This window comes from Acidithiobacillus thiooxidans ATCC 19377 (assembly GCF_009662475.1).
Lineage (GTDB): Bacteria > Pseudomonadota > Gammaproteobacteria > Acidithiobacillales > Acidithiobacillaceae > Acidithiobacillus > Acidithiobacillus thiooxidans.
In genome coordinates this window covers 2,485,581-2,541,491 of sequence record NZ_CP045571.1, presented here as the reverse complement: position 1 = coordinate 2,541,491, position 55,911 = coordinate 2,485,581, and the positions used below count along the sequence as shown (strand labels likewise).

At 53.2% G+C, this 55,911-nt stretch carries 58 protein-coding genes and 1 tRNA gene (2 of these 59 running past the window's edge); 21 read left to right on the top strand and 38 right to left on the bottom strand.

Going from position 1 to position 55,911, the window contains the following annotated elements; genetic code table 11:
- The 3 genes from secD to GCD22_RS13410 form a co-directional block, all read left to right on the top strand.
- Positions 1-1,621, top strand: partial view of a protein translocase subunit SecD gene (gene secD / locus GCD22_RS13420; protein ID WP_081577332.1) — the 3' portion only. Its footprint begins 164 nt before the window's first position; only the last 1,621 of its 1,785 coding nucleotides appear in the window; its start codon lies off the left edge, out of view; the stop codon is at positions 1,619-1,621.
- A gap of 9 nt (positions 1,622-1,630) precedes the next feature.
- Entirely contained in the window at positions 1,631-2,581 is a 951-nt protein-coding gene (gene secF, locus GCD22_RS13415) for a protein translocase subunit SecF (protein ID WP_031570261.1), read from the top strand.
- 91 nt (positions 2,582-2,672) lie between these two features.
- Positions 2,673-2,764 (top strand) — tRNA-Ser (locus tag GCD22_RS13410).
- Between the two features lie 264 nt (positions 2,765-3,028).
- Here GCD22_RS13410 and GCD22_RS13405 read toward each other — a convergent pair.
- The 18 genes from GCD22_RS13405 to GCD22_RS13320 all read right to left on the bottom strand — a co-directional run bounded on the left by GCD22_RS13405 (position 3,029) and on the right by GCD22_RS13320 (position 16,169).
- On the bottom strand, positions 3,029-3,241 hold the full coding sequence (locus tag GCD22_RS13405) for a hypothetical protein (protein ID WP_153940831.1): 213 nt from the start codon (positions 3,239-3,241) through the stop codon (positions 3,029-3,031).
- On the bottom strand, positions 3,238-3,552 hold the full coding sequence (locus GCD22_RS13400; protein ID WP_153940830.1) for a hypothetical protein: 315 nt from the start codon (positions 3,550-3,552) through the stop codon (positions 3,238-3,240). The genes GCD22_RS13405 and GCD22_RS13400 overlap by 4 nt, the downstream gene beginning before the upstream one ends.
- Positions 3,553-3,554: 2 nt before the next feature.
- Positions 3,555-3,890 (bottom strand): hypothetical protein, encoded by a 336-nt coding sequence (locus tag GCD22_RS13395; protein WP_153940829.1) that lies wholly within the window; start codon positions 3,888-3,890, stop codon positions 3,555-3,557.
- 240 nt (positions 3,891-4,130) lie between these two features.
- Positions 4,131-4,736, bottom strand: coding sequence for a hypothetical protein (locus tag GCD22_RS13390; protein WP_081577333.1), 606 nt, complete (start codon positions 4,734-4,736; stop codon positions 4,131-4,133).
- Between the two features lie 156 nt (positions 4,737-4,892).
- Positions 4,893-5,198, bottom strand: coding sequence for a hypothetical protein (locus GCD22_RS13385; protein WP_081577334.1), 306 nt, complete (start codon positions 5,196-5,198; stop codon positions 4,893-4,895).
- Positions 5,195-9,391, bottom strand: a complete 4,197-nt coding sequence (locus GCD22_RS13380) for a hypothetical protein (protein WP_153940828.1) — start codon at positions 9,389-9,391, stop codon at positions 5,195-5,197. Before GCD22_RS13380 ends, GCD22_RS13385 begins: the two co-directional genes overlap by 4 nt.
- A gap of 58 nt (positions 9,392-9,449) precedes the next feature.
- Positions 9,450-10,028 (bottom strand): hypothetical protein, encoded by a 579-nt coding sequence (locus GCD22_RS13375; protein ID WP_081577336.1) that lies wholly within the window; start codon positions 10,026-10,028, stop codon positions 9,450-9,452.
- Entirely contained in the window at positions 10,025-10,195 is a 171-nt protein-coding gene (locus GCD22_RS13370; protein WP_153940827.1) for a hypothetical protein, read from the bottom strand. Before GCD22_RS13370 ends, GCD22_RS13375 begins: the two co-directional genes overlap by 4 nt.
- Positions 10,182-10,376 (bottom strand): hypothetical protein, encoded by a 195-nt coding sequence (locus GCD22_RS13365; protein ID WP_081577337.1) that lies wholly within the window; start codon positions 10,374-10,376, stop codon positions 10,182-10,184. Before GCD22_RS13365 ends, GCD22_RS13370 begins: the two co-directional genes overlap by 14 nt.
- A gap of 276 nt (positions 10,377-10,652) precedes the next feature.
- Positions 10,653-11,108, bottom strand: coding sequence for a terminase small subunit (locus GCD22_RS13360; RefSeq protein WP_081577338.1), 456 nt, complete (start codon positions 11,106-11,108; stop codon positions 10,653-10,655).
- Positions 11,109-11,271: 163 nt separating this feature from the next.
- Positions 11,272-11,457: a hypothetical protein gene (locus tag GCD22_RS13355; RefSeq protein WP_081577339.1), complete on the bottom strand. Its 186-nt coding sequence runs from the start codon at positions 11,455-11,457 to the stop codon at positions 11,272-11,274.
- On the bottom strand, positions 11,454-11,612 hold the full coding sequence (locus GCD22_RS13350; RefSeq protein WP_153940826.1) for a hypothetical protein: 159 nt from the start codon (positions 11,610-11,612) through the stop codon (positions 11,454-11,456). Before GCD22_RS13350 ends, GCD22_RS13355 begins: the two co-directional genes overlap by 4 nt.
- 200 nt (positions 11,613-11,812) lie before the next feature.
- Positions 11,813-13,126 carry a DNA primase family protein gene (locus GCD22_RS13345; RefSeq protein WP_153940825.1) on the bottom strand — a complete coding sequence of 438 codons (1,314 nt, stop codon included), beginning with the start codon at positions 13,124-13,126 and terminating at the stop codon, positions 11,813-11,815.
- The gene (locus GCD22_RS13340; RefSeq protein WP_153940824.1) at positions 13,126-13,968 is read right to left on the bottom strand and encodes a toprim domain-containing protein; all 843 of its coding nucleotides are present in this window, start codon (positions 13,966-13,968) and stop codon (positions 13,126-13,128) included. Before GCD22_RS13340 ends, GCD22_RS13345 begins: the two co-directional genes overlap by 1 nt.
- Positions 13,965-14,195, bottom strand: coding sequence for a hypothetical protein (locus tag GCD22_RS13335; protein ID WP_081577342.1), 231 nt, complete (start codon positions 14,193-14,195; stop codon positions 13,965-13,967). Before GCD22_RS13335 ends, GCD22_RS13340 begins: the two co-directional genes overlap by 4 nt.
- Positions 14,192-14,350: a helix-turn-helix transcriptional regulator gene (locus GCD22_RS19030; protein ID WP_140391065.1), complete on the bottom strand. Its 159-nt coding sequence runs from the start codon at positions 14,348-14,350 to the stop codon at positions 14,192-14,194. Before GCD22_RS19030 ends, GCD22_RS13335 begins: the two co-directional genes overlap by 4 nt.
- Positions 14,351-14,606: 256 nt before the next feature.
- Complete coding sequence (locus tag GCD22_RS13325) at positions 14,607-15,809, bottom strand: tyrosine-type recombinase/integrase (RefSeq protein WP_170286750.1); 1,203 nt, start codon at positions 15,807-15,809, stop codon at positions 14,607-14,609.
- A 141-nt stretch (positions 15,810-15,950) separates the two neighbouring features.
- The gene (locus tag GCD22_RS13320; RefSeq protein WP_153940823.1) at positions 15,951-16,169 is read right to left on the bottom strand and encodes a hypothetical protein; all 219 of its coding nucleotides are present in this window, start codon (positions 16,167-16,169) and stop codon (positions 15,951-15,953) included.
- 151 nt (positions 16,170-16,320) lie between these two features.
- Here GCD22_RS13320 and GCD22_RS13315 point away from each other — a divergent pair, with 151 nt between their 5' ends.
- On the top strand, positions 16,321-17,406 hold the full coding sequence (locus tag GCD22_RS13315) for an IS630 family transposase (RefSeq protein WP_065972780.1): 1,086 nt from the start codon (positions 16,321-16,323) through the stop codon (positions 17,404-17,406).
- Between the two features lie 69 nt (positions 17,407-17,475).
- Here GCD22_RS13315 and GCD22_RS13310 read toward each other — a convergent pair whose 3' ends face one another.
- Positions 17,476-18,156: a hypothetical protein gene (locus GCD22_RS13310; RefSeq protein ID WP_081577345.1), complete on the bottom strand. Its 681-nt coding sequence runs from the start codon at positions 18,154-18,156 to the stop codon at positions 17,476-17,478.
- A 224-nt stretch (positions 18,157-18,380) separates the two neighbouring features.
- On the opposite strand from GCD22_RS13310, the gene GCD22_RS13305 reads away from it, so the two are divergent.
- From GCD22_RS13305 to GCD22_RS13285, 5 genes are all read left to right on the top strand, one after another.
- Positions 18,381-18,620 carry a ribbon-helix-helix domain-containing protein gene (locus tag GCD22_RS13305; protein WP_153940822.1) on the top strand — a complete coding sequence of 80 codons (240 nt, stop codon included), beginning with the start codon at positions 18,381-18,383 and terminating at the stop codon, positions 18,618-18,620.
- The gene (locus GCD22_RS19025) at positions 18,620-18,868 is read left to right on the top strand and encodes a PIN domain-containing protein (protein WP_031570254.1); all 249 of its coding nucleotides are present in this window, start codon (positions 18,620-18,622) and stop codon (positions 18,866-18,868) included. The genes GCD22_RS13305 and GCD22_RS19025 overlap by 1 nt, the downstream gene beginning before the upstream one ends.
- A 28-nt stretch (positions 18,869-18,896) precedes the next feature.
- The gene (locus tag GCD22_RS13295; RefSeq protein ID WP_010642066.1) at positions 18,897-19,166 is read left to right on the top strand and encodes an AbrB/MazE/SpoVT family DNA-binding domain-containing protein; all 270 of its coding nucleotides are present in this window, start codon (positions 18,897-18,899) and stop codon (positions 19,164-19,166) included.
- A complete protein-coding gene (gene mazF, locus GCD22_RS13290; RefSeq protein ID WP_081577346.1) occupies positions 19,163-19,516 on the top strand; it encodes a type II toxin-antitoxin system toxin MazF in 354 nt (117 codons plus the stop codon). The genes GCD22_RS13295 and mazF overlap by 4 nt, the downstream gene beginning before the upstream one ends.
- Before the next feature lie 104 nt (positions 19,517-19,620).
- Entirely contained in the window at positions 19,621-20,070 is a 450-nt protein-coding gene (locus GCD22_RS13285) for a nucleotidyltransferase family protein (RefSeq protein ID WP_170286749.1), read from the top strand.
- Positions 20,071-20,237: 167 nt separating this feature from the next.
- Here the strand turns inward: GCD22_RS13285 and GCD22_RS13280 are convergent, their stop codons facing one another.
- The gene (locus tag GCD22_RS13280; protein WP_153940821.1) at positions 20,238-20,732 is read right to left on the bottom strand and encodes a tetratricopeptide repeat protein; all 495 of its coding nucleotides are present in this window, start codon (positions 20,730-20,732) and stop codon (positions 20,238-20,240) included.
- 316 nt (positions 20,733-21,048) lie between these two features.
- Between GCD22_RS13280 and GCD22_RS18785 the strand changes: the two genes are divergently transcribed.
- The 4 genes from GCD22_RS18785 (at position 21,049) to GCD22_RS13260 (ending at position 24,145) form a co-directional block, all read left to right on the top strand.
- Positions 21,049-21,579 carry a prepilin-type N-terminal cleavage/methylation domain-containing protein gene (locus GCD22_RS18785; RefSeq protein WP_153940820.1) on the top strand — a complete coding sequence of 177 codons (531 nt, stop codon included), beginning with the start codon at positions 21,049-21,051 and terminating at the stop codon, positions 21,577-21,579.
- Between the two features lie 105 nt (positions 21,580-21,684).
- Entirely contained in the window at positions 21,685-22,206 is a 522-nt protein-coding gene (locus GCD22_RS13270) for a prepilin-type N-terminal cleavage/methylation domain-containing protein (protein ID WP_081577350.1), read from the top strand.
- An 18-nt stretch (positions 22,207-22,224) separates the two neighbouring features.
- Positions 22,225-22,440 (top strand): hypothetical protein, encoded by a 216-nt coding sequence (locus GCD22_RS13265; protein ID WP_081577351.1) that lies wholly within the window; start codon positions 22,225-22,227, stop codon positions 22,438-22,440.
- Between the two features lie 91 nt (positions 22,441-22,531).
- Positions 22,532-24,145, top strand: coding sequence for a diguanylate cyclase (locus tag GCD22_RS13260; protein WP_153940819.1), 1,614 nt, complete (start codon positions 22,532-22,534; stop codon positions 24,143-24,145).
- A gap of 184 nt (positions 24,146-24,329) precedes the next feature.
- Here the strand turns inward: GCD22_RS13260 and GCD22_RS13255 are convergent, their stop codons facing one another.
- Positions 24,330-25,871, bottom strand: coding sequence for a tetratricopeptide repeat protein (locus GCD22_RS13255; protein ID WP_081577352.1), 1,542 nt, complete (start codon positions 25,869-25,871; stop codon positions 24,330-24,332).
- Entirely contained in the window at positions 25,868-27,301 is a 1,434-nt protein-coding gene (locus tag GCD22_RS13250) for a glycosyltransferase family 2 protein (protein WP_244947534.1), read from the bottom strand. Before GCD22_RS13250 ends, GCD22_RS13255 begins: the two co-directional genes overlap by 4 nt.
- Before the next feature lie 409 nt (positions 27,302-27,710).
- Between GCD22_RS13250 and GCD22_RS13245 the strand changes: the two genes are divergently transcribed.
- On the top strand, positions 27,711-28,769 hold the full coding sequence (locus tag GCD22_RS13245) for a hypothetical protein (protein WP_031570226.1): 1,059 nt from the start codon (positions 27,711-27,713) through the stop codon (positions 28,767-28,769).
- A gap of 77 nt (positions 28,770-28,846) precedes the next feature.
- Here the strand turns inward: GCD22_RS13245 and GCD22_RS13240 are convergent, their stop codons facing one another.
- The 8 genes from GCD22_RS13240 to GCD22_RS13205 all read right to left on the bottom strand — a co-directional run bounded on the left by GCD22_RS13240 (position 28,847) and on the right by GCD22_RS13205 (position 36,417).
- Positions 28,847-29,569, bottom strand: a complete 723-nt coding sequence (locus GCD22_RS13240) for a hypothetical protein (protein WP_226856019.1) — start codon at positions 29,567-29,569, stop codon at positions 28,847-28,849.
- A gap of 77 nt (positions 29,570-29,646) precedes the next feature.
- Positions 29,647-30,363, bottom strand: coding sequence for a C39 family peptidase (locus GCD22_RS13235; protein ID WP_080707748.1), 717 nt, complete (start codon positions 30,361-30,363; stop codon positions 29,647-29,649).
- 69 nt (positions 30,364-30,432) lie between these two features.
- Entirely contained in the window at positions 30,433-32,187 is a 1,755-nt protein-coding gene (locus GCD22_RS13230; protein ID WP_031570218.1) for a FapB/FapC family functional amyloid domain-containing protein, read from the bottom strand.
- Positions 32,188-32,236: 49 nt separating this feature from the next.
- Positions 32,237-32,662 carry a FapB/FapC family functional amyloid domain-containing protein gene (locus GCD22_RS13225; RefSeq protein ID WP_051690477.1) on the bottom strand — a complete coding sequence of 142 codons (426 nt, stop codon included), beginning with the start codon at positions 32,660-32,662 and terminating at the stop codon, positions 32,237-32,239.
- A gap of 31 nt (positions 32,663-32,693) precedes the next feature.
- A complete protein-coding gene (locus GCD22_RS13220) occupies positions 32,694-33,101 on the bottom strand; it encodes a hypothetical protein (protein ID WP_081577353.1) in 408 nt (135 codons plus the stop codon).
- A 406-nt stretch (positions 33,102-33,507) separates the two neighbouring features.
- Positions 33,508-35,163 (bottom strand): chaperonin GroEL, encoded by a 1,656-nt coding sequence (gene groL, locus GCD22_RS13215; RefSeq protein ID WP_024893653.1) that lies wholly within the window; start codon positions 35,161-35,163, stop codon positions 33,508-33,510.
- A gap of 48 nt (positions 35,164-35,211) precedes the next feature.
- A complete protein-coding gene (gene groES / locus GCD22_RS13210; RefSeq protein ID WP_010637826.1) occupies positions 35,212-35,502 on the bottom strand; it encodes a co-chaperone GroES in 291 nt (96 codons plus the stop codon).
- 153 nt (positions 35,503-35,655) lie between these two features.
- On the bottom strand, positions 35,656-36,417 hold the full coding sequence (locus tag GCD22_RS13205) for an alpha/beta hydrolase (RefSeq protein ID WP_035209851.1): 762 nt from the start codon (positions 36,415-36,417) through the stop codon (positions 35,656-35,658).
- A 434-nt stretch (positions 36,418-36,851) separates the two neighbouring features.
- Between GCD22_RS13205 and dsbD the strand changes: the two genes are divergently transcribed.
- Positions 36,852-38,672, top strand: a complete 1,821-nt coding sequence (gene dsbD, locus GCD22_RS13200; RefSeq protein WP_031570208.1) for a protein-disulfide reductase DsbD — start codon at positions 36,852-36,854, stop codon at positions 38,670-38,672.
- Positions 38,673-38,698: 26 nt separating this feature from the next.
- On the opposite strand, the gene GCD22_RS13195 is transcribed toward dsbD, so the two are convergent.
- The 3 genes from GCD22_RS13195 to glnE are packed head-to-tail and all read right to left on the bottom strand — an operon-like array spanning position 38,699 to position 42,772.
- On the bottom strand, positions 38,699-38,869 hold the full coding sequence (locus tag GCD22_RS13195; protein WP_244947533.1) for a zinc-finger domain-containing protein: 171 nt from the start codon (positions 38,867-38,869) through the stop codon (positions 38,699-38,701).
- 45 nt (positions 38,870-38,914) lie between these two features.
- Entirely contained in the window at positions 38,915-39,838 is a 924-nt protein-coding gene (locus GCD22_RS13190) for a branched-chain amino acid transaminase (RefSeq protein ID WP_031570205.1), read from the bottom strand.
- Positions 39,839-39,850: 12 nt separating this feature from the next.
- The gene (glnE, locus tag GCD22_RS13185) at positions 39,851-42,772 is read right to left on the bottom strand and encodes a bifunctional [glutamate--ammonia ligase]-adenylyl-L-tyrosine phosphorylase/[glutamate--ammonia-ligase] adenylyltransferase (protein WP_211371669.1); all 2,922 of its coding nucleotides are present in this window, start codon (positions 42,770-42,772) and stop codon (positions 39,851-39,853) included.
- Between the two features lie 146 nt (positions 42,773-42,918).
- On the opposite strand from glnE, the gene GCD22_RS13180 reads away from it, so the two are divergent.
- Together GCD22_RS13180 and GCD22_RS13175 are read left to right on the top strand one after the other, a co-directional pair.
- Complete coding sequence (locus tag GCD22_RS13180; RefSeq protein ID WP_051690476.1) at positions 42,919-46,590, top strand: YhdP family phospholipid transporter; 3,672 nt, start codon at positions 42,919-42,921, stop codon at positions 46,588-46,590.
- Positions 46,591-46,593: 3 nt separating this feature from the next.
- Positions 46,594-47,397 carry a carbon-nitrogen hydrolase family protein gene (locus tag GCD22_RS13175; RefSeq protein ID WP_081577354.1) on the top strand — a complete coding sequence of 268 codons (804 nt, stop codon included), beginning with the start codon at positions 46,594-46,596 and terminating at the stop codon, positions 47,395-47,397.
- 7 nt (positions 47,398-47,404) lie between these two features.
- Here the strand turns inward: GCD22_RS13175 and GCD22_RS13170 are convergent, their stop codons facing one another.
- Complete coding sequence (locus GCD22_RS13170; protein ID WP_010637846.1) at positions 47,405-47,887, bottom strand: DsrE family protein; 483 nt, start codon at positions 47,885-47,887, stop codon at positions 47,405-47,407.
- A 122-nt stretch (positions 47,888-48,009) separates the two neighbouring features.
- On the opposite strand from GCD22_RS13170, the gene GCD22_RS13165 reads away from it, so the two are divergent.
- From GCD22_RS13165 to GCD22_RS13150, 4 genes are all read left to right on the top strand, one after another.
- Positions 48,010-49,773 (top strand): ABC transporter ATP-binding protein/permease, encoded by a 1,764-nt coding sequence (locus tag GCD22_RS13165; RefSeq protein ID WP_031570195.1) that lies wholly within the window; start codon positions 48,010-48,012, stop codon positions 49,771-49,773.
- A 64-nt stretch (positions 49,774-49,837) separates the two neighbouring features.
- Entirely contained in the window at positions 49,838-50,413 is a 576-nt protein-coding gene (locus GCD22_RS13160; protein ID WP_081577355.1) for a thioredoxin family protein, read from the top strand.
- Entirely contained in the window at positions 50,410-51,156 is a 747-nt protein-coding gene (locus GCD22_RS13155) for an SDR family NAD(P)-dependent oxidoreductase (protein ID WP_081577356.1), read from the top strand. The genes GCD22_RS13160 and GCD22_RS13155 overlap by 4 nt, the downstream gene beginning before the upstream one ends.
- A gap of 23 nt (positions 51,157-51,179) precedes the next feature.
- On the top strand, positions 51,180-51,788 hold the full coding sequence (locus GCD22_RS13150; protein ID WP_031570188.1) for a cyclic di-GMP-binding domain-containing protein, MshE-related: 609 nt from the start codon (positions 51,180-51,182) through the stop codon (positions 51,786-51,788).
- A 3-nt stretch (positions 51,789-51,791) separates the two neighbouring features.
- On the opposite strand, the gene GCD22_RS13145 is transcribed toward GCD22_RS13150, so the two are convergent.
- The 4 genes from GCD22_RS13145 to GCD22_RS13130 form a co-directional block, all read right to left on the bottom strand.
- Positions 51,792-52,010, bottom strand: a complete 219-nt coding sequence (locus tag GCD22_RS13145; RefSeq protein ID WP_024893642.1) for a hypothetical protein — start codon at positions 52,008-52,010, stop codon at positions 51,792-51,794.
- 415 nt (positions 52,011-52,425) lie between these two features.
- Entirely contained in the window at positions 52,426-52,884 is a 459-nt protein-coding gene (lspA, locus tag GCD22_RS13140) for a signal peptidase II (protein WP_010637856.1), read from the bottom strand.
- Positions 52,884-55,706, bottom strand: coding sequence for an isoleucine--tRNA ligase (gene ileS / locus GCD22_RS13135; RefSeq protein WP_081577357.1), 2,823 nt, complete (start codon positions 55,704-55,706; stop codon positions 52,884-52,886). Before ileS ends, lspA begins: the two co-directional genes overlap by 1 nt.
- Positions 55,707-55,720: 14 nt before the next feature.
- On the bottom strand, positions 55,721-55,911 hold the final stretch of the coding sequence (locus GCD22_RS13130; protein ID WP_031570182.1) for a bifunctional riboflavin kinase/FAD synthetase. Its footprint extends 736 nt past the window's final position; only the last 191 of its 927 coding nucleotides appear in the window; its start codon lies beyond the right edge, outside the window; it ends in the stop codon at positions 55,721-55,723.

The window sequence follows — 55,911 nt, the reverse complement described above, 5'->3', positions numbered from 1 at the left end:
GGACGCCAAAATTCCGGTGAGCAGCGTCCGTAGTGATGCCCAGGGCAGCACATTCTTTTTTCCCAACGACAATGCCCAGGGGCTGGCCGAAACTTTGTTGCAGAATAAGCTTCCGGCCAACGCCCAGGTGATTCTGTCGCAAATGTCCGCCGAGCCCGACTGGCTGAAATCCGTAGGGGGCAAGCCCGTAAACCTCGGACTGGATTTGCGCGGCGGTGTATATTTGCTCCTGCGCGTGGATACCGATGCGGTCATCAAACACGCTTTGGAGCAGGATAGTGGCAGCCTGCGCACTTTTCTGCGTCACAAGGATCTGCAATATCTGGCTGTGAATACTACGGGGCCTGATGCTCTGGCCATCGAAATGGCCAGTCCGGCTTTGGCTGTGGAAGCGCAAAAAGTGATTGCCCAGCAATACCCCGATTATGCCGTCACCGTACAACCCAAGGGCATAATCGACGTCACCATCACGCCCGATGCCGCCAAGAAAATGAAAGACGACGCCTTACAACAGGCCATTGTGGTGATTCGTAACCGTATTGACGAACTGGGCGTATCTGAGCCGGTGATTCAGCGCCAGGGCGTTGAGCATATTGCCGTGCAGCTTCCCGGTGTTCAGGATACCCAGCGTGCCAAATCGATCATTGGTTCTACGGCCCAGCTGGAATTCAAGATGGTGGATGATCAGGCCAACATGGCAGATGCCCTCAAGGGCCAACTTCCGCCGGGAACCGCCCTGTATTATGGTCTGCATAATTCACCCTATGTGTTGTATACCGATACGGTGCTGACGGGTCGTTATCTCAGTAATGCCAGTGCCGGCGTGGATAACAATAACGGCGAATCCATTATCAACGTCAGTTTCAATAATGCCGGTACCCGGATTTTTGGCGATCTGACCAGCAAAAATGTGGGCAAGCGCATGGCCATTCTGCTCGATAACAAGGTGGTTACGGCACCGGTGATTCGTGAAGCCATCACGGGCGGCAGAGCCCAGATCACCGGATTTGCCAATCTCAAAGCGGCCAGTAATGCCGCCATTGAACTGCGCGCAGGTGCCTTACCTGCGCCGGTTCACATTTCCGAGGAACGCACGGTCGGTCCTACTCTGGGGCAGGATTCCATTCATGATGGCGTCATGGCGGTGGTATTCGGCATGATTTTCGTGGTGGCCTTCATGACCATTTACTATCGGGCTTTTGGTCTGATTGCCGATCTGGCCATTCTGGTCAATATTCTCGCCATTCTGGCCGTGCTCTCCCTGATGGGCGGCACCCTGACCCTGCCGGGTATTGCGGGTATTGTTCTGAAAATCGGTCTTGCCGTCGATGCGAACGTGCTGGTATTTGAACGGATCCGCGAAGAACTGCGCCATGGCATGAGTGTCCGTGCCGCCATTGATGCCGGGTTCAAAAAAGCCTTTGCCACCATTGTGGACTCCAATATTACGGTGTTGATCGCCGCGCTGGTGCTCTTCCAGTTTGGTACCGGTGCCATCAAGGGATTTGCCCTGGTGCTGACTATCGGGGTCATTACCTCCATGTTTACTGCGACCATGATGAGTCGCGGTATTATCGAACGCGTCCTCGGTAAGCGGCGCATTCAAAAACTGTATATCTGAGGCCGCATCATGGAATTATTCAAAGCCCGTACCCATGTGGATTTCATGTCGAGGCGCCGGATATTCCTCGGAATATCCGCCTTGTTGATTGTCGCCTCAGTAGTCGTATTTTTTGTGCGTGGGCTAAACTACAGCATTGATTTTACGGGTGGTACTTTGGTGGAGTTGGCCTTCAGTAAAACCCCGGATTTAGGCGCAGTGCGCGGTACCCTGACCACTGCCGGTTTTCATAATGTGGTGGTGCAAACCTTTGGTGGCGATCGTGATCTGTTGATTCGTCTGCGTACACAGCCGGGCGAAAGCAGCGCCGTCGGTACCAAAATTCTTCAGGTATTCCAGAAAAATCAGGCGGCTTATCCCAACGTGCAATTACGTCGCACCGAATACGTGGGCCCGGAAGTCGGCAAGGAACTGCGCAATAAGGGCATCATGGCCCTGATTATTGTCACCCTGGGTATTTTGATCTATGTCGGATTTCGTTTTGAATGGCGTTTTGCTGTGGGTGGTGTATTGGCCATGCTCCATGACCCCATTCTGGTAGTAGGATTTTTTGCCATCACCCAGGAAGAGTTCTCGCTGACAGTTATTGCGGCCTTGTTGGTGATCATGGGTTACTCGCTCAATGATACCGTGGTGGTGTTTGACCGGATGCGTGAAGATCTGCGCGCCTCCCGAAGTGGCGACGTCGCGCAGGTTTTTAACGTGGCCATAAATGAAACCCTGTCGAGAACAGTCATCACCAGTTTTATTACCTTCATGGTGGCCCTCTCCCTGTTTCTGTTCGGGGGACCGGTGATTCATGGTTTTGCTACCGCCCTGGTAATTGGCGTTGTGGTCGGTACCTATTCCTCCATTTTTGTTGCCAGTCCTATTGCCTTATGGCTGGGACTGAAGCGCGAGCATGTTCTCAAACGCCAGTTCATCAGCTCCAAAGACCGTAATGATGGAGCACGTTTGTAAGTTCAGGCCGGACCTCTTGGCAAGCAGCGGCTGAAACAGGATATACAAAGACTTGCCGAAGACTGCACGAAAGCTTAATGTATGCCTCCACGGAGAGGTACCGAAGTGGCCATAACGGCGCCGACTCGAAATCGGATGGGGGTTAATAGCCCCACGTGGGTTCGAATCCCACCCTCTCCGCCACGCATTGCTAATAAGCCCCTGATTTTGAGGGGCTTTAATTTTTCCAGCTTGGCCGCGTCTTTCTTTTCGTCTTACTTTTGGTTCTGGTTCGGGCAATACCGTAGCAGCAACCAGACGATCAGAGATCCACAAACATCTACGCGAGAGCAAATGTTAACATTTCTCAACATTTTTGGTTTGGGTATCGTTACTGTAACAGAGCTAGACAAAGAAAAACCCCCGACCAAACTGGTGCAGGGGTTGCTGTCGCCTGGTCGTATCTGATCACGATTTCGCGTGAGTTACCATCTCAGTAAGTATCCCAGAGCAATTACAGGCATCTTCCAGCGCGTTCTCAACAGCATCCAGGGCATAGGCAAGGTCATTCTTGCCAAGCTCGTTATATGCGCTGTCTGTGGTCAGTAATCGCACCATAACGCGGATACGGTTAATTCGGTTCTGTAGGCCTTCGGCATGGTCGGCTGCGGTGATAATCATTTTGCACCCCCTCTGCGCCGGGTCATTTCATTGGTGAGCGAGTCCAGCGTAAAGCTGATACCCATTGCCAAATCGGAGAACACGGCCAGGCCTTCGCCAATGCCGTAAAGGGTGCCCTCGTTCCAGATATCTATGTTGTCCTTGGATTCTATCATTACCAGGCTGATGGCACTGACCGAGTTCCACAGACTCAAATTGGCTGAGCGCATAGCATCTGCAAAGCGAGCCAGATCCTCCGTGGTGTGTCCATCGGGATGGTTGGCCGCTTCCCGCGCTTTGTAGATCGTTTCATGACATGGTGTGTAATGCATGATTAAGCCTCCTTGTTCGCGTTCAGTGTATTGATATGGTGCTGCAAATCTTCGCTGATTCCATCAATGAGACACCCGACGTTGCCAAGAGAAGCCAGCAGAGACCCAAAATCAGACAGCGTGCTTTCATCCCAGGCGTTTCTATTGTCTGGGGTATGCATGAGTATCTGCCCCAAAGTGTTTATGTTCGCGAACAGGCCATAATTAGTTTCTCTGGCAACCTGTAGATGGCCGTTCAGTTGCCCGGCTGTCAGTCCTTCCGGGTTTTTGGAGACGTGATAGGCATCGAATAACCGGGTGCCGAACTCGCCGTATGTACGATTCTGTGTTTTTTCCATGATTAAGCCCTCTGTGCAAAGTGCCTGAAAGACTCAGGCGGCCAGGGGCTGAAAAGTGCTATAGGTGCACCGGACGTATTTCCCTCGCGGGTATTTTATTCCGGCCACCCCCGGCCATCGAGGACGAGCCTATTGCTGAGCAACAGGCATAAAAAAGCCCGCAAGTCTGACGGGGCGGAGTTCCGCCTATAGGTGTTTTCAGCACCATGGACATGAGATTAGTCGCTGTTATGGATACTGTCAACTTCCTCCGGTTGGGTGCACATCAAGGACTAGGTCGCCTGAGTACATTCTTTGCTCAAAGGTTAAGCCATCGGCTCGAACGTCTCTCCTAAGGTTTAATTTTGGCCCTGGTGACAATCCAGCCATAATCAACTCTTCATGCGTTTTATTTGAGATACCGTGCTGTTGCGCCAGGGGGTCCACCGCTTGTACAACAGCCCCTTCGAGCATCATCGCAGTAATTGCTGTAAGTCCAGAGTTGGCAGGAATGTCGTTCTGGACGGAAAGAATCACCGACATGACCTTCGTATGCAAGACATCCACCTGGACGTTGACGGTTGTACCAACAGTCACACCCGTAATATCACATGTGTACATTCCAGAACTGGCACGGTGACCAATCCCTTTGCAATTTGTAATGGAACCAACGCGTCCAGACTTAGTTGGGCCATCAAATAACCCGGTGTATCTCGCGGGGTGAGCCATATCATCTTGTAACCGATCAACTATCTGCTGACCTGTAAACTGAAAACCTCCTGATTTTGGAGCAGTTATCCCTGCTGCAAAAACTAATTCTGGAGTCAACAGCAAAAGCGCCGCCAGTAATGCCGGAATAGTTTTCATACGAGCCTCTTTAATGGGTATAAGACAGCGCCAAGATATTGCATCCCAGTTGAAATGAAACCCAGTGGCGTGTGGTATGTTCAATTAGACCACACAAACGCCTTTGGCAATGCCCCGCATAACGGGGCAAGGTAAGTGTCAGAGGACAATTCAGGCTCAGTGTCTTACCGGCAACGCTATTCCCGGTTCATCAATCTCTTTTTCCTCCGGTTCTTCCAGGAGCGCCTGACCCAGTGCGCCCACAATTGCGCGGTACTGATTCATCGCTGCTGCCATCGTCTCCCCCGCTTCCTGTAAGGCCTTCTTGTATGAGCCAGCAGGCTCCGGAAGATCGGCCGATAACACAGATTTAGAGAAAGTGGACATGTACTCTGCGACATCGCCGATGGTGTGCTCAAGTGAATTTATTGCCAAAACCGCTTTTACTAGATCGCGGTCAATACTGTTGTTGTCCTTCATCATCCCACCCCCTGTACATTCAAGTGCTGCGCGGTATCTAAAAACATTTGTGTAGCCTGGGCCCGTATCTCGTGCAGGTGGCCCAGAAAGTCCTGACTGTCGATGGTGTTTATGTGCATGTGGAGAGTAGGGCCACCACCGCCACCAATGCCAGCCTGTCCTGAGCGGATCAGGGAAGCCCCTGCAGCCGGAATAATCATCTCGCCCTTGTGGATGTTCGCCACCATATCGTTAGGGATGTTGTCAGCGCCCGATGCAAAACCGAACAGGCCCGCAATACTGGTGATGCCTTTGATGATGCCGCCGATGCTGGACATCGTGGACGATCCGCCAGAGGAAGAACCGGAGCCCATGATGGCCGCGCCTGCAAACGGGTTGCTGGACGATGAACTGCTACCGCTTCCGAACACGTTGCTAAACATGCCGGTTATACCGCTGAACAGTGAACCGAGCCCAGAACTGCCATGCTTACCGGTGATAGCGTCCGTGATGCTCTGTGACAGGCTCTTGGATAGCTGATTCTCCAGGCTCTTGCCGATGCTGGCGAAGAAGGCTGCAAAACTTTCCCCGAGCGTCTTCTGTCCATTCATCAGGTTGTTAAACAGCCCGTTAAACGAGGACTGCAGAGACTGTTTGAACTTTGTCCCGTAATAGCCCAGTTGTTTGCCCATGGTGCCGATATTGGCAAGTTGTTCTTTCAGTGCGGCCACCAGTGCAGGGTCCTTCAACGCTTCGGCATACTTGAGCGCGGCCTCTGCCGCTTTCTGCATCTGTGGGGCCATCTGCTGCTGCAGCTTGATATTCCGATCAGTCGCCTGAGCATTGGTGATGACGCCAGTCTTGAGCAGAGCCGCGTTATCGGTCGTGCCCAGGTGCAAGTTGCGCTGCAGGCCAGCCAAGTGCCCCATAGCGCCCTTGTACTGCAGCCCGAGCACCTGATGATGACCGACCGCCAAAGCTTCCTGTGCGGCCTTCGTGTGCCCGTTAGTGAGCAAGTAGCCGGAGAGGGAGCGATACTTGGCCTGGATAGCCGGAATCTTGCTGGAAAGCGGGTCAAAGATGCCCTGATAGGCTGCGTGAATCCCGTTAGCGATGTTCTGCAGATGCGCCTGGAAACGGAGCGCGTCCTCGATGCGCTTGCGGAAGGCTTCGCTGAGTTTGTTCTGGGCGTCCAACTCCGCTTTGCCAGCATTGACCACTTTCACATCTGTTGGCGTCTGCATCCCAGCCAGCAAGGAACCGGGCTGAATGTGGATTTTCTGTGCTGCGTTATACATCGCATTCGCCGTGCGTTGTTCGCTATCAGGCCGATCTCCTACGCCGGCCGCCTGTGCAATCAGGGCCGCACTGTAGGGCGTCTTGCCCAGCTCTTGGCGCACGATAGCTGCCATCAGGGAGGCTCTTATTTTGGCGCTCGATAAATTCAACGCCTGACCGGGCTTAAACCCCGTCCACTTATGCACGTCAGCAATATAGGCGCCGCTGTTGGCTCCGTGCCCGTTCCAGGTCGGGATGATGGTATTCAGCGTATCCATCCCTTGCCGTCCATAGGCCTGCAGGTTTTCAGACATCGCATGTAGCCCGGCCAAGGCTGAGGCAAATTTGACGAAGTAGCCATTATTACCGGCTTTCACCAAAGGCAGGTTTCCCCATTTGCGGATCCCGCCCGGGTTGTTCAGAAGCTGTTCAATCGGCTGACCGGTGACGTGGCTCATGATACCAGAGGCAATGCTCGTGGCCGTGTTATCCAGCGACTGGTTCTTTGCGCCGAGAACCTGACCGGGAATTTTGGCGGTAGGACTGATATTGGTCGCCAACTTGAGCAGGCTAATCGCCCCAGCAAACCTGAGCAGAAGGGGCAACATCCCACTGACGGAAGAAGATACTTTGGAAAGTGCCCCGCCCATCTTCTCAGAACCTGCGGCCACCCCGTCCACGGTCTTTACCACCCCACCAATCCCCAGGAGCGCCTTGAAAGATGCCCGCACGCCCAGAAGCCACTCGACGGCCTTTACTGCCGTCAGTCCGGTTATAGCCACGAGAAGCGCGTCGATCACATCCGTAAGCGCCGGGAACTTGATCAGCATTTTGTTAAACTGCGCCAATAGTCCAGCCAGCCCGTTGTTGAAGTTGGTCAGGTTGGTAATCATCGGACCACCCAAAAGAGTAGCAGTCGTGGAAAGTTGTGCTGTTAGGCTTTTCCATGAGCCGTTTAAGGTCTTCAATGCCTGCTGCATGTATTCGGTGGATGATTCAAACTGCTGCATTTGAACCACCTGTTCTTTCATGCCTCTGACTCTGGACGGGTTGCCGTAGATAGCCGCTGCATTTGCATAGGCTTGGGCGCCCATCCCAAAACTGGCCGCGTAACTTTGGATTTGCGCCATGGCATGCGCGATCTGCTGCGGATTGGTAAAGTCAGCTTTGGTATTACCCTTGTATCCAAACTCCTTCCAGTGCGCCTGAGTATAAGCGAGTAACCGTTCCGTTCCGTATGTAGCAAGCCATTCGCCCGGGTTGGTGGCTGCCATGGATGACCCAAGTAAGGCCCCAGGTGTGAGCATGACGCGGGTACTGCTGTGACCATACGCATGCACGTCTTTCGGGTTAAGCAGGCCGACCTTTTCCAGTAGGACGGCGAGACCTTTACCTATGATCCCTTTAGTGGCCGCTGCAAAGATGTTGTTATAAACCGTTGCTGCGCGACTTGCGCCGCCTTCGCCGGTTCCCTTGAATTGATCCACCAGCGCCATGAATTGCATCATCGAGGACTTGTTCATGCTGCCAGAGATACCCGCGTTCAGGTAGCGGAAAGACGTGTGCAGTGTCTGGGGGGTGATTTTTCCACCAGAAGCACCAGCCGCCCGACCCGCCACGTCCAGCACCATATCAGCGCGGCCCAGATTCTTGGAGCCGCCCGACATATCCACCAGGCCGAACAACTCCTTGGAGAGTTCCGGAAGGGACATCTTGGAGCCAAAGCGCTGCATCTCAAAAGCCGTGGAGAGTACCTTGGGCATGATCGCTGCACGGATCATCTGAGAGTGTGCAGACTGGCCCGGCATCATGGGCAGCGCGGAAAGTTCAGCTTTTAGAATCTGACCCATGCTGTAGGGATATTTTCCGCTGAGCGTTTTCGCCTGGCTGACTAGATTGCCATATTCACCTGTTGGGAGGTTTCTGGCGCTGATCTGCAGTTTCGTCTGCTGAAAGGATGCCGCTTTGACGACTGCGTCCTTGATGGCCTCATAACCGCCTACTGCCGCCACCGCTTCCATGATCCCCTTTAAGCCGTGCATCTGTCCTGTAAGGGTTCCAATATCGGCAGAGCTGGCCTTGGCGGCGTCTCCTACAGCACCGAGCTTGCCTGCAGCCGCAAGAGACTTGTCCCCAAGCCCTGTAGCAGCAAAGGCTGCACTGAGCATGGTTTTATCCATGGTCATGGTAGCGGCAATCATTTCCTGCGTCTGGGCGGCGACGGCCCGCAGTGTGTCACCTATACGGGTAACCGAAGCGTCGTATTCAGTCGCGGCCACTTCCGCCTTTTCGTAGGTGAAGATGGATTTTAACTGGGCACGGTTCATTTCCAGCGTGGAAACAATGGCGGCTTGGGTTTCCTCTTGAACGCGCGCCAAGGTTGCGCCCAAAGGTGTGACAGACGCATTGTATTCGGTTGCCGCTTCGGTAGCTTTTTCGTAGGTAAAAATGGACTTGAGCTGCGCTTTGTTCATTTCCAGGGTGGACGCGATGGCAGCCTGCGTCTCTTCCTGCACCCGCGCCAAAGTAGCTGCCAATGGCGTCATGCTGGCATCGTATTCAGTGGCAGCAGCAGCCGCTTTCTCGTAGGTAAAGGCAGACTTGAGCGCTTCCTTGTTCATCACCATGGAGGACTGAAAAAGCGCGGCAGTTTCCGCTTCCGCCTGGGCCAACGTCTTTGTCAGCCCCGCAAGGCTACCGGATGACCTAGACGCCGAGCTACCCATGTCTGCAGTGGCTTTGCTTGCCCGAGTGATGCCAGCAACAGCACCGGCAAGGGCCTTCCCCAGATCGGAAGCGCCTGCCACATTCAGCTTGAACGAGTCATTCAGGCCGGCGAGATACTTCTCCAACTGTGCCAGATTGGACTTGAACTTCTGGATCTCCGGTGACGCCAAATCCGCCATCGTGAGCGTCATTGCAATCTTCATATCAGCCATGGGTTACACCTCTTATAAAAAGGGGACCGAAGTCCCAAAGCCTGACCACGCCATGAAACTATTTACGCGATCCAAACAATCCGCGTTGTCCGGTCATCAACTCGACAGTGAATTGACTGTACCCAAGCGGCATGCCCAACTTTGCACGCGGCAGCTCGGAGCGGTGCATGGCCGCCATAACAGGATTCTCAACAGCGGTGCGCTCGATGCTGGCGTCAAACTGCTGGCCTTCCGTGATGACGTCATTCCGTGCGCTTTCGGCTGCGTGCAGGGCCTTGATACCTTCCTGAGCCTGGGCAACCAAGTCATGCACATGCTGCAACGCGGCTGCTGCTGTATCGATGGCCGCTTTATGCCGATCAAGGATGACGTCGCGCTGGCGGGCAAGGTCAGCGACCTGGGCAACATAGTAGTCACGCTGGGCAGTCAGCCGGGAAGCGTCTGCAAGCTCCGCAGCGGTGGATGCCTGGGCGATGGCGTCGGTAGCCTTGGCAAGACGTGGGTCCGAAGGTTTGCCGCCATCAGCAGCGACCTGCTGAATCAGGCTGTCCCGTTCAGCTTTTGCCGCTTCCAGAGCGTTGAGGGCGTGGAAATGGGCAGTGTTGGCTTTGGTGAGTGCTTCAATAGCTTGGTTCATAGTCTGACTCCAATTTTGCGAAGGACGTTGCGCTGTTCGGTTGCGGATAAAGCACGAAAGGCTTCCCGCGCTGTTTGGGTTTGCTGCTGTTTGATGCGTTCGCGCAAGACGGCGTCAAGCTCGGATTTTGTCAGCTCAGCGGTGACCTTAGGTTCAGGCTGCTGCATGGGTAACGGCCTCCATAATCAAGGATTCGAGAACGGCGCGGGTTGTTTGACCGCGAACGGTAGTCAGGTGAATCAGCGCCAAAGCTGCCGGGGTGGATATTTCCGCCTGCAAGCGGCAGATGGCTCCTTCAGCTTTTAAGCGCTTGCGTCGTTCGCGCTGGTGTTCGGCCCGCGTTTTCATACTTATATCCTTATTCAATATCTACAGTGAATAATTATACAGTAACCACACCAGAAAGAAAGACTAAAAGTAAGACCTAATGCAGTTAATTTATCTTTACAGCAAATAAAACAATATGATGATTTCATAATAAGGCGGACTGTTGATCCGCCATCACTTTTTTACTCGCCTTCCAGAAACGGATCGCCTGGTTCCAGATACCGAAGGCCACCACCCGGCAAGGGCGTTGCATAGCTCTGAATGGTTCGGTCCGGCCGAACGAAAACCAGAAGAATCTTAATCGGGTCCGGCGTCGCCTGGAGTATCGCTTGCAATTCGTCGGCTTCTTGCGAGTTCAAGTAAGTAAGCAAGTCGTGCAGCTCGTTGTTCGTGACTGAGTTCATTTACATTCACCTCCGCTTTAATCAATGACTTGTTGATTACCGAATGGCCGCCACGATCCAAAATAGCAACGGCTGCGCTGACTCGTGCCTGGGCAGCAGCACGCGGGTTGCTGATGATTTCCAGCAGCGCACTAATCGCCTGATCGTTGGCAAGTGTGAATTGCCGGGCCTGCTGTAGTCGCCGCTCATCAAGGTATTGCGCGACCTTTGCTTGAATTTCAGGCTTTTTCAGGAGGTCATGACCTTGAGAATAGGCAGACGCTTCCGAATATCCTGCTTCAATTGCGGCAGTCGTCGCGTTCAAACTCGCGGCATATTCAAAACAAAAACGCTCCTGCCGTTCGTTCATTTTTAGCCCTCCTTCTGTGGTTGTTGGTACGGTGGTAGCACCTCAGTGGGCTGCGTGCGTTCCGTGGCAGATATGGGGCCTTGCTGGACTGGTTTGCCGTAGAGCTGAGCAAGTTTATCCATATAACCAGTTGGCACTTTCGGGGTGTGTTTGCGCGGTCTCATCAGGCGAACCATATATCAGGCGAGCTTTCCACAAGCTCGTCGGGTAGCAGACGGCAAAGCGCAAAGCCTGCGGTCATCAAACATTCCTCCAGGTCATCGCGGTTGTTTTGATCGAAAGCCGCCTGTGCCTTTACAAGAGCCTGATGGATTTCCGCCAGGGTGGATGTCTGGTCTGTCGTTTTCATAGTTGTTGCTCCTGTGGATAAACCCATCCATAAATGCGGGTGTTGATAGCTCTGCGCTGCGCCATAGTGACGGGAACCACATCATCAAAGCCGGGAATGTCATCTGATCCTGATCCGCCAAGAGGTGATTCAGCCTGGATTGCTTCACGCTCCAAACGGCTGTAATCATCGGGGCAGCCGGATGACGCCAAGCGAGAAAATGACGTTATGGACGCGATGGACGCGAGATTGCATCTAATACTGTATTCTCCCCCCTGTGTGTGTCTTACATTTCCTCCCGCGTTGGATATTAAGTGGGGTGTCGCGTCCATCGCGTCCACCGCGTCCATTTTGGCGAGTAGAGATTTAAGCCTGCTCATAGCCAGCCCCCCAAATCTGAAGCCAGGCGGGGCCGGATTCCGTAGAAACTACGGGTGCCCATGTGCTTCCCGTTTTCGATACCGTGCGCCCCTAGCCGCAAGGTGAAGTTTTTGCGGTTCAGCTTCCGATATATCCCAGCGGAATCAGCCCATGTCTGGTATGTCAGGTACATATCATTACTTGGCGTTATGGCCTGCGGATCGTGGGTTACGGCTTCATCAAGAAATTGCAGCACTTGATCTGAACTGACACGCCAGCTTTTAGCGGCCTCTGTACTCGATGGCGGAATGGTTACGCGGCCACGTTCATAAACCCCTGCGAGAGATTCAAGCAGCAGATTGAGCACACCAGACGTTTCTGCCCGTAATTTGGCGTCCAGCCGGGTATCTGCCACTTCGGGTGCAAACCTGTTCTGGAATTGCAAGATGGTGAATCTTCGGAATAGCCCGTCTGAAAAGTCTCTTGTGCTGGGTAGATGGTTCGTGGTGATCCAGAGCTTGCAGACGGGGCGAAAGTCGAAAGCATCCTTGAACTTTCGCTCAGCAGTCAGGGTTTCTCCAGAGATGATTTTCTTGACGGTGCTGTCGGGCATTTCGCCATCTGTGGACGTTTCGGAGATAACATTGATTAGCTTCCCGTCGAGATGCGATTGCTGGAAGCGGTTGTTCAACTGAGATAACTCAACGGCCACCCGGTAATCTTCGCCCACCATCGACTGCAGCAGGTTCAGGACTTTGGACTTGCCATTCCCGCCACTGCCAATCAGCATCAAGGCGCGTTCGTATTCGGTTGTGGTGGTAAGTGATAACCCCATGTACTCCAACAGTGCCAGGGCGCGATCTGAAGCGTCGGAAGCACCAGCAAACACTTCAGATAGGAACTGTTCAAACCTTGGCGCTGTAGCATCGGGCTTGTAGGTAATGGGTAGCCGGATCCGCCGATAATCTTCGCGCTGGTAGTCCCGTAGATGCCATTCGCCGCCGTGGTGCTGCAAGATGCCATTACTGACACACACGTCCCGCCTGCCGCTCTGGTTCCATTGAACAGGACGGTATGCCTGTCCGGTAGCCAGTTTAAGCATCCCGGCAATTCGTGACGCAGTAACGGCCATTCCGACTTCGCGGGTAATCCGTTCGGCTTTTTGGAGCATGATTTCCTCAGGGATTTCTTTCCAGATACCGTCTTGAAACTCAAAAAAGCAGCCGCCGTTATACAGAATGTCAGGTCCAGCAGTGAGCAGTGCGGCAAGGTGTCCGTGATCGAGTTCCAGCTTTTCGCCTGCGGGTTTTGCGCCAGGTAAAACGGCCATCACACACCCCCTTGAGCATTGGCGTAATCATTCCAATCTTGCCCGGCTTCCGGTGGTATCAGCAGAAGCCCGTCAATCACCCTAGCTGCCCCTTCAGCGCACCGGATACCGACTGGATCATGATCTCCACATAAAACGATTTCGCGCTCAGGAAAACGCGCTCTGGCCGATTCCGCTACTGATCGCATATTTCCTGCATCAACCGAAGCGATAACCTCCGCGTCGGGGTCCATTTGGCGTAGTGAGCACCCTGTAGCGTAACCTTCACAAACCAGCAGCCTACCGTCTGGATTTCCGCCAATGTAGATATGCAGCCCACGCTTGCGGCCACCCTTCAACATCTGTTTAACGCCATCGGGATAAATTGTCTGAGTGCTACAGATTTTTCCGTACCAATCTTGCAGAGCCAGCACCAAAGACTGGCCCCGCTGCCGGGCATTAAACGGGGTGATCTGCTTCCGTGCGGTGTACGGTGTCCCAGTGGCATCAGGAAGCCCGTTAAACTGCGCTGTGGCGATCTCAGACACTCGCTCATGCTCTGCGGTCTGTTCCTGCTCCCGTTGGCGCTGTAGCGACTGGATACGCGCCCGATCTTCGTCTGTTACCGTAACGGCGTCGCCGCTGATCCAATGGTGCTGCACACCTGTTTTCCAAGAGCCGAATATCCCAGCAGGCCGGCCATCAGAAAAGCCACGCCAATAGCCGTTTCGGCTTCCGGGTTTGTCGCCCTGGACGTGAAAGCGCACCATGCTGGGTGTATCAAAGATGATGGCGCTGGGTTTGCTGGGTGCCAGGCCACATGCGGCCATGTCGGTCAGAACTTCGGTTATGGGGCTGTTCATTGCGCGCCATCCAGTCGGGCAATATCAGCATCGATGCGGGCCAGCAATATGCGTGCACCTTGAATGGCGTCATCGGGTAACGCGGGCAGGCTGTGCAGATTCTTAGCCGCGTACAGCAAATGATGAATGACTGTGAAACCTGCTGCGGGTATGCGAGAATCTGACTTGATGTTGTCGTCGGAAACTGCCTCGGTGCCAGCCGGGGCTTTTTCATGGGCGGCGTTCATTTCACACCTCGGCTTTCCATCCAAGCCAGAACCTCAGAGGTGGACCAAACTACGCGATTAGAAAAAATCTTTTTTGGTGCCGGGAACTGCCCAGATTTGACAAGCTTGTAAATAGTGGTTCGTCCAAGTGACGTGATTTCGCGGACGTTGACCATAGCGACAGCTGGAGGATACTGCTTAACTTGAATTTGCATATCGAGTGCCTCTTAACGAAGCGCCCCGGCCTGTAAAACAGGAAACGGCCATGAGGCGCAAGCTGTTAGCTGCACACCCATGGCCGTCTAGACCCGATAGTGTCGGACAATCTGGCAATCCGCTCTGGGGATCTACCCCTGATAGCGTCGGCTTTGTGCCGTCCTCGTCATCCGATACAGTGCTAAAATACTGTATGTATTCACTGTATAACAGTCCCTAGTTGTTTGCAAGCGTCCCCTCATGACGCACCCCCAAGCTGACCACATTGCCCGTTTGCACGCCCAAAAATCGCCCCCAGTCATCCATAACCTTGCGCCGCTTCTCCAGAGCATCGCCGCGCCTGTAGGCCCCTTCAACGCCACCAACGGCATGAGCTAGACACTGCTCGATGACCTCGCGCTGATGGTGCGTTTTATCGCCTGCCCAGTCGCGGAAAGCTGAGCGCATACCGTGGACCGTGGTGCCTGGCGCCGCATGGTGAAGCGCCTTGGATACTGCCACATCGGACAGAGGCTTTCCGGCTCGTGCTGTGAAGACCGTCCCACTGGTGCCCAATTCGGAAAGCGCGGTGAGGATCTCTATAACCTCGTCGCTCATAGGGACGGTGTGTTCTTTTTGGGTTTTTGTGCGGCTGGCTGGAATCGTTAGCACCTTGCGCTCCAGGTCCACCTCATCCCATTGCAGGCCGCGTATTTCACCGCTGCGGCAGGCGGTCAGGGCGATGGTGCGCAAACATAGGGCGCTCATGCTGTTCTGCTCTCTGATTTTTGCCATGACTACAGGCAGCTCACGATATGGGACGGCGGCAAAATGTTCCCGCTTCTGTACCTTTTGGGCTTTGGGCAGTAGGTGTTCCAGATTGCCTTTCCAGACTGCCGGGTTGATGCGGTCGCGGTCACGTTCGCCAAGAGCTGCGGCACGATCCAGCACCGCCTCGATGCGCTGACGTAGCCGGGTAGCGGTTTCGGTTTTGTCTCTCCAGATTGGTGACAGCACCTTGAGCACGTCCGTTACTGTAACGCTATCCACTGGCATCTCGCCAAGGACAGGATAGGCGTAATCCCTCAGCGTATTTTCCCATTGCTGGCAATGCTTGGCGTTCTTCCAGCCTGGGCGTAGTGCCTCGATGGTTTCCAGCGCTACGGCCTCAAAGGTGCGCCTGATCCTTCCCTCTGGTGGTCGGATAACGTGCGCTGGGTCGGTGCCATTCCTGACAGCTTTCCGCATGGCGTCGGCCTTGTCCCGCGCTTCTGCCAATGAGAGCGCACCCATGCCGATTTCGCGGGGTTTGCCGTCCTGAACGTAGCGGAATACCCAGGCACGCGATCCAGAGGCCCGCACCCGTAGGAACAGGTTGTCACCGTCGCCATAACTGCCGGGCTTGGCGGTTTCCACTTTTCTTGCTGTCAGCTTTCCCATCCTGCACCTCGTCTTACTTTTCGTCTTACTTAAAAACGCGGATTTGTGCGGTTTCCTATGGACAGTATAGGACGGGTTACAGTGTAAAACAATGGTATATAAAGGGATTTGTGGACGGATACGGACAGTATAGAACATATGTCAGGCGGGCACCATCTCCGCCAATAAAAACAACGAATTACAAAAAAACCGCGCTTTGCTTATGACCTGTTGAAACCAGTCCGCGTTCTCACTTTTTTGTGCCATATCCAACGGGCGACTTTTCACATCTCCGGAACATCGAACAACACCAAAGGTATTGCGCCCCACTGGATTTCGGCCAATCAATTTCAGCTGTGCAAAAGGATCGTTGACCCGCAACCGCCGGGAATCCGGCAGCCGCAGTGCAGGGCACCCCCAGCGGGTGCCCTGCAGGCCGCTAGAAAACTAGTGTAGTGTTGCATTCTTGGTGAACCTTAAGGTTAATGATGATAAAATAGCTCCATGTTGAGGGTATGAATGGAGTCGAGCCTTGCGAGTTGCGCCCACAGTCACTTTAACCAGCGAAGAGCGGTCCGAGTTGTCCCGTATAGTCGCCTCCCGATTAAGCAGTGTCCGCTTGTCATTACGGGCACGGATGATATTGCTGGCGGCAGAGGGCTTGCAGAACAAAGAAATTGCGGAGCGCCTGGGGGTGGATCGCCTGCAAGTCGCACGTTGGCGCAAGCGTTATCTGGAACACCGCTTGTCGGGCATTGAACGCGATTTACCGCGCGGCGCCCCTCCGGTGAAAGTGGATGTGGCCCGTCTGGTAGAATTGACCACGCAGAGTAAGCCGGAAGCGATGACGCATTGGAGTACGCGTAGGATGGCGGCAGAACTGGGTGTCAGTGCCGCCAGTGTGTCACGGCATTGGCGCAAGCATGGCCTCAAGCCTCATCTGCTGCGTGGTTTCAAGGTGTCACGTGACCCGCATTTTGTGGAAAAGCTGGAAGATATTGTGGGGTTGTATATGTCTCCCCCGGAGCATGCCTTGGTGCTCTGCGTGGATGAAAAAAGTCAGGTACAGGCCCTGGACCGGACCCAACCGGGACTCCCCCTCAAAAAGGGCCGCGCAGAAACGATGACCCACGACTACAAACGTAATGGCACTACGACCTTGTTTGCCGCCCTCAACGTGCTGGATGGTCAGGTCATCGGACAGTGTCAACAGCGCCATACCCATGTGGAATGGCTGAAGTTCCTGAAGAAAATTGATCGGCAGACGCCCAGGGACAAGGCTCTGCATCTGATTGCCGACAACTATGCGACCCATAAACACCCGGTAGTACAGGCGTGGCTCGACAAGCACCCGCGTATTCACATGCACTTCACGCCCACTTCGGCATCCTGGCTCAACATGGTCGAGCGTTTCTTTCGGGATATCACGACCCAGCGGTTACGTCGTGGGGTGTTCACCAGTGTGCCTGAACTCATCCAGGCCATTGAGGGGTACATCGACCACCACAACACCCATCCCAAACCTTTCATCTGGACCAAAACCGCCCGCGACATCCTGCAAAAAGTCATTCGCGCCAACAGCCATTTAAGCAGCAAACAGAATGCAACACTACACTAGCCTGAAAAATGCCATTGTAACTATATGGAAGGTTAGGATAGTGATGCCCTTTGACCTGAGTTGCTGGGTTTACTGATTTGTGGAAAATGGATCAAAAGAGTCGACTACGGTCACCTTAGAGCCAGTACTCGCCAAGGACTTTCTGACGTTGCCGAAGGTGTCTTCAATAAACTGGGATGGAGAACCAAGCCCTACCGCCTTGGTAAATAATCCTCCTAATTCTGCACCCAGTACATTAGGATTTGAGGAGAAACCAGATTGGCTGGTGTATGAGCCGACGGCATCAGCCTGATATCCGCCTTTGTATGGGTAAAGGCAAAATGTGTAAGTCGCGTTTTTGCCATACTTGGAATAGCTGTTATCTGCACCCCGCGCGATCACTGATGCTCCAGGACAACTTACAATACTGGGCAGGACAGCCCCAGACATCGCTGCAATGGCAGACAATCCGCTCATGCCTGACATTTGAGACATCGGGCTATTTTGAAAACGACCGGGTTGATCGGGCAACGGATAGGGGGGTGGATTCTCCTGAACGGCAGCTCCTGACAAATATTCCTTTGTACCAGACACAAAAGCATTGACAACATCCTGATATGAAACATTAGTTGGGGTTTTCACGTCATAGACGACGTAAGCCATTTTTGTGGTAGTGGTTGGCGTCGTGGTGGCACACCCAGAAAGTAGAATAGTGGAAAACAGAGCTCCAAGGGTGATGGACAGAACAACACGTTGCTGCTTTATAAACATAAATTTTCCTTTTTAAATCTAGTCAGCAAGATAGATATGCCATGATGGTTGCGTTTACGCTATGACGGTTTATCAACGAGAACAACACGTCATGAACCACTTATATAGATGGAACTGATGGGATTTCAAGATGGTCCTGCTGACTGCTAGCCGCCAAGGTCACGGAGGTGCCCTTTTTCCGGAATCATGCGTCATATGTGTGTAAACATTCAAATGGGGGCATCATGAGCACCGTGCGCTGGAATCTTGCCGTGTCGGCAGACACGGATCAGTCCGTCCGCATGTTCCCTGCATCGCAAGGCGGCGGGCGCAAGGGCGACCTGTCGCGTTTCATCGAGCAGGCGGTACGTAGCTACATCTTCGAGCGTACTGTTGAAGAGGCCAAGGCGGCAAACGCAAACGTGAGCGAGGCCGACTTGACCGCTATCGTGAACAAAGCTGTGCAATGGGCGCGTGAGCACTGATGCGGGTCGTCCTGGATACCAACGTGCTGCTCAGCGCATTGCTGTCGCCGCACGGTTGGCCGGACGCCATCTATCGCGCGTGGCAGAAGGATCGTTTCGATCTTACGGGCATACCGTTTCTGGCAGGCAAACTACTGATCGCGCCTCGGCAAATAACGAAGGCATTCGGCGAAGCCCGGAAACGTTCGCCTGATCTCAACAACTTGGTTGCACAAAGGTCACACTCACGCTATCCTGTCAATTCGTAGTGATAATGTTAAAAAGGAGCCTTACGCCATGTTGATCACAAAAATTCGCAAGCAAGGCGGCGCGGCGGTTGTGACACTTCCCGCAGAAGTGCTGCGACAGATGGATGCCACTATTGGTGAGGAGTTGAGTATTGAGGTTTCCCAGCACGCGCTCATTATGCGACCAGCGCGCGGTGAGCGGCGGCGCTACAGCCTGGGGGAATTGCTCGCAGGTGTTACTATCCAGGACATGCAGGCCCTTACTGAGAACAGCGCCTGGGCCAGAGAGGGCGAGCCTGTCGGAAGAGAGTTGCTTTGATCGGCCGGAAGATACCATCACCAGGCGACGTTTACTGGATCAACACCAACCCGACATCTGGAAACGAGATAAGGGATCGGCATCGGGTTGTGGTTATTACACCGACCGAAATTAACAAACTCGGTCTGGTTACCTGCGTGCCTATCACCAGTGGCGGCAATCATGCCAGACAAAACGGTTTGACCGTGGTCATTGCGGAACACGACACGACCGGTGTTGCCGTCTGCAATCAGGTGCGCACCTTCGATCTCAGCGCCAGAGCCGGTGAGGTAAAATACATTGAAACTCTGGACCAGCAAACGACGCGCGAAATCATCAACCGGGTAACCAGTATCATAGATCCGGGGTAACTGATTATTTCACAAGCATTTTTTGAACTATTGCCTGAATACTGAATGGCATCTATTATTCTTGATTTAGTGCGTTTTGCACACTCACAAGCTGCGGGATGTTTATGATTTCAAGCGAAGTTCGGCAATGGCTCAATCAGGGGCAGGCCCGCATTCGTGAAACTGTCAATGCGGCATCCGATTGTCGTATGTCTGCCGCAAAGACGCTTTTAGTCCCGGCACTCATCAAGCGCATAGGGTCAACGCGCATATGGGTATTTGGTTCTGTTGCCCGCAGAGAAGCCACAGAGAATTCTGATATTGATATTTTTGTGGAATGCGATGGAACCGTGGCGCAATTACCTTGGTCCAAACGCCAGGATGCAATTTCTGATCTGCTCAAGATGGTAAGGAAGCAAGGCTTTACATGGGGCTGCGATATTATTGTTTGGTCAACAGAAGAAGTACGCCTGGGAACCAAAATATCTGAACCCATGATAGAAACCATAAAAAAGGAAGGGGTGTTAATATATGAGCGACCAGGAAAGAATACAGCGGTCTATTCAGTGGTTTGAACTGGCGCAAGCAGATCTGGAAGCCGCCCGCATTGAATAAGCTGTGGGCTTTTCAGCCAGGGACCGCTTGAAAATCGTTGATAGCCTCTTGACCACTTATGGGCTGAGGAAGCAAGTAAGCGGCTAGCTGCTTATCGACGTGGCGAACAAGGAACCAAGGTCTATTCCTACACCTCAAACCCCAGCGCGCGCAATTTGCCCTGGGCCAGACTATGCCCCAGGGCGGCGGCGCTGCCCAGCCAGCGCAGGCCGAGACCCTGGTTTTTGTCTACGCCCTGGCCGTTGAAATAGCAGGTCGATAAAAAGTCCATGGCATCCGCGTGGCCTTTTTTGGCGGCGGCCTCAAAGCAGTTGGCGGCAATGCTGTACTCGCCGGACCATAAAAAATAAATGCCGACCTCATTCAGGGCCTGCGCATCGCCGCTGTCGGCCTGCAGCACACAATCCACAAAGGCCTGCAGCAGACAGTGCGCCTCCTTGGCGGCGAGGCTGCTCAGGTCCACCTGCCGCAGCACCCCGCTGGGCACCTGCGCACTCGCTAGCTGCCGCCCGGCGATGGCGCCTGAATCCAGCCAGTTATGAATGGTCCGCACCGTTTTGCCGGTGAGCAGGGCGGCCATTTGCGGGCTGATGAAAGCACTGGACGAACCGGATGCAGCCATAAGACTCCCTTTCTGCAGGTTTTATTTCATCGATTTTAATGGAAAAGCGATAAGCTTTCATCGCTTTTCGATGAAGACATGGCGGGATTTCATCGGATTTGGATGAAACGTGGGGCAAATTTTGGCAGAGGGCTTTTATTGTGCTTCGTCATTGCCCTATTATACAGGCCATAATATTTTTTAAAACAACGGGTTGATTGTCTTGTGTTGCTGTGAAAACAGAGAATTTCTGATGCTGGCATGATTGGTGCTTTGGTAAACGCAGTGCAGCGCCTCTTGGTGTTGCCGAACTTCTTACCACACAAGGAGCATTCTCATGAGCATGTTAGTCAAGAAGGCGCAGGCCAGCGCCGAAAAAGGTTTCACCCTCATCGAACTGATGATCGTCATTGCCATCATCGGCATTCTGGCGGCCATCGCCGTTCCGCAGTATGAGCAGTACATAGTGACTTCGAAAGCGACAACTATTACGCAGGACTTTCATCAAGCAGTAACTCAGGGAACTGCAGCCGTGGCAGCGGCTGCAGCGGGGCAAACCACTTCAATGCCAATTTATAACTCGATGCCCGGGGGATATAGTCTTACGGTCAATGGTAGCCCAAGTCTCTCAACATCGGCTGGAACTCCTGGTGCGGCCGTTAGCCCAACCAATAGTACTGTGACAATTGTATTAAGTGGTGGCACATCTGGCAGCAGTCTTGCCAATGCAGTGGCTGCGGCATTCTCAAGTATGGATCTTCAGGGTACTCAGGGAGGGGTTACATCAAGCACGCAATCCGGGTCATGCGCCACAGGCACAGGATGCACAGCAACCATTAGTTCTAATGGTGGCATTAGTTTCACTTAACCTATTGGTTGACGACTATAGCAGCCCTTCGGGGCTGCACCTTTCGGACAGTGTTCTGACTCTCATCTCAAGAACAATTTCAGAACCCTCTCGGAAAGGTCACCCATGCCCAGCCCAATAATAAAACTCCAGGATAGCAACGGCTTCACCCTCATCGAACTGATGATTGTCATTGCCATCATCGGGATTCTGGCGGCCATTGCGATACCGCAATATTTTGCGTACATCGAAACGGCCAAGGCGCAGACCGTATCGGGTAATCTGAAAATGGCGTTAGATGCGGTCACCAATGCTTTTGCCGCTAGTAACAATAATGTGACCACGGACATTTACAACACCCTGAACGGAGCATCTGCCCATGATGTGGCCGACCCGGTGTATGGCTCAGGCACACCGGCTTTTGTCGCGAAAACTGGTGTCCAAACGGGGCAATGCGGTCAGGTGCTGGTGGATGCAGCCACCATCAGTCAGGCAGGCCCCCAACAAGTGACCGTCATGGTCAGCATCACGGGCTGCACTGGCAATCTCGCTACCGCCATTGCCAACGCCTGCAGTGCCGAAGGATTCATTCACGCCGCAACACCCACCGGCGTCATCATCACCCAAAACGGGAAAGTCACCCCGTAAACTCACAGGAGAACGACCATGAACGCCCATCATCCGCAACAGCGTATCAATGAGCTCCAGCAATTGCGCCATCGCCTGCTCAGTCGCCGCGAACAACGCGGTGCGGCTATAGCCAGCATCGACATGGAGCTCAATGTGGTGCGCAGCGAATTGCAGGCCCTCTATGCCTTGCAGCGCGATCAAAAACCCGCCAACCAGCGGATACCCGTCACCCACGGCCTGAAAATGGCCTGATCGTCGCGGGCTGCGGCGCTTGGCGCACCGTCCTGCCTGGCAGGGCGGAGGGTCGCTGACTGCCCATCCCCCGATCTAAGGCCCTCCGCGCATGTCCCGTGATGCTTCTGATCCGCGCCCCAAAAACGGCCCCTGGCGCCGGGTCTGGGCGCGTCTGGGCTGGGGTGGGGGGTTGCCTACAGGTGCTTCGGCTGCGGCCCATACTCGCCTCGAACAATATCTGGCTTTCAGCAAGGCGGTCGGCCAGGTCATGGAACACACCGATCAGGAATCCATCCTGCTGGAGTCCCTGTGTACCCTGGCGGTGGAATGTACCCCCGTCACCCTGGCCTGGGTCTGCCGGGTAGAGCCGGACAATTCCCTGCAAAGCCTGGCGGATGCCGGAGATACCGCCTATTTGGACAGCTTTGCCGAAAGACGCAGCGGCCTGCCCGCCGACCATGGCCCGCTGTTCCGGGTTTGGCAGGAACAACAGCCGCTGTTTAATGAACCTTTCTCAGAAGGCCCCCTGCGCAAGGCCTGGCAGCAAAATACCCGTCCCTATCAGTTGCGCTCCATGGCGGTGCTGCCCATTCACCGTGACCACCAGCCCTGGGCGCTGCTGGTGCTGTATGACCGGGATCAACGGGGTTTCCCGCAAGACTGTCAGGTGGTGCTGGAGGGCATCGCCCGCCGGGTGAGTGAAGCCCTGGAAGACTGGATAGACATACTCCGCGAACGGGTCGCGCGCGAACATCAGCTGTTGCTGGGCACGGCCCTGCAAGCCACAGAAGAGGGGGTGGTGCTGACCGATGCCGATCGACGCATTCTGTATGTGAATGCCAGCTTTTCCCGTATGACGGGTTATACCCTGGCGGAAATCAGCCGCTTCGGGCTGCATCATCTGCAAGGCCCGCGTACCGACCCCCGGACCCTGACCGAAATTGACGAGGCCCTCTGTGGTCAGGGATTTTTTAACGGCCGCCTGCTCAATTACCGCCGCGATGGCCAGACCTTCTGGAACCATTTAAGCATCATCCCTATTTACCAGCGTACCGGCGCCATCAGCCATTATGTGGGCATTCAGCGCGATGTGACCGCCGAATGGCTGGCTCGCGAACAGCTGGAATACGAAGCCTGCCATGACCGCCTGACGGGTTTGGGTAACCGGCGCGCCCTCATGGACCAGGTGGCCGTTACCTTACCTCGCGTCCAGCGCGGCCACGACGCCCTGGCCATCTGCATGATCGACCTGGATCATTTCAAACCCATCAATGATCTTTACGGCCACGAGGCGGGGGACCATGTGTTGCGCGTAGTGGGCCGCCGCCTGCATGCCGCCCTGCGCCGCAGCGACTATGTGGCGCGTCTGGGTGGAGATGAATTTGTGCTGCTGATTGAAGGTTTCAACAACTTCGAGGAACTGGAAATGATTCTGGTCAAAATCGAAGTCGTCATCAATGAACCGATTCACCTCAAATCCGGCGCGGTGGTGGGAGTGCGTCTGAGTATGGGCGTGTGCCTGTCCAACAGTGTTTACGCCGACGATTTCGAGACCCTGCTGCGCTATGCCGACCAGGCCCTGTATCGCGCCAAGGCCAACAAACGCCAGCGCACCCGTTACTGGGAGCTGTGCGTGATGGAAGAGAATGCCAATGAAACCACCCGTAAATCGTCCAGTGCGGACCCCGTATCGGTAAACAGGAGCGATGCAGATGAAAATTGATCGGTATGAAGCGCAGGACCTCAGAACAAAGTGAAATAACGGCGCTGATTCAGAACCCTTCCCGGACCCTGCTGGAACGCATCGAAGGAATTCGGAATATTTCCAGAATACCAGGGAGCTGGTGGAAAAAATGGGTAGGCAAATTGGATCCCACAGACATCTGGTTCACTACTCAGGATTGCGCTTAAAACGGTATGGTCAGGTTGGCGCCCACGTAACTCCGATGATAACCGGAACCTCCTCCGTAAGCGCTGGCTATCTGAGAATAACCACCGGTGAGGCTGAACTGTAAATATTTTGAAACTATGCCGGTAATGGTGCCGTAAAAGTCAGTGATGGGCGTGGTGACACCGTCTATGGTCTGGTCTCCATATCCGGCGTACAGGCGCATCACCGAGTATGGAGAGAATTTCTGCACATAAATAATATAACCTAACGCTTCCCTGTAGTGATGGGGGCTGAAATATACGGATCCATCTACTGGCTTTCCAGATTTATTAACGACTGGCTTTCCGTCAGCCTGATAAAGTGGGAGTTGCAATGGCGTTCCGCTGGTATAAGCCCTGAAATATCCCTGAACACCAATACTGATGGGCAGGCTGCTAAAACTGTAAAACTCCGGAGTGACACGAACGACTACTCCGTCACGCTGGTTGCCATCACTAAAAGCCTGATGAAAATAAGCGGCACCCACAGTGCCAATGTTTCTAAGACGCCCGAAGCCACCCAAACTGAATGTATTGACGAGAATTTTGTGTTCCACGGCGGCAACCGTACGAATCGGTTGTTGATCAAAGCTGAGGTTGAGGCCCCAAGTATCACTGGGTTGATAATTCACTTGCCCGTCCAGTCTTCCAAATGTCCAGTTTCTGGCGGTGCTGACTCCGCCAAGTATGCTGTAATTCCAGTTGGTATTGATTGGCGCAGACCAGCCACCTTCCACGGTCGAAATGCCAATCTGACCATTGCTAGCACCGCTCGAACCATTGTTGTCGGTTATTTGCGTTTGGCGAAAGCCTCCATACCACATGGTGGGGCTGAGGCTGTTGTCACCGGGGCCGTCGCCGGGAATGGTAACCCCGGCTTGGTATATTTGATTGATGTTGTGGTCGCTATCGCTGCTGTACTGATAGCCCACGTTAATACGATCATGCAAAGGATAGTATACAAAATCTGAAGTTTGCCGGAAAAGTTGCGCCTGCCATTGGGGTCCAGGGTAAACCCCATGGGGTGCGGCCAGGTTCAGATGTTTCTGGGCTACCGTATCCCAACTCAGTAAAGCGCTGGCAATGGCAGATTGTAATTGCGGGTCGGCACCCATGCTGCGAACCGGTTTTAAAATATCATAAGCTTCTCTGGGGCGCCCCAAATTGATCAGTGCTCTGGCGAGACCTACGCGCATGGTTTTTTGGTCTTCAGGGCTATGGGCGATGGAGATGCCCTTGGAATAAGCGCTTTCTGCTTCGTGAGAATTACCGACCCAGAGTGCGGCATAACCAAGACCAGACAGGGCGGCAAGCTGATCATCATGGTATTTGTCGGGATGGAGATTGATTTCATTTCTGGCTTTACGAAAATAAGACAAAGCCAAATCAGGATGTTCCTGGGTCAAAGCCTGACGCCCGAGTCGGATATCTTGTCCCGGGTCGGCGACCGCAACGGTGGTACCATAAAAAAACATCAGCCCACTAATGACCACCACGATTTGAATAGGGTTTTTTTTCACTTGGTACCCCATTTTTTTCTCAGGCTTAACAATTCTGAACCATATCCGGCAAGAGAGGCTGGAGACATAAGTAATTGCGAAAGAAATACATAAAGAAACATACCACGAAGATTTTTGCGAATGTGTATTCCGCGTTCTTTAAACATGGTGCTTTGTACTGAGAAAATCACGACGTTATTCAGTGCTGCCAAAGGTAAAAGCAAAAGGGTTATTGGCCCTGCAATCAGGAAAAATCCAAAGCGCGCAGCAATAAGCCCCGGGATAAAAAACAAAAGGTAACTAATGTCCAGCCATGGAAATAACATATTCATAAAAACGAACTGCAGAGTTATTCTTCTTTTTAAAAAAATGCCAGGATGTGCCCGTATTGCTTCAAACATGCCGCGTGCCCAACGACGACGCTGATTAAAAAGCTGCTTGTAGGTTTCTGGTACATTGGTAAAAACAACGGCATTCTCTGCATAACCAATCCGGTAACCCTGCTTGAGCAATCCCCAGGAAAGGACAATATCTTCCCCGACGCAAGGAGCCCATCCACCCATTTCCTTGACCAAGTCGCGCTGATATAAGGAAAAAGCCCCCTGAGCGACCAGAGTGCCCTGATACAGACTTTGAACTCTTTTGACTACCGCAATGCCGTGAAAATAATCCCATTCCTGCACCCTGGTAACCCATGATTTTCTTGAGTTACGTACCGCAATGGCGCCAGCAACTGCAGCGGTACCCTCAGGATCTCCAAGATAGCGGCCGACGATGTATTTCAAGGCATTTTTGTACAGGAAAGTATCAGCATCCACGGTAATGATGAGGTCATACGAAGCCACAGCCAAACCTGCATTCAGTGCGCTTGCTTTACCCTGATTCTTTTTCTGCTTAATAAGCTGTATTCTCGGGTCGGTAATTGTTTCGATAATATTGGTTGTTTGATCAGTGGATCCATCGTCAATAACAACGATTTCTATGCTTCCAGAATAATCTTGAGTGAGGATGGATTTGAGAGTGTCCTCAATAGCATTCTCCTCGTTGTAGGCGGCAATTAATATGCTCAATGCGGGTAGCTCTCCCGGTATTTTTACAGGAGGCCGTCGATCCAGTATAATGCTAAATATAATTATGCCAGAAATATAGCCAGGCACGATAGCCATGCCACCAATCGCGAATATGGTCAGCACCCATCCAAATATATCAGCGAGACTATCTATCCAGGGTAGGGCGATCCAGATGCTGAATAGAACCCACAGAAGGGCACCAAGCTGTGCAATGAGAAATTTGCTGTAAACAGGAATATAAATTTTCTTATCTGTTTGGTTTCTTTCGTTTATTTTTTCTTTGGTTGCTGCTTCTGACTTCACAAAGGTTATGCCCTTTTGTGGATGCAATGTGGCAGCCATATTTTGATTTGATTCTTTCTCAGTTCTTGTTTCTAGCATGTTCATTCCAGCCGTTTTGTTTTGTTTATAAACTATAAGCAAGTAGTATGCCAATATAAAATTATATTTTTTTCAATAAGATATGATTTTTCTGTGTCATCGGCCCAGAAAAAAATACCTAAAATAATACAAAAATGATTGAATTGTGGCTATTAATTCTTGTTTTTCAATTTGTTACAAATTTATTTGACTGTTTCATCCGCGTTACAACATTTTTTCGTGCTTATTGGTGGCCAATGATGCGTTAGAGATTAGGTAGAGGAAACAGGTGGTCTGAATACCTTTCTCTGGGTATCCAAACAATGCTACTTGGGTTATGCTTTTCCCGATAAAATGCAAAATTTTAACTAAGGTGTGCTACAGCCGATGTGTGGCCCGAGAAATAGAAACATTTAGGAGTATCTTAAATATGCGAAATCGTTTTGTTCTTGGCCTTGCCCTCACAGCCTTGACTGGATTGACCTCTATAGAAGCTAATGCGGCAGATCAAACTCTCAAAGCCCCGCCAGAGTCCGCCAGCAAAAAAGCGATTCTGCAACAAAATTCAGATTTCTTTTATCCGCAACTAACGCTGCAATCCAGTGTTTCCTATGCCTACTCAGATCAAAACACGCTGAATCTCAACGGGTTTCTTGCCCTGGGCGCCATATTTCTGGGAAATATAAATATTTCGAAGGTCAATTCAAGTATTTATACATTTACTGAATCAGCCTACTATCCTATATCCAATCGTTTGCAGTTGGTGTTCAACGTGCCAATTGTCTATCGCCAGAGTGTTTACCAGATTGGCGGCGCAGGGGATGCATCAAACAGCTACAGTCAGGCGACTGTTAGCTCCGGTGGTCCCCGTCTTGGTGACATCAGTTTTGGTGGGTACTATCAGATTTTCAAGGAGAGTAAAAACTGGCCCAGCTTGACGGGCAGTCTTCTGATCACCGCGCCTACTGGTATTAACCCTTATGGAATAAAAGTTTATCAGCCTGATGCTAATAACTCCAATCTGACTGTGCCTACTAGTTTGCCTACTGGTAACGGTGTATGGACATTGACCCCCGGGCTGTCTTTTGTCGCCACTTCTGATCCGGCAATATTTTTCGGAAGTGTCAGTTATTATTATAATTTAAATAAAAACTTTCCAGATATCAGCACTACTATGGGCGAGATTCAGCCTGGCGAGGTTGCCTTGGGAAATGCCTTTCAATACAGTTTGGGGGTAGCTTTTGCGCTGAATGATCGGCTTAGTCTGAGTACTTCATTTGCTGATCGTATTCAATCTGACACACAAATCCGGACACCGGGTGGTCCGTGGACGACACTGGTTGGCAGTGGCGCCAATGTTGCCATAGCCAATGTCGGTATGACCTATGCTTTCAACTCAAAAACTTCCTTAATCATGAATCTGGGCGCAGGAATAACCAGCAGCGCTCCGAGTTTTCAGCTAACTGCTACCATCCCTTATAATTTCTGATTTTTAATGTGGTAAAAAAAGAAGAGATAACTTATATCAGGTTATCTCTTCATTATATTTGATTAATGTTGGTCTTTTTACGGAGTGCCAGTTAATCCACGCATGCTGCTTAATATGGACTGGACCTGGGCGAGATTTTGGGTGTTCTCTTTGTTTTGGTTGATACCCAGGGTAAGCTTCATTTGATTCTGTATGATATTCATATTGGTACCTACCTGAGCTACTTGGAACAGTCCATTTGACCCTATCCCCTGGCGAATTGAGTTTCCACCATTATTTATAGCCATGGATAACTGTCCATTTTGTACGGTCATGGTCGTCGTATTGTTTACCCGATGTGCTCCTTCCGATAAGGGTAAGCCAGAACCTGCGGAAGTCGGTGAGCCTTTGACCACATTCAAGGACATGCCGTTCTGAATGGAATTGCCGTTTCCTGCAATTTGAATGGCTTGAGTTACCCCCTGAATATTTTTTATTCCGCTACCCTCAACCCGATTATTCGTATTTTGTGTAGCTTGAGGTAAAGATCCATTTACAGAGTAGGTGATAGTAGGCAGAAAAATATTTCCGGAACTGTTTAGTGCAACATTCATGGTGCTGCGCATGGGTGTTTGATTACTTCCGGACGTCCAGTTGGTTTGCATTTCGACGCCAAAATAAACTATAGATCCGCCAATGACACCGCGCCCTACTATTTTGGACAGTGCCTGATCGGAAACCGGAGTGAAACTGGTTGGTAGTTCCTGTTTTAGTGTTATTGCCAAAGCAGCGGGACTGAGAAGCAGCGCCGAGGCAGCCATACAACAACCCGCCATGGCAGCGGTTTTGCGCAGTTGGTATCCATTCATGATGAGCCTCTCTCAAAGTGTATTTATGACTAAAAGTAATTTGCCTGATCAAAACCAAAGTGCGCCGGGGTCACTTTTGTATTGGGTAAAATGCCATGCAGCAGTTTAAGGGCACTGGGTGGTTCTGGTGGCGTCAGAAGCACCGAATGAGGTTCAAATCCTTTTCCAAATACAGCAAAAACAATCCTGTTCCAGTCCTTGAGAAACTGTTCTTTGGGCATGATGCGATTCCCCAGCGCAGGATCCGCCAGATAAACGTGTTTTTTGCCTGTTTTTTCAAGCACGACAAAATGTTTGTAGCCACCTAGATCCAATAATACAATGACCGGAATATGAATTTTATTAAGGTCTTCGGGGGAAAGCACATATCCCTCGCCCTTTAATCCGATTTTATCTACATACTTTTTAAGATCGAGCATTGAAAAGCCGACTTTTTTGACTTCTGCTGGATTGCTCACGGTGAACAGGCCTTTTATGACCTCTTCTTCGTCAACATTCTGGCCGAATGCATATTTGAGGATGGTTGCCAATGACGCTGCACCACAGGAAAAATCCGTGCGTTGCCGCACTACATGGATGAAGTGCATGCCTATCATGTTTACGACGGGCACATGAATCACGCCGGCCCCGGGAATTATGCCGCCAAAGGCTGCTGCCCTGACATCATTGCTTTGTGAGAGAGAAAACACTGCTGCAGTGATCAGGCTGGTTAAGAGGAAAGGACGTAAAATTTTAGATTCAAACATGATAACAGCCTCCTGATGAATTTTGTAAAACTGCCACCCCATAAGGGGTGGCAAAGTTTCATCTGGTGCTTACTGTGCGCTGGCGATAGCCATGGTATTGGACTGCTGGTTACCATTGCCGGCCGCGACGTTCAGACCGATGTTACCGGAAGCGTTCTGCAGGGCATTGCCGCTGACGCTGCTGGCATAGGTAGAAGCCACAGTGCCACCGAGGTTGGCATAAGCCATCTGGCTGACAGGTGCGCTAGCCGTCGCCATGGCATGGTTAGAGGCGACGGAAACCAGTGCCAGCCCATTCTGCTGCTGATTCTGGACGCCAGTGGCCACGTTGATGCCGATATTGCCTTTGGCATTTTGTGCTGCATTGCCATTAATGAAGCTGGAATCGGTGGTGTAGGTATCAGAGGACATGTTGCCGACTGAAAGCTGATTGGCAGCAGCAGTAGCGGAGGCCAAAGAATCACTCTTGCCTTTGCTGACATAGCTCAGAGCTGTAGAGTTACCCTGTTGATTGCTGGCGCCAGAAGCCAGATTCACCCCGATGTTTCCAGCGGCACCTTGCAGGGCGTTGCTGCCGATTCCGGCGGCATTGTTCTGGCCGGAGTAATACCAGCCCCAGCTCCATCCCCAGTCACCAAGCATCTCCGGATCCTGTGAGCTTGAGATTAAACCCATGGACTGGCTGGTTCCCGCAGTGGCTACGGCACTATAGCTCTTGGTTCCGGTGGCAATGGCCAGGGAGTTGCTCTGCTGATTGTTGAGTCCAGCAGCCTCGTTAAGACCGATGTTGCCAGTAGCGCCGCTCAGTACATTTCCGTATAACCCTGTTTCATTGCTTCCGCCGACCACTGACCCATAGTTCATGGAGCTGATGTTGCTTTCTAAAGCCATGTTCTGGTGAGTATGGGTGGCAGAATCAACCATACCGGCTTTATTGGCACTGGCGATAGAGGTGCTATTCTGCTGTTGATTGAAGCTGCCCGAAGCCATGTTCACCCCGATGTTTCCAGCGGCTCCCGCCAAGGCGTGGTCGGTCAAGTCGACAGCGTTAGCACCGCCATTGTACTGGTACGCCTGGTTTAGCTCTTGGCCCTGCGCAGTGTTGGTGGAAGCGTCGGACTTCATCGTTTTGTGGCTCACAGAAGCCAACGCCATGGAATTGCTCTGTTGGTTACTGATACCAGCAGCCTGGTTGACACCAATGTTGCCCGCAGTTTTGCTCAGCGCACTTCCACCAATAGCGGTGTTATTGGCGTTCCCCTCGTTGCCGTAATTGTCGACACTGGTGCTCGAACTCTGGCCGACATTCTGGTTAGTGCCGGTGGTTGCGGCAGAACTCACAGCCCTCTTGGCAGAGGATACAGCCAGATTATTCTGCTGCTGGTTGAAGATGCCAGAGGTCATGTTGGCACCGATGTTGCCGGAGGCACTCGAGAGAGCGTTGTCACTCATGGTGACATTGTTGCTGCCGTTGGACATCTGGATAGCATAATTACTGCTCTGGGCCTGGGTTGCCGAGACAGCAGCAGTTGATGTGGCATGGGTCTTGCCATTAGCGGCCAGGGAACCGGCGTTGGACTGCTGGTTCTGGTTGCCGGTGGCGATGTTGACGCCAACGTTGCCCTTGCTGCCCATACCAGCATTACCTAACATGCTGGCATCGTTAGAGGAATTATAATATGAATTCTGGCCGTTGATGTAGCTCTGCTGAGCGTTGGCGACGCTGGCGCCGGTGGCTGGGGTAACCTGTGCGAACGCCATGGGAGCGGCCACAAGGGCAGCGATGGCAATGGCAACTGGGCTTAACTTAATCGAGGTTTTCATGCTATTCTCCTTGAGTGGGTTGGAACACAAACAACAAAGTAGGTACTGCCTAGTGAATCACCCCGGGGGCTATCCCGAGTGCGAAACTGTTGGCTGAGGTGTTGCCAGATCCTGAAACTTGGTTGATCTGGGCAATGCCTTCAGCGCCTTTGAAAGCCGTGGAACTGACTTCCACATTATTCAAACCGTTGGGTGTTGATGTCGCAACATGTTCTGATGAGGCAGTAACGTTTTGCGACAAAATGCTGTTCGATACGGGTCTGCTTGCTCCAATAATCATCTGAACGCTGTTGGCTTGAGCGTTACCTGATCCGGCGACTTCGTTAATGGCCATGACACCTGAACCATTAACAAATGCATTGCCTTTAATGACGCTGCTCGTCTGATTTATAAAAGTTTCCTGGGGTGCAGCAGCAGCGCTCATTGAATACCCGACAAATACCATGGCCAATCCTAAGATAACTCCTGATTTCATTGCGTTCTGCCCCTTTAATCTGAAAAATCAGTTAGCGATTTGTCGACATGCTCATGGTTTGGAGATTGTTTCCCGCGCCCCATTCGATGGAGGTTTTACCGCCGCCCGAGCGGTTCTGCAGTTCATCCCAAAGAACCACGTCATTACTGTTGCGACCAATCGTAGGCAGATTAACTGGAATACCTTTGCCCGAAACTTTCGCCAACTGTTGATCAGATACCTTGCTGTATATTCCAAATTGATGAGTTGCGTTGCGTGTTCCAGCGAGCATTTTTTGTAAATTTGTTTGTTGATGAAACAGGATTGCTTCCTTCTGAATTTGCTTGCCAGATACCAAGGTATCTGCTTGCGACAATCCAACAAAGGGTACGAAGGATACCAAGCTGAAAGCTAATATTGACCATTTATAATTTACGGCGATCCTATGAAGTGTGTTCATTTTCGTAGCACCATGAAGTTGACTGTACGTTCACCATTAGCAGTTATCGTGCCACTTATTAAATTATATATAGAACAGCATGTTAATTATTTTTGAGCGGAAGGTTCTTGAGCCTGGATCACTTGTGTGTAACAGGATGATGACCACGCTTACACAAAGAATTCAGCTATAGTAGTAAATTGATAATAAAAACAATCATGAAGAGATCTTTGTATGATTGTAATTTTTTTGATACGGCCGATTCTGTTGTTAGTTTATATGTTGATTTAAAACGGTTTTAAGAATAAATATCTCACTGATATCTTGAAAATAACGTACTGAATGTGGAACGGTTTTTTACGCAAAAAAAACCGGCCCCCATCAGGAGGACCGGTTTTACGATACTACAGACTGCGGGTGACGAGGCTTAGAAGCCGCCCATACCACCCATGCCGCCCATACCACCCATGTCACCACCCATATCACCGCCTGCCTTGTCATCCTTCTTGGGCAGTTCGGTAACCATGGCTTCCGTGGTGATCATCAGGCCGGCAATGCTGGAGGCCTTCTGCAACGCGGTGCGGGTAACCTTGGTCGGGTCAATGACGCCCATTTCGAACATGTCACCATATTCGTCGGTGGCGGCGTTGTAACCATAACCATCCTTACCGTCGACCACCTTGTTCAGAATAACGCTGCCTTCACCACCGGCGTTAGCCACAATCTGCCGCAAAGGTTCTTCAATGGCGCGACGAATGATGGCCACACCCATATCCTGGTCATGGTTGGCAGCCTTGAATTTCTCCAGGGCGTGACGGGCGCGGACCAGAGCCACACCACCACCGGGGACAATGCCTTCCTCGACAGCTGCACGGGTAGCGTGCAGGGCGTCTTCGACACGTGCCTTCTTTTCCTTCATTTCCATTTCGGAACCGGCACCGACCTTGATGACCGCAACGCCGCCGGCCAGTTTGGCGACCCGTTCCTGCAGTTTTTCACGGTCGTAGTCGGAGCTGGCATCTTCCATCTGACGACGGATCTGCTCGACGCGGGCCTTGATTTCGCTCTGCTGGCCAGCACCATCAATAATGGTGGTATTTTCCTTGTCAATGACGATTTTCTTGGCCTGACCGAGGTCGGCAAGGGTGGTGCTTTCCAGTTTCATGCCGATTTCTTCGGAGACCACGCGGCCGCCGGTGAGAATGGCCATGTCTTCGAGCATCGCCTTGCGACGGTCACCAAAGCCGGGCGCCTTGACGGCAGCAACCTTGATGATGCCCCGCATGGTGTTGACGACCAGGGTCGCCAGGGCTTCGCCTTCCACGTCTTCAGCAATGATCAGCAACGGACGGCTGGACTTGGCGACCTGTTCGAGGACCGGCAGCATGTCGCGAATGGAAGAGATTTTCTTGTCGTGCAGGAGGATGTAGGGATTCTCCAGATCTGCAACCATCTTGTCCTGGTTGTTGACGAAGTAGGGGGACAGGTAGCCGCGATCAAACTGCATACCTTCCACGACGTCCAGTTCGTTGTCGAGGCCAGAGCCTTCTTCGACCGTGATGACGCCTTCGTTACCCACTTTTTCCATGGCTTCGGCAATGATTTTGCCGATGGAGTCATCAGAGTTGGCAGAAATGGTGCCAACCTGGGCCACTTCCTTCTGGGTTTTGCAGGGCTTGGACTGCTTCTTCAGCTCTTCGACAATAACGGCGACCGACTTGTCGATGCCGCGCTTCAGGTCCATGGGGTTCATGCCAGCGATGACGGCCTTGAGGCCTTCGCGGATGATGGCCTGGGCCAGAACCGTGGCGGTGGTGGTTCCATCACCGGCTTCATCGGAAGCCTGGGAGGCGACTTCTTTCACCATCTGTGCGCCCATGTTTTCGAACTTGTCGGCCAGTTCAATTTCCTTGGCGACGGAGACACCGTCCTTGGTGATGGTGGGGGCACCGAATGATTTGTCGAGCACCACATTACGACCCTTCGGGCCCAGGGTGACCTTGACGGCATCGGCAAGTACGTTGACGCCGCGCAACATTTTTTCGCGGGCGTGTTCAGCAAAGGCAACTTGTTTGGCTGGCATAAATACTCCTCAAAATAAATGAATAAGGGTTGATATATTCAGCAACGCTTACTTTTCGATGACCGCCATGATGTCGTCTTCACGCATCACCAGCAGCTCTTCGCCTTCCACCTTAATTTCGGTGCCGGCATATTTGGCAAACAGGACGTGATCCCCTTTTTTGACATCAAGGGCACGGACTTTGCCGTCTTCCAGAATTTTGCCGTGACCAGCAGCGACGATTTCGCCACGCACGGGTTTTTCCTTGGCCGTATCGGGAATGATGATCCCACCGGCGGTCTTCTGCTCTTCTTCCAGACGACGAATAACGACGCGATCATGTAAAGGACGCAGTTTCATTGAGCATTTCCTCGTTTTTACAAGTGAATGGATGTCTTCATCCTGGGTGTTGTTAGCAGTCACACCCATCGAGTGCTAATCATAGGCGCTGAGATTTCTCTGTCAAGGGGGCACTACATGATTTTAGTGCGCTGTCCGATCATCCGGCGCTTTTTAGGCAAGCGGCGCCCAGAGTCCGGAAAGGCTCTGCAGCAATATCCGATCCGCACCCTGTAAGCGGTGATTGATACCGGGGAGGGCGCGCACGGCGAGCTGTTCACAATGAGCGTGGGCTGCGAATTGATAGCTTTGCTGCAGGGGAACAGCCTCATCGTCAGTACCATGCAGGATTTCCACCGGACAATGCAGATGCACCGGGAAGCGCAGTAAATCATAGCGCCAGCTGTCAGCCACCAGATCGAAGCGCATGCGCAATTCACCCAGGCCGTAATGATCCTGCCAACAGCGCAGGTTACTGGTTTGCCAGCGGTGTTGATCTTCTGGCGAAAGGGTTTGAAAGAGTGTCTGAATGAAGTTGTAGGCTGGCGCAATCAGCAGAAGAGCGCGCAAGTGTTCCGGCCAGCGTGTCGCGGCAAGGGTGGCCAGCCATCCGCCCATGCTGGAGCCGACCAGAATGACAGGCCGCTTTTCCAGCATTTGCAGAATCAGGCGGAGGTCTTCCAGATAACGAGAGAGGGTCAGCTGTTCAAAAAGTCCATCAGAGCGACCGACGCCCCGGGGATCAAAGCGCACCCACGACCACCCCTGATTTTGTGCATATTCGGCCAGAAGTCGGGATTTGGAGCCATTCATGTTGGAAGCAAAGCCCGGCAGAAAAATGCCTACCGGGTCTTGATGGGTTTCGTGAATGAGTCCGGCAAGGCGCTCACCGTTGGCATGAACAAGCGTAAAGGGGCGTTCGGCAGAAGGCATCATGGCTGTGGCTCCACATAAAAAAGGGCGACACTATAGTCGCCCTAAAACCACAAAGGAGGAAAGAAACATGCGCTCGCAATCCAAACTTACTGATGCAGATCGCCTAAACATATTAGCAAATGGTGACGCTCCTTGCAAATAACATCCCGACCGGTCGGAAAAAAGAAGGGCGAAATCCGAAGACTCGCCCTAAAACCACCAAAGGAGGAAGAAACATGCGCTCGCAACCTATCACAGCCGCTTGCATAAGATTGGAGCATGGCCCATTCAAAAAGTTCCTGAGCAGCAAAATTTTCTTCAAGGCCGCTTGTAATGCCTGCTCAGCAGGGCTATGGCCTGCTTGTTGCTAGTAACTGAGAAGGGTAGGCTGTAATACTTTCCTCTTTTAAGCCCCTGCAGGGGCTTGCATCTACAGGTTCGGGAGCAAAATCGGCATGGTTGTTCTGCAGGCACATAGGACCCTTTGGGCCAGGTTCATTATTTTATGTAGTGCAGTTCTGTTATTTGGGCTGAGTGCCAGTTATGCCCATGCTGATCATTTTCTCAGTCCGGATCAGGCGTTCAGCTTTTCCGCGAAGTTGTCCAGTCCCGACCATCTGCAGTTGCGCTGGGATGTGGCGCCCGGTTATCACCTATATAGAGATCGCATCCAGGTCTCGGTGCTGCCCACCAGCATTTTGTTGGGAAAATACACGCTTCCCAAGGGGGTGATGCTGAATGATCCGGCGTTTGGAAAAATGCGGGTTCTGGAGGGCGAGAACAGCGTCATCATTCCTTTCTCGGTCAAAGGCACCCCGCCGGGCACGCTGACCGTCAAAGCCACTTATCAGGGCTGTGCCAACGCGGGGGTTTGTTATCCCGAACAAAGCAAGACGGTACAGCTGTCCTTGCTGGCCCCGGCTTCCGCACCGATACCGACCGCTTCGCTACCCAGTCCCCATTCCCGGTCTTCACAGGTAAAAAGTAGCAGTAATGCCGGAGTATTGGCGGGCGCTCTGCAGGACAGTTTCTGGCTGACTTTGGGACTGTTTTTTGTTGCCGGTCTGGGGCTGGCTTTTACACCCTGTATATTTCCGATGATTCCTATTTTGTCTGCGCTGATTGTCGGGCAGGAAGCCAAACGGGGCGCACAGAAATCCCGGGCTTTTACTTTGTCGCTGGCTTATGTTTTGGGCATGGCGTTGACTTACACCATTGCGGGCGTGTTGGCAGCAATAACGGGCGCCTACCTGCAGGCTGTTTTTCAGAACCCCTGGATTCTGGGTGCATTCGCATCGATATTTGTGTTATTGGCGCTTTCCATGTTCGGGTTTTATGAGTTGCAAATGCCCAGTAGTTTGCAAACCCGACTTTCCGGCTTGGGAAAGGGCGGACATCTGTTCAGTAGTTTTGTCATGGGAGCCTTGTCGGCGCTCATTGTCGGTCCTTGTGTGGCGGCACCATTGGCAGGGGCCTTATTGTTCATTTCCCAGACAGGTAATGTATTTTTGGGCGGACTGTCGCTGTTTGTCCTGAGTCTGGGGATGGGCTTGCCCCTCTTGATTATCGGGACTTCAGCGGGGCGGTTGTTGCCGCGTGCCGGTGCCTGGATGGACGCAGTCAAGGCCATATTTGGCGTGCTGATGTTGGGGGTGGCCATCTGGCTGATGGCCCGGGTGCTGCCAGGAGCAGTCAGTCTGGCGCTTTGGGCAGCTCTGGCCGTGATTTCCTCTATCTACCTGGGGGCGCTGGACGCTTTGGGGGCTGAAGCCACAGGCTGGAGACGCTTCCGGAAAGGCGTGGGAATCCTCGTGCTTGCCTATGGTCTGGTGATGGGGATGGGCGCGTTGAGCGGTGCCAGTGATCCACTACAGCCGTTCTCAAGAGTCCTGGAGGCGGGAAAAGGTGCAGACCGCTCACAGCAGGCTGCTTTGCACTTTAGCATAGTAAAAAGCCCCCAAGCCCTCGATGCTGCATTGAAGCAGGCTCATGGTAAACCCGTCCTAGTGGATTATTGGGCCAGCTGGTGCGTGGAATGCGCACGCATGGACAAGGTGACCTTCGCGACGCCAGAGGTGGAAAATGCCCTGCACAATCGGGTATTAATCCGCGTGGATGTGACCCGGGATGACGCCAATAGTCGGGCTTTGTTGAAGCGCTACAATCTGGTTGGCCCGCCGGCATTTATGGCCATAGGCGCAAATGGTCAGGTGCAGGCCCAGCAGGAGGGTTATTTGGGGCCCCGGGCCTTCATGCGCTGGCTGCCCAAATCCTGACGGGCAGGCGGCCGATTCCTCCAGACCTAGTGTCCTGCCGCCTTTTTCAGCGGCCCACCCTTCAATACATAGAGCGTGCCGCAGTAGGGACACCGGGCTTCGCCCGTTTCTTCAATCTTGAGGAATACCCGGGGGTGACCGTTCCAGCGGCTCATCTCCGGCTGTGGGCAATAGAGCGGTAAATGTTGGGGTTCCACCTCGGTGAACCCTTTGTTGCAGCAGTGAATGGCGTTTTTCATGGTTCAGGCGACGTGATGCAACCATTCGGGATGATCATCCCGACGCCCAGCGACCGTATCAAAATAACGGCTTTGCAGCTGGCTGGTGATGGGCCCCCGACTGCCACTACCAATGACTCTTCCGTCAATTTCGCGAATCGGCGTGACTTCGGCGGCGGTGCCCGTAAAGAAAGCTTCATCGGCAATATAAAATTCATCGCGGGTGAGTTGTTTTTCAACAATGGGAATGCCGGCATCCCGGGCAAAACGGAGAATCGTGTCGCGGGTTATGCCTTCCAGGGCACTGGTCAGGGTTGGTGTATAGAGAATGCCGTCGCGCACCATAAAGACGTTTTCTCCGGAACCTTCGGCTACATAGCCTTCACGGTCCAGCAGCAAGGCTTCATCATATCCGCAGGACGAGGCTTCGCGCTGGGCCAGCATGGAGTTCATATAATTGCCGGTAGCCTTGGCTTTGCACAGGTGGATGTTCACCTGATGACGATTGAAGGAACTGACCTTGACGCGGATGCCTTTTTCAAGCGCCTCCTGCCCCAGATAACTGCCCCAGCTCCAGGCAGCAATGAGGGCATGGACTTTCAGGCCCTTGGCAGACAGGCCCATGCCTTCGGCGCCATAGAACAGCAGCGGGCGAATGTAGGCAGACTCCAGCTGGTTCACGCGAATCACTTCCCTGGTGGCCGCGTTGATTTCTGCTTCCGTGAATGGTACGTCCATCTGCAGGATTTTGGCGCTGTTGAACAGCCGTTTGGTATGCTCCGGCAAACGAAAAATGGCGGCTCCCTGGGGAGTGGCATAAGCCCGCTCGCCCTCGAAACAACCCATGCCATAATGGAGGCTGTGGGTCAGTCCATGCACCGTAGCTTCTCTCCAGGGCACCATTTTGCCATCAAACCAGATAAAACCGTCACGATCCGCCATGGACATTTTTACTTCTCCTTAATCCGTATAACTGCCAATCCATTCCTGCCAGATGACTCGCACCTTTTCTGAGGCGTCCTGCAAAGCCTCCCAATGCGGGGTATCATCGGCATGAACATTGTTTTCCTGCAAGTTCAGCCAGCGTTCGTTTTCTACTTGCCGGTACAGTTTCCAGGCATGCAGCAAATCAGAGCCTTGTTGGGCATTCCAAACACCGGATTGCACCAAGGCCCTGATGGCTGCTGCGGTGCCGGTATTCTGACACAAATCCGGCTGCTCCGGGCAAGCGCCTAGCATAGCAAATTGTACAAGAAACTCGATATCTGTCAGTCCACCCGGGCTTAATTTCAGATGAAAAGCTTGTGGGGCTATGTTTTTATTGTCGAAAATACGTTTTCTCATGCTCCGCACGGCACTTTTCAAGGTCTCGGCGTCTCTTTCGGAACCCAAAATGGCATGACGCAATTGTTCGAATCGTGCTCCTAACTGTGAATCGCCGGCTACCCAGCGGGCGCGGGTCAGGGCCTGATGCTCCCAGGTCCAGGCGGATTGGTGCTGGTAGCGGCTGAACGTCTCCATACTGCTGACCAGAGGACCGGATTGGCCACTGGGGCGCAGGCGCATGTCAATTTCATACAGTATGCCTGCGCGGGTCAGCGTGCTGAGCAGGTGGATGAGCCTTTGTCCCAGGCGGGCATACCAGGTGGAGGCGGGAAGGGGGGCTGGACCGTCACTTTCCGCCTCAGGCGGGGCGTCATATAAATAAATCAGATCCAGGTCCGAGGCGAAGCCCATTTCCTGACCGCCCAGCTTGCCCAAAGCGATGACCGCAAATGACGCTGTCTGTCCATCCTGAGTGCAGATCCGGCCATGGCGGCGTTCCATTTCCAGCCGGGCCCAATCCAGCGCGGTTTGCAGGGTAAGTTGTGCCAGCTCGCTGAGTTGCCGCAGTAACGACTCAATGGATAACTGCTGCGTCCAGAAGCTGGCCGCAAGGCGTACCAGTTCGGCATTTTTAAAGCGCCGCAGGGCATCCATGCGTTCTTCCTGGTCTTCCGCATACTGTAGTTGGGCGTGGAGAATTTCCGGCCATTGCCCGGGCTGATGGTTGTTGCTGAGTACATCATCGAGCAGCACGGGAAAGCGGGCGAGTTGCTGCGCTAACCAAGGACTGTGTAGCAGCGTGCTGCAATGCTGCAGATAGCGGGGGTTTTCGGCGAGGAGCGCGAGGTAATTGGCTTTGCTGAGTATGGCTTCCAGCAGGTTCAGAAAATGTTGAAGAAGCGCTTCGCTATCGGCTTCCTGTGCACAAATTTCCAGTATCTGCGGCAGCAAATTATCCAGACGCTGGCGTCCTTCCGTGGATAGCCGCAAAGAGACATCCCGACTATGGGCAAAGCGCCAGAGTCGTGACCAGCTTTCTGTCGGATTTGGAAAATGCAGTTTCTGGAAAATTTTCTCAGGGAGCATGTCCAGAGTATGGTTTTGGGCATGTAGCCAGAGTTGCCGTCCCTGTTCCGGCGTATTGCTGGAATGCGCAGTTTGCGGAGCCAGGGTTTGTAAAAAAATGTGATGCACTTGCTGACGCAAACAGTCCAGATCCATCCGGAAACTGTCCACATCCTCATAGTGCATGGCGCAAGCCAGTCGCTGCCATTCGTTCTCATTGCGGGGAAGTTGCTGGGTTTGCTGGTCCTGGACCATCTGCAGGCAGTGCTCGGTATTACGAAAAAAACCGTAGGCCCTGCCCAATAACAGAAAATCGGATTTTGGCAGTAGATCCAATTCGTAGAGAATATCCAGCGTGCTGAGCGTGTTGGTATTGCGTAGTTGGGGGGTACGCCCCCCATGGATGATCTGGAGTGATTGACAGATAAATTCGATTTCGCGAATCCCGCCTTGTCCTTTTTTAATGTCCTGACTGCTTTCGCCCTGCTCGGCATCCATCAGGGCCTTGACCTCACGGAGTCCCTGCAGGGCGGTAAAGTCCAGATAGCGGCGGTAAACAAAAGGCCTCAGCATTTCCAGCACTTTTGCACCAAAATCCAGGTTACCCGCTACGGGTCGGGCTTTGATGAAAGCGTAACGCTCCCAGCCCCGCCCATGGACCTGATAATAGTGCTCCATGGCGGCAGCACTGATGCAGAGGGGGCCGGCATCCCCGAAAGGACGCAGACGCATGTCTATGCGAAAGCAGAAACCTTCGGCGCCGGGTTGATCCAGCGCCTGAATCAGCCAGCGCCCCAAACGGCTGAAGTATTCACTGTTTTCTAGGGAACGGGGACCATTACTGCTGCCATTTTCGCTGAAGCAGAAAATGAGGTCGATATCCGAGGATAAATTCAGCTCTTTTCCACCAAGTTTGCCCATGCCGATGACCGCGAAAGCAACTGCCTCTCCGGCATCGTTCTCGGGATATCCATAGGCTTGTTGCAATAAGGCCTGGCCGTATATGCAGGCCTGCTGTAGACAGGTTTCGGCCAAAGCGCTGACAGCCGCTACGGTTTCCGACATGTGCTCACCCGCCATGCGATCGCGCCAGATGATTTCAACCATCCGTGCATTGCGATAGCGCCGTAATGCCGTGTTGAAGGCCTCAGGGCTGTGGTCCTTCAAGTCGGGAGGCGGGGTGACTTCGCCCTTGGCCAGGCGGAGCAGGTGCTGGGGGTGATACTGCAGATGTTGGCGCAGAAAGGGGCTGGCACAGGCAACCTGCAAGCAATGCCGGAAAAAACCTGCACCCTTATCCAGCAGATTGTTGCGTTGGGTTTCCGAAAATGTTGCCCAGATGAGCTTGATCATTTCTTCTATGGCTTCCCTGTCTACAGGAATTTGCTGGAGAATTTCGGTGATCAGGGTGGGTAAGCGCGTCCCGGTTTTCGGGGGCATGGATTTTGGGCTTTCACCCATCGGATTTTCAGGCACAGGTCTCCGGGACATGGGGCTATTCCTTGGCAGGTCATGCATGTTCACAGTGTACCTGAAGATGGTTATGATACGATCCCTGTAATCCCCGTATATTTTCTTTTGCTACTCAGGAACTTCGCGTATTTCCTCGGCATTTTTACCGACATCGACCGGGCATCATGGCTGATGCCCATGCTGATGCCCCGCATCAGGCAGGACTGCGACAGTCCCTGCGCAGCCTGGCTGTTGGGTTCGCCCGGGTTTCAGCAGTGCTGGTCGCGGGTGCGATGCTGCTGATACTCGCCGCCTATCTGCTTTTCATATATAGGCCGGAATTGCTCCGGGATTATCTGCGCAACGCCCTGGTAGAGCATTTCTCGGAACCCGTGCAACTGAGTGTCATCCGGACCGGATGGAAGGGCGGACCCACTGTGCAATTTCAGCACTTGCTGATCGGGTCTGCCGCCCATCCGGATTTGTCCCTGAACGACGTGGACTTGCAGTTTTTTGCCTTGCCGTTGTTCGCGGGCGATCTGCTGGTCAGAGAGCTGGACGTGGCCAGTGGTTCTGTAAAAATCCTCAAAAATGACTGGGGGCATTGGCAGTTGGCCGGACTGAAACCGGGTCATTCCAACGGTCATTTCAATCTCAAACTGGATCCAGCACGCCTGCAAATCCAACATTTTTTGATTGAACTACCGGATAATCAGCATTCATCAGACCTGCATTTGCAGTGGCTCAGTACCGGCGGCTTACGACCGGACATGCAGATTCATCTTGACTGGGCAAAAGGCGGCAGTCTGGAGTACGCGGGTGCAGCAGGAAATGGGCAATGGGCGCTACATGGCCTGCCCGTGGCCTGGTTGCATGAGCTGGATGGCCGTTTCCCTGCGCTGCAGGGAATGCTGAGTGCAAAGGGTAGTCTGGTCTGGCAGGATGGCTTGCTCAGCGCTTTGGACGGTCATTTTCAATGGCAACATCCGGGTTTTACAGGGCGGAAAGCGACCGGGGTGCAAGGGCAGCTCCGTTGGCAAGGGTTTACTCATTCGGGGCAGCTTGAGATTTCACCAATCAGCGGGATCAGTGCGCAGCCCTTGTCCGCCCGCTTGCGTCTCCACTGGAAGGGGCGATTGCAGGGTGATTTCAGTGCCAAGCGCTTGCCTGTTCAGCTGGTTATGGACATCGCCGGCCCTTTGTTGCCAGCGCACTGGCAAAACTGGCGCCAATCATCCTGGCACGGAAACTTGCGGGACATGCAGGTACATTTTGCAAGAATCCGGAACTCCCAAAAGCTGGGCTGGCAACTACAAACCCGGCTGGACGATCTGGATATTCCCGCTCTGGGCCAGGCCCCAGGTCTGGACGGTTTGAGCGGCCATCTTGATTTTCAACCGCAACAATTCAGTCTGCATTTGCAAAGCCGACAACTGAAGGTATTTTGGCCGCGTTATTTTGCGCATTCCTGGTTTTTACAAAAAGTATCGGGGCATATTTCCGGTCGCTGGAATGCTCAGCACTGGTCTTTGCAGGCTGCCCCTTTGCTTGTCCATGGTCCTGGAGATTTGCAGCTAACTGCCAGCATCGGTCCACAACAATTGCATTTGCAAGCCCGACTGCAGCACCTGCCGGCACGCGACATCAACACTTTTCTGCCGAATCAGGGAATTTCACCGGCATTGCAGCGCTGGCTTTCCATGGCCTTTCTCAGTGGCACTCTGGACAAGGCAGATTTGCGTTGGCGAGGCCCCTGGCAGCATTTGCCCCAAAACCACAATCATGACCATCTCAATCTGCAGGCGCATTTTCACAATGTGCATTTGCATTACGCAGCACGCTGGCCCGATGCGGAGCATCTGGATGCCCGTTTGCTGTGGACTGGAAATACATTGACCGTTCGCAGTCACGGGGATATTTCCGGTATTCCGGTGCGGGAGGCGCAAGTTTCTATTGGCAATCTGGATACGGCACTTGCATCGCCTCTGTATGCAGAAATCAATACGCCTCTGGCTATGGCAAAACTGCTGCCCTGTTTGCGTCAGACCCCGATTTTACGCCATGCGCAAACGCCGCCCCTGCAACTTTCCGGGGAAGGACAGTTGCATCTGGCCCTGAAGGTGCCATTTCATCATGAAAAAACCCAGGTACAGGGTGTGCTTGCTTTGCAAAAAGCCGGTGTGAAAATGGGAAACTGGCGAGCTGAATCCATTTCGGGACCCATTCATTTTCAGCGAGATGCCATCAATGCCAAAAACCTGCAGGGTCAGTTTGTGGGCGGCCCCGCACAAGTGAGTTTACAAGCCAAAGCGCTTGACCAGCAGACTCATCTGCAGATGCAATTGCAGGGGTCGCTGCAGGCCGGGCAGTTACCGCTGCCGCAATCCTGGCAATCCAGACTGCATGGAGTGATTCCTTATCAGGTATCCGGAACTCTGGAAAATGGCAGACTGCGCTTATTGGGATCTGCCCGGTTACAGCGTAGTCGCAGTTCCCTCCCGGCACCCTTTAATTGGAGTTATGCGGATGAGACCCCCGTCAGCATCTCCGGACAGGGGCTTTGGGATCGTGCTTTTGATCTGACTGTTCACGCCGCTCAAGGCCAAGCCCGGCTGAGCTGGAAAAGCGAAGGCAGGCATTGGCAGTGGCGGGCTGCAGCGCTGCGTCTGGGTGCTGGCCCTCTTCCCAAAATGCCCGGCTACGGCGTGAGGATAGATGGACAGGGTCAGGTTCTGCCTGTGGATGAATGGTTCGCTCTCTTACCGGCAGGTGGCCCGGGAGGCAGCTTGCCAACCACTCGTTTTGACCTGCATTGGCAGCAAGTGCAACTGCTGGGACAGGTTTGGCAGCATACCCGGATGCAGGGAGAAGCCCGTGGCCGTAATTGGCATTTGCGCTGGCGCAGTCCTCAGTCTGCAGGCAAGCTCACTTATCAGGCGGCAAGGATTCCGGCACAAGCGGCCGCCATTCACCTGAATGTGCAGAAACTGGTACTCAGCCCTGCGCAGACCGAACCTCTGCAGTCTGCCCGGCGGGCTTCAGGAATGACTTCTTCTCCGGCCTGGGCCTCAGGTGGTCCACTGGACCTGGATGCCCATATGGACCATCTGGATTGGCGGGGGCATCTTGCCCATGATGTGAGCTTACAGGCGGAACGCTCGCCAAGCGGCTGGCAACTGTCGGCTTTGAAAGGGGAGTGGCTCGGCAGTCACTGGGACCTCAGCGGGGCATGGCTGCCCCATGATGGCGGCATGACTACCGTGCAGGGAACCGTGCAAAGCCATAATATCGGCCCGGCGCTGGAAGCGCTGGGGATGAACAGTCTGGAATACGGGCAAGCCCGCTATACGGGGAAAATTTCCTGGCCGGGCGCACCCTGGAATTGGAATGTGCAGCATCTTCAGGGGACAATCCAGTCCCATATAAAAAACGGCCGCCTCAAAAAAATGGGGACGGATGTGTCCTGGCTGGTTTATGTGAACCCAACAACCCTGCTGAAAGACCTGCTCACTCTGGATTACCGCCCACTATTTGGAGAGGGTTTGTTTTTTCATGCGCTTTCGGCAAAGTTTGTGCTCGGGAAGGGTTTGGCACGCAGTCAGGATATTCGCCTGAACTCCAGTGCGCTGGCCATGCATGGAGCAGGAACTCTGGACATGGTTGATCAGCAAATGAACCTGAATTTGCAGGTTTACCCTTTACAGAGTTTTGATTGGCTTCTAGGAGATTTCCCGCTGCTGGGCCCGGCACTGTTTGGGCATTCGGGTAAGGTGCTAGAATTAAACTATCTAGCCCAAGGCTCTTGGGAGCACCCCATGGTTACTCGCATATCGTCGTCGTCAGCAAAGGATAAATAACGCATGGACGCTCAGCTTGCCGTGATTCAGATGGTTTCTTCGGATATCCCTTCAGAAAATTTTGAGCAAGCCGCAGGGCTGATTCGGGAGGCCGCTCGTGAGGGAGCGAAGCTGATCCTGCTGCCCGAGAATTTTGCCTTTATGGGACGTCATGAAACAGACAAACTCGCGCTGATGGAACCTGATGGTGAAGGTGTTATTCAGTCCTGGCTGGCGGATCAGGCGCGGCAACAGGACTGCTGGCTGGTGGGCGGCAGCATCCCCATTGCGGCGCCTGACGGACGCTGCTTTGCAGCTTGTCTGGTTTACGATAATGAAGGCCAGCGCCGTGCGCGTTACGACAAAATCCATCTTTTTGATGTCAATCTGGCTGGTGGGGAAACCTATCGTGAATCCCGCAGTATCGCGCCGGGCAAGCTGCCCGTTCAGGTAGAAACCCCTTGGGGTCAACTGGGGCTCTCCATTTGTTATGATTTGCGTTTCCCGGAGTTGTATCGTCATTACGCTGGTGCCGAACTGCTGGTGGTGCCAAGCGCTTTCACCCGACAAACGGGTGCCGCCCACTGGGAAAGTTTGCTGCGCGCCCGAGCCATCGAAAATCAGGCGTACGTGCTGGCTGCCGATCAGGGTGGTCTGCATCAGAATGGTCGCCAGACGTTTGGCTGCAGCATGATTATTGACCCCTGGGGGCAGGTCCTGGCCCGCATGGAACAGGGGCCGGGATGGGTGATGGCTGGAATGGACAGGGATTACCTGCAAAGTTGCCGAAAGCAGTTACCCGCTCTGCAACATCGGCAACTGGACTGAGGGTTTCCTACCAGGCGATATAGGCATAACCTTTTTGCTGCAGGGTAATGAGATCCACCGCGCCGCTAAACACGGGCACCGCCTGTGGAATCAGATCTGCCTTGTCGATGTGGATGGTTTTCATGGTCTGTTCACAGGCGTTGAAAACCACGCCATACATGTGCAGGCTTTCTACCTGTTCCATAATGAATTTTTCGTAATGTTGATGATTTTTCGGGGCCTTGACCAGCAACCAGAGGCCGGGTCCGAAGCAGTCGATGACAATGTCGGCATCGCTGTTGAAATGGCCGAGGACGACGGCAGCACTATGCAGGATGTCCAGAATATAAGCCGGATCGGACTTGTTGAGTTGAAACACTACCTTGTTTTTGGTTGGCCCCATCATGCCCTGGGCGTTGCCCTGATTGCTGATGGCCAGGGCACCGACTCCAGCAACAGCAGCAATACCTCCGATAAACTGACGACGGGAATGGTTTTTGGATTGGGTCATGCTATTCTCCTGAGCTTTACAGATAAGACATCCCTTGAAGCATAGCAATAATTAAGCCGGGGAATGCGCGAAGACCGGAGGAGCGTTGAGATGTTGCAGGTTTTTATGGTTGGGGAGTGTGCATGAAGCAGTTTAACGGAGCGTTTTTTCGCGACTTGTGGCGTATCAGCAAGCCATACTGGTGGCATTCAGAAGAGCGCTGGAGTGCGCGGGGTGTTTTCGCGTTGATCATTATTCTCAACCTGTTTATGGTATTTATTTCCTACCGCATTACCCAATGGTATGCCGTTTTCTGGAATGCCTTGCAGCGTTTTGCCGTCAATGCGGCCTGGCATCAGATGCTGATTTTTCTGTTGCTGGCGACAGCCTACATCATAGCCGCCGTATCCCAGACTTTTTTTACCCAGATGCTGGAAATCCGCTGGCGACGTTGGCTGACCCGCCATTATCTCGACAACTGGTTGTCCAAAAGCACATTTTACCATATGCAGGTGCTCGGCGATGGCACAGATAACCCCGACCAGCGTATCAGCGAGGATCTGGCCAGTTTTACCAGCCAGACCCTGAACATCATCATTGGCCTGCTCAGTTCAGTAACGACTCTGGCGGCCTTTGTGTTCATGCTCTGGGAATTGTCGGCCATGATTACCATCCCCTGGAATGGGGCTTTATACACCATTCCCGGTTATCTGGTTTGGGCTGCATTGATATACGCCGTATTTGGAACCATTCTGACAGCGCTTATTGGCCGCCCGCTGATCAAGCTCAATTTTAATCAGGAACGCTATCAGGCGGATTTCCGTTTCAGCATGATGCGTCTGCGAGAAAACAGCGAGAGCGTAGCTTTATATGGAGGTGAAAACGAAGAACGCCACCATTTTCTCCGGCGTTTTGCCGAAGTGTATGCGAATTACTGGCGGATCATCTGGCGATCCATGCGCCTGAACTGGTGGGTGTCAGGGTATGGTCAGGCGGCCATTATTTTCCCGATTATTGTCAGCATGCCTGCCTATTTTGTGAATAAAGCCATTGGCATCGGCGGACTGCAGCAAATCGCCTCCGCTTTTTCCCAGGTGCAGGGTGCGCTTTCCTTTATTGTCAGCAGTTACAGCAGTCTGGCCAACTGGCATGCAGTCGTCGATCGTTTGCGCTTTTTTGAACAATCCATGGACGAGGTGCGGGTCATCCGTGAAACCCACTATCAGATTGAACGGAAAAACGCGCCCAACCTGCAGGTCAAGCATCTCAATGTGCGCCTGCCCGATGGCCGGGAACTGGTGCATGACCTGAATCTCGACGTCCGTCGTCGTGAGCGACTGTTGATCATGGGGCCTTCCGGTGGCGGAAAAAGTACGCTGATCCGCAGTCTGGCAGGTATCTGGCCTTTTGGTGACGGAGAAATCGGGCTACCCGAAGGAGAGCGCCCCTTGTTTCTTCCCCAAAAACCTTACTTGCCTCTGGGTACCCTCCGGGATGTTCTGGTGTATCCCTTTGGCGCCAGTGTGGATGATCAGCAACTGCAACAGATTTTGCGCAGGGTTGATATGAGTAGTCTTGCCGACAAGCTGGATGACTCCCGGCTCTGGTCGCATGTGTTATCCTTGGGGGAACAGCAGCGTCTGGCTTTCGCGAGGGTGCTGGTGCAAAAACCGCAGTGGATATTTCTGGATGAGGCGAGTTCGGCTCTGGATGAGCCCGCCGAAAACCGACTATATCAATTGCTGGTCGAAGCCCTTCCGGAAAGCGCAATCATCAGTGTCGGTCATCGCTCCAGTTTGCTGCAGCACCACCAGCATTGCCTGCGCCTGCAGGGTAATGGTGCCTGGGTGCTGGAAGTCGTCCAACAGCAAGGCCCAGCAGATGGTTTGCACCCGGCACCTGCATGACCGGCAAACGATCAACACAAAGTCGAGCTTCGGCTCATCATCAGGAAATTTAGGAGATGCAATTATGGCAATGACCGCAAAAGATTTACCCGTTGGTGGCGCCATGCCCGCTTTTTCTTTGCCAGAGGGAGGGCAGAGTACGCTTTGGTCCAGTACATCCGCCCGGGGCAAGCCCTTACTGGTGCTGTTTATCTGCAACCATTGTCCTTATGTACTGCATATCAGCAGGCAGCTGGGCGAGTTGGCCCGTCAGTGGCAAAATCAGGGAGTTCAGGTGGTGGCGATCAACAGTAATGATCCGGACACCTATCCTGAGGATGCCCCCGAGAAAATGCCTGCCGAAGCGCAGCGTGCCGGTTATGACTTTCCCTATCTTTTTGATGCAGATCAAGCCGTAGCGAAGGCCTTCAACGCCGTTTGTACCCCGGACATTTTCCTTTTTGATCAGGCAGGCAAGCTTTTTTACCATGGTCAGTTTGATGACAGTCGTCCCAAAAATACGCTGCCGGTTACCGGAAAAGATTTATCGGAAGCGGTAGCTGCCGTGCTGGAAAAGCGTGAGCCTCCGGCAAAAGTCCTGCCCAGTGTGGGTTGCAGCATCAAGTGGCGAGCCGGTAATGAACCGGAGGGTTGGGCATGATTCCCGTTCAGCGCTGTGCCGTGGTTACGGGGGCATCATCGGGTATTGGCGCAGAAACAGCCCGTCAGCTTGCACATCAGGGATGTAAGGTCTACGTCGGTGCCCGCCGTCTGGAAAGACTGCAGGCATTGGCAAAAGAAATTCAGGGGGTGGCCCTGACTCTGGATGTCACTGACACGGAAAGTGTCTGTCAGTTTGTCGATCAGTTGCCCGAGGCTGTAGATATTCTGGTCAATAATGCTGGTGGTGCGCTGGGCCTTGAGCCGATTGCCGAGATGGAGGAATCCCACTGGCAACGCATGTGGGACAGCAATGTGCTGGGCCTGGCGCGGATGAGTAAGGCACTTTATCCACGACTGTTGAAAGCTTCTTCGGGCGTTGGGCATCTGGTCAATATCGGCAGTATTGCCGCCCATGAAACCTATGCCGGTGGTGGCGGTTATACGGCCTGCAAACATGCGGTCAAGGCGATTACCGAGACGCTGCGTGTGGAATGGCTGGGCAAGCCCATCCGCATTACCGAAATAGATCCGGGACTGGTGGAAACCGAATTCAGTCTGGTGCGCTTTGCCGGAGATGCAGAACGTGCAGCGAGTGTATATGCAGGTATGGAGCCTTTGGTGGCAGCAGATATTGCCGACGCCATTAGCTGGGTTGTCAGCCGTCCTGCCCATGTCAATATTGATGAAATCATTATAAAACCACGCGCTCAGGCGCGGGCCGGGCTGGTACACAGGGATTAAAGCGTCTACCGGCGCAGAAAATAATGATAAACGAACAAGAAAAGCGCCGTATTGGGCAAGTGCTGTTGCAGCGCGGATTTATTTCTCCGGAACAGCTTGAACGCGCTCTCCGCCATCAAAGGCAAGGGAGTGAACGTCTGGGGAAGTTGCTGATTGCTGAAGGACTGGTCAGTGAGCAGGATCTTGCTCTGGGTCTTACCAGGCAGGCTCGTCTTCGTCACGATGATCGTAAACTCAAAAGTGCCCGTATGTTGGCAGGCTCTACAGAAAAGCTGCGTATGGATCTCGAAAAGCAGTCCCTTGATTTATTGAAAGAATGGCAACAACGGGTGCCCCGCATACCGGATCGCGAAGCTGGGGGGGAAAGAAAAAAACGGGATGCGGCTTTGCGTCAAGCGATGGACTTTCCTCGTGCCCTGGCTGTCGCCAGAGAGGCCATAGAAACGGCCAAACGCAAGGGAGATCCTGGGCGCTTGCGACGTTTACTCAGTGTTTTGAAACAGGTCGAAAAAGATCTCGAAGCTTTTCGTCAGGCGATTGCTGGAGCCTCTTTCCATCCAGTGCATGAGTGGGTGGCACGCTGGCAGTTTTTGCAGGAATGCGGAAAGGATATTCAGCGCGCCTGCGTCTAAGTTTCAGTGAAAAATGTGCTGAAAAATACCGCTGGCAATTTGTTGTTGTTTGGTCACAAAGTTGGGGTGTTGCTGAACCTGTCGTTGCCGGCGCAGGCGGAGCAGGCGTTTCTGTAATTCCCGTTTGATGCGTTGTCTTTCATGTCCTGCCATGAAAGAAGAGTAACTGGGGAAGCTGCGAACCCGACGCAAAGCCGCCAATAAATTTGTGCTGTTATCCATCTGCTGTCTCCTTAGCCTTCTAATGAAAATGATAAAGCAAGGAGCGTGCCAAAATAATAAACGCATATAAATCAATGCATAAAAATTATCCGAACGGTCAGTCAGCTAATTTCTGTCACGTTTTGACGACAAGGTGCCCGTTTTTACAGGGTGCCCCCTAAAACCGGCGGTGGGCCGGGAAGCTTTTTGCTCCAACGTCCCTTGCCTGTTGTTCTAAGGCTCATCCTGCTGTCAGGAGAGAACTCGCCCTTTGGGCTCAGACAGCTCTCCTGACGGGCGCAGGATTTCACCAAGAACAACAACGGCGCGGGCCAAAGTCGCTGCAAAGCTTCCCGGCCCACCTCCGGTTTTAGGATAACTGCCCGTGTCGCAAAAACTCCCCACTGCTCAAGGGGACGTTTTTGTAACCGGAGGGCTAATGCCGGCGGAAAGCGTCCAGAACCAGAATTACCGCCCCGATGGAAATGGCGCTATCGGCAATATTGAAGTAAGGCCAATATAAAGAACCCCAGTGCGCCCCAATGAAGTCCACTACATAGCCGAGGCGAATGCGATCAATCAGATTGCCTACAGCACCGCCAAGAATGAGTGCGAGAGCGATGGCGGTCCAGGTGCTGCCGGGTTTGAGGCGACGCAGGATGGCGACAATGACGACAACGACCAGCAGGGCAATACCAATGAGCAGCCAGCGCTGCCAACCGCCTGCACCTGCCAAAAAACTGAAAGCAGCCCCCGTATTATGAACGAGGCGAAAATTCAGGAGGCCGGGGATGACGACAATACCCTGTCCCACCCGCCAGATATGGCTCAGCCAGAGTTTAACGCCCTGATCTGCAAGGATGACGGCAAAAGACAGCCAAAGGTAACGTAACATCAGCAGAACTCCCGTTGTTCGCCTGGTAATTCAAGATTGCTTACACAACGACCACAAATTTCCGGATGTCCGGCATGCTGGCCGACATCATGACGGCGATGCCAGCACCGTGCACATTTGCTGGCTGTGCTCGTTTGTACCTGCAGGGCAACTCCGGGAACCAGTTCGGCGCTGTTTTCCGGTCGCTCGGAGTAGGCATGGATGCTGCAGGCGGAAGTCATCAAAAAATAGCGCAGTTCTTCTCCCAGAGGGTGCAGAAACGCCTGCCAGTCATCGTTGGCATAAATCTGCAGTTCGGCATCCAGACCCGAGCCGATTTGCTTGTCCTGACGTAGCAGTTCCAGCGCCGCATTGACCGCATCCCGTAATTGACTGAGACGCTCCCAGCGGGCGTTCAGCGCAACGGTATCTGCGGGCAAAGGGAGGTCTGGGTATTCACCAAAAAACACGCTGGGTGCCGGCCGATCGCGCATTTCCTGCCAGATTTCTTCTGCGGTAAAGCTGAGGATGGGTGCCATCCAGCGGACCATGGCTTCCAGCATCAGCCAGAGGACGGTTTGTGCGGAACGGCGGGCGCGAGAAGCAGCCGGTGAGGTATAGAGACGATCCTTGAGTACGTCCAGATAAAGGCCGCCCAGGTCGATGGAGCAAAAATGATGGAGCTTTTGCTGGACCTTGAGAAATTGATATTCAGCATAGGCCGCACGAATTTCTTCCTGCAACAGTGCGGTGCGCGCCAGCATCCAGCGATCCATTTCCAGCAACTCTGCTGTGGGCAGTGCGTCTTTTGCGAAGTCAAAATCGTGGGTGTTGCCGAGAATGTAGCGGGCCGTGTTACGAATGCGCCGATAGCTATCCCCCAATTGCTTGACGATGGCATCGGAAATGGGAATTTCGCCCCGGTAATCTGCCGAAGCCACCCAGAGCCGAAGTATGTCTGCACCATAACGGTCGATAATGCTTTGTGGGGCGATGACGTTACCCACTGACTTGCTCATCTTGCGGCCTTCACCATCCACCGTGAAGCCATGGGTCAAAACCGCCTTGAATGGTGCGCGCCCTCGGCTCGCCACAGACTCCAGCAGCGAAGACTGAAACCAGCCACGATGTTGATCTGAACCTTCCAGATACAGGTCGGCAGGACTCTGCAGTTCCGGACGCTGCTCCAGGACAAAGGCGTGGGTCGAGCCGGAATCAAACCAGACGTCAAGAATATCCGTGCTCTTGTGAAAATGATCATATCCACAGGCTGCACAATGCGCTTCTGCAGGCAGAAAATCTTCGGCAGGCTGGTTGAACCAGGCATCAACACCGTTAGCTTCCACCGCCTGAGCAATCCGTTCGAAAGTTGCCGCATCGCGCAGCGGTTCACCACACTGGCCGCAGAAAAACAGGGCAATGGGTACGCCCCAGGCTCTTTGCCGGGAAATACACCAGTCCGGACGCTGACGGATCATGCCGGCAATGCGCTCCTGACCCCAGTCGGGAATCCAGCGCGTTGCTTCTATGGCAGAGAGAGCCTTGTCGCGGAGCTGGTTGGCAGGCATGCTGATAAACCATTGCGGTGTCGCCCGAAACAGCAGGGGCGTCTTGTGTCGCCAGCAATGGGGATAGCTATGGCGGATTTTTTCCAGATGCAGTAGGGCATCTTCCTCCTGCAGCAGTTCGATGATTTTTTCGTTGGCTTGACGAATATTCAGCCCGCCAAGACCACGGGGCAGGTCATCACGCAAGCGGCCGTTATCCTGCAAGGGGCTTTCCACCGGCAGATGATAATGACGACTGGCCTCATAGTCCTCCACGCCATGCGCAGGCGCGGTGTGCACACATCCGGTACCGGCTTCCAGGGTAACGTGTTGGCCGAGAATGACCGGAACCTGACGATCCAGAAAAGGATGCTGCAGAATCAGTCCTTCGAGCTGCGATCCGGTGCATTCTGCCAGAATGGCAGGACCATTTTCCGGGGTTTCCCCATAACGGGCGAGGGTGCTTTCGGCCAGATCGGCAGCTACCAGAATATGGCGATGCCCGCTGCGCAGGAGCACATAAGCATAATCAGGATGTACGGCGACCGCCTGATTGGCGGGTAAAGTCCATGGAGTGGTAGTCCAGATGACCACGCTGGCGGCGACAGCCTCTTTCAGCCCCAGCCGCTGCTGCAGGTCAGCCGGATTGGCAACGGCAAAAGCCACATCAATGGAGGGATCCGTGCGATCCTGATATTCGACTTCCGCTTCGGCCAGTGCACTACCACAATCCACACACCAGTGGACGGGTTTGGCACCGCGTACTACCTGACTATTGACGGTCAAGCGACCAAGTTCCCGGAGAATATTGGCTTCTGCCGCAAAATGCATGGTCAGATAGGGATGCTGCCAGTCGCCGAGGATGCCGAGTCGTTCAAAATCCTGCCGTTGTCCTACAATCTGGCCTTCTGCGTAGGTCCGGCAGGCGTTGCGAAATTCCTGGGCACTGACTTTTTCTCCGGGGCGTCCCAGTTCCTTTTCCACCTGGATTTCAATGGGTAAGCCATGACAATCCCAGCCCGGCACATAGGGGACCCGATAACCTTCACTCAATTTGCTTTTATTGATGATGTCCTTGAGGATTTTATTGACCGCATGGCCTATGTGAATTTTGCCATTGGCGTAAGGCGGGCCGTCATGCAGGATAAATACCGGAGCGTTACTGCGCGCCGCCTGGATGGCGGCATATAAATCATGCTCCTGCCAGCGCGCCAGTGTCGCCGGTTCGCGTTCCGGGAGTTTGCCCTGCATGGGAAAGTCCGTTTGGGGAAGATTCAGTGTCAGCTTGTAGTCCATGAGTTTTGAAAATCCTAAGGGTGTTCGGCAAAAAAACGGCGGGTATTGATAATATCCCGGGCAATGGCTGCCTTGAGGGCATCGAGATCCGGGTACTTTTCTTCATGACGTAATTGCTGATGCAGTTCTACCTGAACGCGCTGTCCATAAAGATCAGGACTGTCGGCATCCAGGCAGTGTGCCTCCAGCACCATTTGCTTACCGC

What these genes read in the sequence shown, in the direction of transcription:
- GCD22_RS13175 (WP_081577354.1), top strand. Translation starts at nt 46,594, where the DNA reads ATGGACGCTCAGCTTGCCGTGATTCAGATGGTTTCTTCGGATATCCCT.
- GCD22_RS13245 (WP_031570226.1), top strand. Translation starts at nt 27,711, where the DNA reads ATGCGAAATCGTTTTGTTCTTGGCCTTGCCCTCACAGCCTTGACTGGA.
- GCD22_RS13380 (WP_153940828.1), bottom strand. Translation starts at nt 9,391, where the DNA reads ATGGCTGATATGAAGATTGCAATGACGCTCACGATGGCGGATTTGGCG.
- GCD22_RS13170 (WP_010637846.1), bottom strand. Translation starts at nt 47,887, where the DNA reads ATGACCCAATCCAAAAACCATTCCCGTCGTCAGTTTATCGGAGGTATT.
- GCD22_RS13345 (WP_153940825.1), bottom strand. Translation starts at nt 13,126, where the DNA reads ATGGCCGTTTTACCTGGCGCAAAACCCGCAGGCGAAAAGCTGGAACTC.
- GCD22_RS13390 (WP_081577333.1), bottom strand. Translation starts at nt 4,736, where the DNA reads ATGAAAACTATTCCGGCATTACTGGCGGCGCTTTTGCTGTTGACTCCA.
- GCD22_RS13340 (WP_153940824.1), bottom strand. Translation starts at nt 13,968, where the DNA reads ATGAACAGCCCCATAACCGAAGTTCTGACCGACATGGCCGCATGTGGC.
- GCD22_RS13280 (WP_153940821.1), bottom strand. Translation starts at nt 20,732, where the DNA reads ATGGCTGCATCCGGTTCGTCCAGTGCTTTCATCAGCCCGCAAATGGCC.
- GCD22_RS13155 (WP_081577356.1), top strand. Translation starts at nt 50,410, where the DNA reads ATGATTCCCGTTCAGCGCTGTGCCGTGGTTACGGGGGCATCATCGGGT.
- GCD22_RS13285 (WP_170286749.1), top strand. Translation starts at nt 19,621, where the DNA reads ATGATTTCAAGCGAAGTTCGGCAATGGCTCAATCAGGGGCAGGCCCGC.
- GCD22_RS13240 (WP_226856019.1), bottom strand. Translation starts at nt 29,569, where the DNA reads ATGGCTGCCTCGGCGCTGCTTCTCAGTCCCGCTGCTTTGGCAATAACA.
- GCD22_RS13335 (WP_081577342.1), bottom strand. Translation starts at nt 14,195, where the DNA reads ATGAACGCCGCCCATGAAAAAGCCCCGGCTGGCACCGAGGCAGTTTCC.
- groES (WP_010637826.1), bottom strand. Translation starts at nt 35,502, where the DNA reads ATGAAACTGCGTCCTTTACATGATCGCGTCGTTATTCGTCGTCTGGAA.
- ileS (WP_081577357.1), bottom strand. Translation starts at nt 55,706, where the DNA reads ATGGACTACAAGCTGACACTGAATCTTCCCCAAACGGACTTTCCCATG.
- GCD22_RS13395 (WP_153940829.1), bottom strand. Translation starts at nt 3,890, where the DNA reads ATGGAAAAAACACAGAATCGTACATACGGCGAGTTCGGCACCCGGTTA.
- GCD22_RS13165 (WP_031570195.1), top strand. Translation starts at nt 48,010, where the DNA reads ATGAAGCAGTTTAACGGAGCGTTTTTTCGCGACTTGTGGCGTATCAGC.
- GCD22_RS13235 (WP_080707748.1), bottom strand. Translation starts at nt 30,363, where the DNA reads ATGTTTGAATCTAAAATTTTACGTCCTTTCCTCTTAACCAGCCTGATC.
- GCD22_RS19025 (WP_031570254.1), top strand. Translation starts at nt 18,620, where the DNA reads ATGCGGGTCGTCCTGGATACCAACGTGCTGCTCAGCGCATTGCTGTCG.
- GCD22_RS13270 (WP_081577350.1), top strand. Translation starts at nt 21,685, where the DNA reads ATGCCCAGCCCAATAATAAAACTCCAGGATAGCAACGGCTTCACCCTC.
- GCD22_RS13265 (WP_081577351.1), top strand. Translation starts at nt 22,225, where the DNA reads ATGAACGCCCATCATCCGCAACAGCGTATCAATGAGCTCCAGCAATTG.
- GCD22_RS13190 (WP_031570205.1), bottom strand. Translation starts at nt 39,838, where the DNA reads ATGTCCATGGCGGATCGTGACGGTTTTATCTGGTTTGATGGCAAAATG.
- GCD22_RS13150 (WP_031570188.1), top strand. Translation starts at nt 51,180, where the DNA reads ATGATAAACGAACAAGAAAAGCGCCGTATTGGGCAAGTGCTGTTGCAG.
- GCD22_RS13220 (WP_081577353.1), bottom strand. Translation starts at nt 33,101, where the DNA reads ATGAACACACTTCATAGGATCGCCGTAAATTATAAATGGTCAATATTA.
- GCD22_RS13305 (WP_153940822.1), top strand. Translation starts at nt 18,381, where the DNA reads ATGAGCACCGTGCGCTGGAATCTTGCCGTGTCGGCAGACACGGATCAG.
- secF (WP_031570261.1), top strand. Translation starts at nt 1,631, where the DNA reads ATGGAATTATTCAAAGCCCGTACCCATGTGGATTTCATGTCGAGGCGC.
- GCD22_RS13400 (WP_153940830.1), bottom strand. Translation starts at nt 3,552, where the DNA reads ATGCATTACACACCATGTCATGAAACGATCTACAAAGCGCGGGAAGCG.
- GCD22_RS13355 (WP_081577339.1), bottom strand. Translation starts at nt 11,457, where the DNA reads ATGAAAACGACAGACCAGACATCCACCCTGGCGGAAATCCATCAGGCT.
- GCD22_RS13225 (WP_051690477.1), bottom strand. Translation starts at nt 32,662, where the DNA reads ATGAAATCAGGAGTTATCTTAGGATTGGCCATGGTATTTGTCGGGTAT.
- GCD22_RS13250 (WP_244947534.1), bottom strand. Translation starts at nt 27,301, where the DNA reads ATGCTAGAAACAAGAACTGAGAAAGAATCAAATCAAAATATGGCTGCC.
- GCD22_RS13180 (WP_051690476.1), top strand. Translation starts at nt 42,919, where the DNA reads ATGGCTGATGCCCATGCTGATGCCCCGCATCAGGCAGGACTGCGACAG.
- GCD22_RS13230 (WP_031570218.1), bottom strand. Translation starts at nt 32,187, where the DNA reads ATGAAAACCTCGATTAAGTTAAGCCCAGTTGCCATTGCCATCGCTGCC.
- GCD22_RS13310 (WP_081577345.1), bottom strand. Translation starts at nt 18,156, where the DNA reads ATGTTTATAAAGCAGCAACGTGTTGTTCTGTCCATCACCCTTGGAGCT.
- GCD22_RS13260 (WP_153940819.1), top strand. Translation starts at nt 22,532, where the DNA reads ATGTCCCGTGATGCTTCTGATCCGCGCCCCAAAAACGGCCCCTGGCGC.
- GCD22_RS19030 (WP_140391065.1), bottom strand. Translation starts at nt 14,350, where the DNA reads ATGGTCAACGTCCGCGAAATCACGTCACTTGGACGAACCACTATTTAC.
- GCD22_RS13370 (WP_153940827.1), bottom strand. Translation starts at nt 10,195, where the DNA reads ATGCAGCAGCCTGAACCTAAGGTCACCGCTGAGCTGACAAAATCCGAG.
- groL (WP_024893653.1), bottom strand. Translation starts at nt 35,163, where the DNA reads ATGCCAGCCAAACAAGTTGCCTTTGCTGAACACGCCCGCGAAAAAATG.
- GCD22_RS13205 (WP_035209851.1), bottom strand. Translation starts at nt 36,417, where the DNA reads ATGATGCCTTCTGCCGAACGCCCCTTTACGCTTGTTCATGCCAACGGT.
- glnE (WP_211371669.1), bottom strand. Translation starts at nt 42,772, where the DNA reads ATGTCCCGGAGACCTGTGCCTGAAAATCCGATGGGTGAAAGCCCAAAA.
- GCD22_RS18785 (WP_153940820.1), top strand. Translation starts at nt 21,049, where the DNA reads ATGAGCATGTTAGTCAAGAAGGCGCAGGCCAGCGCCGAAAAAGGTTTC.
- GCD22_RS13145 (WP_024893642.1), bottom strand. Translation starts at nt 52,010, where the DNA reads ATGGATAACAGCACAAATTTATTGGCGGCTTTGCGTCGGGTTCGCAGC.
- GCD22_RS13160 (WP_081577355.1), top strand. Translation starts at nt 49,838, where the DNA reads ATGGCAATGACCGCAAAAGATTTACCCGTTGGTGGCGCCATGCCCGCT.
- GCD22_RS13405 (WP_153940831.1), bottom strand. Translation starts at nt 3,241, where the DNA reads ATGATTATCACCGCAGCCGACCATGCCGAAGGCCTACAGAACCGAATT.
- dsbD (WP_031570208.1), top strand. Translation starts at nt 36,852, where the DNA reads ATGGTTGTTCTGCAGGCACATAGGACCCTTTGGGCCAGGTTCATTATT.
- lspA (WP_010637856.1), bottom strand. Translation starts at nt 52,884, where the DNA reads ATGTTACGTTACCTTTGGCTGTCTTTTGCCGTCATCCTTGCAGATCAG.
- GCD22_RS13365 (WP_081577337.1), bottom strand. Translation starts at nt 10,376, where the DNA reads ATGAAAACGCGGGCCGAACACCAGCGCGAACGACGCAAGCGCTTAAAA.
- GCD22_RS13375 (WP_081577336.1), bottom strand. Translation starts at nt 10,028, where the DNA reads ATGAACCAAGCTATTGAAGCACTCACCAAAGCCAACACTGCCCATTTC.
- GCD22_RS13325 (WP_170286750.1), bottom strand. Translation starts at nt 15,809, where the DNA reads ATGGGAAAGCTGACAGCAAGAAAAGTGGAAACCGCCAAGCCCGGCAGT.
- GCD22_RS13360 (WP_081577338.1), bottom strand. Translation starts at nt 11,108, where the DNA reads ATGAACGAACGGCAGGAGCGTTTTTGTTTTGAATATGCCGCGAGTTTG.
- GCD22_RS13385 (WP_081577334.1), bottom strand. Translation starts at nt 5,198, where the DNA reads ATGATGAAGGACAACAACAGTATTGACCGCGATCTAGTAAAAGCGGTT.
- GCD22_RS13295 (WP_010642066.1), top strand. Translation starts at nt 18,897, where the DNA reads ATGTTGATCACAAAAATTCGCAAGCAAGGCGGCGCGGCGGTTGTGACA.